This window comes from Vibrio sp. 11986-1-5 (assembly GCF_963878025.1).
Taxonomy (GTDB): Bacteria; Pseudomonadota; Gammaproteobacteria; order Enterobacterales; family Vibrionaceae; genus Vibrio; species Vibrio injensis.
In genome coordinates, this window is the sequence record NZ_CAWNVW010000001.1 from 57,672 (window position 1) to 115,342 (window position 57,671).

56 protein-coding genes, 1 other RNA gene and 1 pseudogene (1 of these 58 only partly in view) are annotated in these 57,671 nt (G+C 44.1%); 24 read left to right on the forward strand and 34 right to left on the reverse strand.

Features of this window, described 5'->3' with window-relative positions; genetic code table 11:
- Nucleotides 1–43 precede the first annotated feature (43 nt).
- A complete protein-coding gene (gene xni, locus AACS00_RS00265) occupies nt 44–817 on the forward strand; it encodes a flap endonuclease Xni (protein ID WP_181397634.1) in 774 nt (257 codons plus the stop codon).
- Nucleotides 818–844: 27 nt separating this feature from the next.
- Here the strand turns inward: xni and rlmM are convergent, their stop codons facing one another.
- The 7 genes from rlmM to pomA all read right to left on the reverse strand — a co-directional run bounded on the left by rlmM (nt 845) and on the right by pomA (nt 7,716).
- On the reverse strand, nt 845–1,936 hold the full coding sequence (rlmM, locus tag AACS00_RS00270; protein ID WP_004395747.1) for a 23S rRNA (cytidine(2498)-2'-O)-methyltransferase RlmM: 1,092 nt from the start codon (nt 1,934–1,936) through the stop codon (nt 845–847).
- A complete protein-coding gene (locus AACS00_RS00275) occupies nt 1,933–2,337 on the reverse strand; it encodes a DUF423 domain-containing protein (protein ID WP_072668957.1) in 405 nt (134 codons plus the stop codon). The genes rlmM and AACS00_RS00275 overlap by 4 nt, the downstream gene beginning before the upstream one ends.
- On the reverse strand, nt 2,327–2,989 hold the full coding sequence (locus AACS00_RS00280) for an alpha/beta fold hydrolase (protein WP_258306883.1): 663 nt from the start codon (nt 2,987–2,989) through the stop codon (nt 2,327–2,329). Before AACS00_RS00280 ends, AACS00_RS00275 begins: the two co-directional genes overlap by 11 nt.
- Nucleotides 2,964–3,890, reverse strand: coding sequence for a transcriptional regulator GcvA (locus AACS00_RS00285; RefSeq protein WP_072668676.1), 927 nt, complete (start codon nt 3,888–3,890; stop codon nt 2,964–2,966). The genes AACS00_RS00280 and AACS00_RS00285 overlap by 26 nt, the downstream gene beginning before the upstream one ends.
- A 418-nt stretch (nt 3,891–4,308) precedes the next feature.
- The gene (thiI, locus tag AACS00_RS00290) at nt 4,309–5,757 is read right to left on the reverse strand and encodes a tRNA uracil 4-sulfurtransferase ThiI (protein WP_110168121.1); all 1,449 of its coding nucleotides are present in this window, start codon (nt 5,755–5,757) and stop codon (nt 4,309–4,311) included.
- Between the two features lie 237 nt (nt 5,758–5,994).
- On the reverse strand, nt 5,995–6,939 hold the full coding sequence (locus AACS00_RS00295) for a flagellar motor protein MotB (protein WP_072668678.1): 945 nt from the start codon (nt 6,937–6,939) through the stop codon (nt 5,995–5,997).
- Nucleotides 6,940–6,951: 12 nt separating this feature from the next.
- Nucleotides 6,952–7,716, reverse strand: a complete 765-nt coding sequence (gene pomA / locus AACS00_RS00300) for a flagellar motor protein PomA (RefSeq protein WP_004395752.1) — start codon at nt 7,714–7,716, stop codon at nt 6,952–6,954.
- Nucleotides 7,717–8,137: 421 nt separating this feature from the next.
- Between pomA and xseB the strand changes: the two genes are divergently transcribed.
- From xseB to dxs, 3 genes are read left to right on the forward strand one after another with little or no spacing between them, the layout of a single operon-like run.
- Complete coding sequence (xseB, locus tag AACS00_RS00305; protein WP_072668958.1) at nt 8,138–8,380, forward strand: exodeoxyribonuclease VII small subunit; 243 nt, start codon at nt 8,138–8,140, stop codon at nt 8,378–8,380.
- Nucleotides 8,381–8,401: 21 nt separating this feature from the next.
- Nucleotides 8,402–9,286: a (2E,6E)-farnesyl diphosphate synthase gene (gene ispA, locus AACS00_RS00310; RefSeq protein ID WP_072668679.1), complete on the forward strand. Its 885-nt coding sequence runs from the start codon at nt 8,402–8,404 to the stop codon at nt 9,284–9,286.
- 20 nt (nt 9,287–9,306) lie between these two features.
- On the forward strand, nt 9,307–11,172 hold the full coding sequence (gene dxs / locus AACS00_RS00315; RefSeq protein ID WP_110168122.1) for a 1-deoxy-D-xylulose-5-phosphate synthase: 1,866 nt from the start codon (nt 9,307–9,309) through the stop codon (nt 11,170–11,172).
- A 24-nt stretch (nt 11,173–11,196) separates the two neighbouring features.
- Here dxs and truC read toward each other — a convergent pair whose 3' ends face one another.
- Both truC and AACS00_RS00325 read right to left on the reverse strand, forming a co-directional pair.
- The gene (gene truC / locus AACS00_RS00320) at nt 11,197–11,937 is read right to left on the reverse strand and encodes a tRNA pseudouridine(65) synthase TruC (RefSeq protein WP_072668681.1); all 741 of its coding nucleotides are present in this window, start codon (nt 11,935–11,937) and stop codon (nt 11,197–11,199) included.
- Nucleotides 11,937–12,251 carry a YqcC family protein gene (locus tag AACS00_RS00325; protein ID WP_110168123.1) on the reverse strand — a complete coding sequence of 105 codons (315 nt, stop codon included), beginning with the start codon at nt 12,249–12,251 and terminating at the stop codon, nt 11,937–11,939. The genes truC and AACS00_RS00325 overlap by 1 nt, the downstream gene beginning before the upstream one ends.
- Before the next feature lie 82 nt (nt 12,252–12,333).
- Between AACS00_RS00325 and AACS00_RS00330 the strand changes: the two genes are divergently transcribed.
- Both AACS00_RS00330 and AACS00_RS00335 read left to right on the forward strand, forming a co-directional pair.
- Nucleotides 12,334–13,380, forward strand: coding sequence for a DUF3549 family protein (locus AACS00_RS00330; RefSeq protein ID WP_110168124.1), 1,047 nt, complete (start codon nt 12,334–12,336; stop codon nt 13,378–13,380).
- A 10-nt stretch (nt 13,381–13,390) separates the two neighbouring features.
- On the forward strand, nt 13,391–13,693 hold the full coding sequence (locus AACS00_RS00335; protein WP_110168125.1) for a DUF3301 domain-containing protein: 303 nt from the start codon (nt 13,391–13,393) through the stop codon (nt 13,691–13,693).
- 13 nt (nt 13,694–13,706) lie between these two features.
- On the opposite strand, the gene AACS00_RS00340 is transcribed toward AACS00_RS00335, so the two are convergent.
- Entirely contained in the window at nt 13,707–14,219 is a 513-nt protein-coding gene (locus AACS00_RS00340) for a GNAT family N-acetyltransferase (RefSeq protein WP_110168126.1), read from the reverse strand.
- A gap of 611 nt (nt 14,220–14,830) precedes the next feature.
- Between AACS00_RS00340 and AACS00_RS00345 the strand changes: the two genes are divergently transcribed.
- The 3 genes from AACS00_RS00345 to AACS00_RS00355 are packed head-to-tail and all read left to right on the forward strand — an operon-like array spanning nt 14,831 to nt 15,962.
- Nucleotides 14,831–15,184: a hypothetical protein gene (locus AACS00_RS00345; protein WP_146205780.1), complete on the forward strand. Its 354-nt coding sequence runs from the start codon at nt 14,831–14,833 to the stop codon at nt 15,182–15,184.
- Nucleotides 15,185–15,216: 32 nt separating this feature from the next.
- A complete protein-coding gene (locus AACS00_RS00350; RefSeq protein ID WP_072668686.1) occupies nt 15,217–15,519 on the forward strand; it encodes a hypothetical protein in 303 nt (100 codons plus the stop codon).
- Nucleotides 15,516–15,962 carry a YaiI/YqxD family protein gene (locus AACS00_RS00355; protein ID WP_110168127.1) on the forward strand — a complete coding sequence of 149 codons (447 nt, stop codon included), beginning with the start codon at nt 15,516–15,518 and terminating at the stop codon, nt 15,960–15,962. Before AACS00_RS00350 ends, AACS00_RS00355 begins: the two co-directional genes overlap by 4 nt.
- A gap of 108 nt (nt 15,963–16,070) precedes the next feature.
- Here the strand turns inward: AACS00_RS00355 and AACS00_RS00360 are convergent.
- The 3 genes and pseudogenes from AACS00_RS00360 to AACS00_RS00370 all read right to left on the reverse strand — a co-directional run bounded on the left by AACS00_RS00360 (nt 16,071) and on the right by AACS00_RS00370 (nt 18,301).
- A pseudogene (locus tag AACS00_RS00360) lies at nt 16,071–17,660 on the reverse strand (AbgT family transporter).
- A 258-nt stretch (nt 17,661–17,918) separates the two neighbouring features.
- Nucleotides 17,919–18,044 (reverse strand): type B 50S ribosomal protein L36, encoded by a 126-nt coding sequence (gene ykgO, locus AACS00_RS00365; protein ID WP_072668689.1) that lies wholly within the window; start codon nt 18,042–18,044, stop codon nt 17,919–17,921.
- A 2-nt stretch (nt 18,045–18,046) separates the two neighbouring features.
- A complete protein-coding gene (locus tag AACS00_RS00370) occupies nt 18,047–18,301 on the reverse strand; it encodes a type B 50S ribosomal protein L31 (protein ID WP_040904590.1) in 255 nt (84 codons plus the stop codon).
- 120 nt (nt 18,302–18,421) lie between these two features.
- Between AACS00_RS00370 and tsaA the strand changes: the two genes are divergently transcribed.
- From tsaA to AACS00_RS00390, 4 genes are all read left to right on the forward strand, one after another.
- Entirely contained in the window at nt 18,422–19,108 is a 687-nt protein-coding gene (gene tsaA / locus AACS00_RS00375) for a tRNA (N6-threonylcarbamoyladenosine(37)-N6)-methyltransferase TrmO (protein ID WP_072668690.1), read from the forward strand.
- A gap of 92 nt (nt 19,109–19,200) precedes the next feature.
- Nucleotides 19,201–20,919 carry a proline--tRNA ligase gene (locus tag AACS00_RS00380; RefSeq protein WP_072668691.1) on the forward strand — a complete coding sequence of 573 codons (1,719 nt, stop codon included), beginning with the start codon at nt 19,201–19,203 and terminating at the stop codon, nt 20,917–20,919.
- A gap of 222 nt (nt 20,920–21,141) precedes the next feature.
- The gene (locus AACS00_RS00385; RefSeq protein ID WP_072668692.1) at nt 21,142–21,345 is read left to right on the forward strand and encodes a YaeP family protein; all 204 of its coding nucleotides are present in this window, start codon (nt 21,142–21,144) and stop codon (nt 21,343–21,345) included.
- A gap of 2 nt (nt 21,346–21,347) precedes the next feature.
- Nucleotides 21,348–21,539 carry a DUF4250 domain-containing protein gene (locus AACS00_RS00390; RefSeq protein WP_072668693.1) on the forward strand — a complete coding sequence of 64 codons (192 nt, stop codon included), beginning with the start codon at nt 21,348–21,350 and terminating at the stop codon, nt 21,537–21,539.
- A 96-nt stretch (nt 21,540–21,635) separates the two neighbouring features.
- Here the strand turns inward: AACS00_RS00390 and AACS00_RS00395 are convergent, their stop codons facing one another.
- Nucleotides 21,636–21,878: a DUF3622 domain-containing protein gene (locus AACS00_RS00395; RefSeq protein ID WP_072668694.1), complete on the reverse strand. Its 243-nt coding sequence runs from the start codon at nt 21,876–21,878 to the stop codon at nt 21,636–21,638.
- Nucleotides 21,879–22,123: 245 nt separating this feature from the next.
- Nucleotides 22,124–26,020, reverse strand: coding sequence for a phosphoribosylformylglycinamidine synthase (gene purL, locus AACS00_RS00400; RefSeq protein ID WP_110168128.1), 3,897 nt, complete (start codon nt 26,018–26,020; stop codon nt 22,124–22,126).
- Between the two features lie 343 nt (nt 26,021–26,363).
- Here purL and mltF point away from each other — a divergent pair, with 343 nt between their 5' ends.
- Together mltF and AACS00_RS00410 are read left to right on the forward strand one after the other, a co-directional pair.
- The gene (gene mltF / locus AACS00_RS00405; RefSeq protein ID WP_110168129.1) at nt 26,364–27,872 is read left to right on the forward strand and encodes a membrane-bound lytic murein transglycosylase MltF; all 1,509 of its coding nucleotides are present in this window, start codon (nt 26,364–26,366) and stop codon (nt 27,870–27,872) included.
- 485 nt (nt 27,873–28,357) lie between these two features.
- On the forward strand, nt 28,358–28,489 hold the full coding sequence (locus tag AACS00_RS00410; protein ID WP_004395771.1) for a hypothetical protein: 132 nt from the start codon (nt 28,358–28,360) through the stop codon (nt 28,487–28,489).
- A 104-nt stretch (nt 28,490–28,593) separates the two neighbouring features.
- On the opposite strand, the gene tadA is transcribed toward AACS00_RS00410, so the two are convergent.
- The gene (tadA, locus tag AACS00_RS00415) at nt 28,594–29,100 is read right to left on the reverse strand and encodes a tRNA adenosine(34) deaminase TadA (protein ID WP_072668697.1); all 507 of its coding nucleotides are present in this window, start codon (nt 29,098–29,100) and stop codon (nt 28,594–28,596) included.
- A gap of 124 nt (nt 29,101–29,224) precedes the next feature.
- Nucleotides 29,225–30,097 carry a LysR family transcriptional regulator gene (locus tag AACS00_RS00420; RefSeq protein ID WP_072668698.1) on the reverse strand — a complete coding sequence of 291 codons (873 nt, stop codon included), beginning with the start codon at nt 30,095–30,097 and terminating at the stop codon, nt 29,225–29,227.
- A gap of 169 nt (nt 30,098–30,266) precedes the next feature.
- Between AACS00_RS00420 and AACS00_RS00425 the strand changes: the two genes are divergently transcribed.
- Complete coding sequence (locus AACS00_RS00425) at nt 30,267–31,412, forward strand: S-(hydroxymethyl)glutathione dehydrogenase/class III alcohol dehydrogenase (RefSeq protein WP_110168131.1); 1,146 nt, start codon at nt 30,267–30,269, stop codon at nt 31,410–31,412.
- A gap of 59 nt (nt 31,413–31,471) precedes the next feature.
- Entirely contained in the window at nt 31,472–32,317 is an 846-nt protein-coding gene (gene fghA, locus AACS00_RS00430) for an S-formylglutathione hydrolase (RefSeq protein WP_072668700.1), read from the forward strand.
- A gap of 147 nt (nt 32,318–32,464) precedes the next feature.
- Here the strand turns inward: fghA and AACS00_RS00435 are convergent, their stop codons facing one another.
- The 5 genes from AACS00_RS00435 to AACS00_RS00455 form a co-directional block, all read right to left on the reverse strand.
- On the reverse strand, nt 32,465–34,024 hold the full coding sequence (locus AACS00_RS00435; protein ID WP_110168132.1) for an AbgT family transporter: 1,560 nt from the start codon (nt 34,022–34,024) through the stop codon (nt 32,465–32,467).
- Between the two features lie 579 nt (nt 34,025–34,603).
- On the reverse strand, nt 34,604–35,014 hold the full coding sequence (locus tag AACS00_RS00440) for a type IV pilus modification PilV family protein (protein ID WP_110168134.1): 411 nt from the start codon (nt 35,012–35,014) through the stop codon (nt 34,604–34,606).
- Complete coding sequence (locus AACS00_RS00445; protein ID WP_072668704.1) at nt 35,004–36,227, reverse strand: hypothetical protein; 1,224 nt, start codon at nt 36,225–36,227, stop codon at nt 35,004–35,006. Before AACS00_RS00445 ends, AACS00_RS00440 begins: the two co-directional genes overlap by 11 nt.
- Nucleotides 36,224–36,835: a pilus assembly protein PilW gene (locus AACS00_RS00450; protein ID WP_258306884.1), complete on the reverse strand. Its 612-nt coding sequence runs from the start codon at nt 36,833–36,835 to the stop codon at nt 36,224–36,226. The genes AACS00_RS00445 and AACS00_RS00450 overlap by 4 nt, the downstream gene beginning before the upstream one ends.
- Nucleotides 36,816–37,328: a GspH/FimT family pseudopilin gene (locus AACS00_RS00455; protein WP_110168135.1), complete on the reverse strand. Its 513-nt coding sequence runs from the start codon at nt 37,326–37,328 to the stop codon at nt 36,816–36,818. The genes AACS00_RS00450 and AACS00_RS00455 overlap by 20 nt, the downstream gene beginning before the upstream one ends.
- Nucleotides 37,329–37,425: 97 nt before the next feature.
- Here AACS00_RS00455 and AACS00_RS00460 point away from each other — a divergent pair, with 97 nt between their 5' ends.
- On the forward strand, nt 37,426–37,875 hold the full coding sequence (locus AACS00_RS00460; protein WP_181397636.1) for a type IV pilin protein: 450 nt from the start codon (nt 37,426–37,428) through the stop codon (nt 37,873–37,875).
- 32 nt (nt 37,876–37,907) lie between these two features.
- On the opposite strand, the gene AACS00_RS00465 is transcribed toward AACS00_RS00460, so the two are convergent.
- From AACS00_RS00465 to grpE, 5 genes are all read right to left on the reverse strand, one after another.
- Nucleotides 37,908–38,528: a LysE family translocator gene (locus AACS00_RS00465; protein WP_110168136.1), complete on the reverse strand. Its 621-nt coding sequence runs from the start codon at nt 38,526–38,528 to the stop codon at nt 37,908–37,910.
- Between the two features lie 140 nt (nt 38,529–38,668).
- Nucleotides 38,669–39,955: a DEAD/DEAH box helicase gene (locus tag AACS00_RS00470; RefSeq protein WP_110168137.1), complete on the reverse strand. Its 1,287-nt coding sequence runs from the start codon at nt 39,953–39,955 to the stop codon at nt 38,669–38,671.
- A 261-nt stretch (nt 39,956–40,216) separates the two neighbouring features.
- On the reverse strand, nt 40,217–41,365 hold the full coding sequence (gene dnaJ / locus AACS00_RS00475; RefSeq protein ID WP_072668710.1) for a molecular chaperone DnaJ: 1,149 nt from the start codon (nt 41,363–41,365) through the stop codon (nt 40,217–40,219).
- Between the two features lie 209 nt (nt 41,366–41,574).
- The gene (dnaK, locus tag AACS00_RS00480) at nt 41,575–43,479 is read right to left on the reverse strand and encodes a molecular chaperone DnaK (protein ID WP_072668711.1); all 1,905 of its coding nucleotides are present in this window, start codon (nt 43,477–43,479) and stop codon (nt 41,575–41,577) included.
- A gap of 307 nt (nt 43,480–43,786) precedes the next feature.
- Nucleotides 43,787–44,386 carry a nucleotide exchange factor GrpE gene (gene grpE, locus AACS00_RS00485; protein ID WP_072668712.1) on the reverse strand — a complete coding sequence of 200 codons (600 nt, stop codon included), beginning with the start codon at nt 44,384–44,386 and terminating at the stop codon, nt 43,787–43,789.
- Between the two features lie 144 nt (nt 44,387–44,530).
- Here grpE and nadK point away from each other — a divergent pair, with 144 nt between their 5' ends.
- The 3 genes from nadK to bamE all read left to right on the forward strand — a co-directional run bounded on the left by nadK (nt 44,531) and on the right by bamE (nt 47,707).
- On the forward strand, nt 44,531–45,415 hold the full coding sequence (gene nadK / locus AACS00_RS00490; RefSeq protein ID WP_072668713.1) for an NAD(+) kinase: 885 nt from the start codon (nt 44,531–44,533) through the stop codon (nt 45,413–45,415).
- 120 nt (nt 45,416–45,535) lie between these two features.
- Nucleotides 45,536–47,200 carry a DNA repair protein RecN gene (gene recN / locus AACS00_RS00495; protein WP_110168138.1) on the forward strand — a complete coding sequence of 555 codons (1,665 nt, stop codon included), beginning with the start codon at nt 45,536–45,538 and terminating at the stop codon, nt 47,198–47,200.
- Between the two features lie 147 nt (nt 47,201–47,347).
- Nucleotides 47,348–47,707 carry an outer membrane protein assembly factor BamE gene (gene bamE, locus AACS00_RS00500; RefSeq protein ID WP_072668715.1) on the forward strand — a complete coding sequence of 120 codons (360 nt, stop codon included), beginning with the start codon at nt 47,348–47,350 and terminating at the stop codon, nt 47,705–47,707.
- Between the two features lie 132 nt (nt 47,708–47,839).
- On the opposite strand, the gene AACS00_RS00505 is transcribed toward bamE, so the two are convergent.
- On the reverse strand, nt 47,840–48,163 hold the full coding sequence (locus AACS00_RS00505; protein WP_072668716.1) for an RnfH family protein: 324 nt from the start codon (nt 48,161–48,163) through the stop codon (nt 47,840–47,842).
- Entirely contained in the window at nt 48,160–48,594 is a 435-nt protein-coding gene (locus AACS00_RS00510) for an SRPBCC family protein (RefSeq protein ID WP_072668717.1), read from the reverse strand. The genes AACS00_RS00505 and AACS00_RS00510 overlap by 4 nt, the downstream gene beginning before the upstream one ends.
- Nucleotides 48,595–48,873: 279 nt before the next feature.
- Here AACS00_RS00510 and smpB point away from each other — a divergent pair, with 279 nt between their 5' ends.
- From smpB to AACS00_RS00525, 3 genes are all read left to right on the forward strand, one after another.
- On the forward strand, nt 48,874–49,359 hold the full coding sequence (smpB, locus tag AACS00_RS00515; protein WP_004395790.1) for an SsrA-binding protein SmpB: 486 nt from the start codon (nt 48,874–48,876) through the stop codon (nt 49,357–49,359).
- Nucleotides 49,360–49,427: 68 nt separating this feature from the next.
- Nucleotides 49,428–49,795, forward strand: a transfer-messenger RNA (tmRNA) gene (ssrA, locus tag AACS00_RS00520).
- Nucleotides 49,796–49,960: 165 nt separating this feature from the next.
- Nucleotides 49,961–51,211 (forward strand): integrase domain-containing protein, encoded by a 1,251-nt coding sequence (locus tag AACS00_RS00525; protein WP_110168139.1) that lies wholly within the window; start codon nt 49,961–49,963, stop codon nt 51,209–51,211.
- A gap of 87 nt (nt 51,212–51,298) precedes the next feature.
- On the opposite strand, the gene AACS00_RS00530 is transcribed toward AACS00_RS00525, so the two are convergent.
- The 5 genes from AACS00_RS00530 to AACS00_RS00550 form a co-directional block, all read right to left on the reverse strand.
- Entirely contained in the window at nt 51,299–52,837 is a 1,539-nt protein-coding gene (locus AACS00_RS00530; protein ID WP_110168140.1) for a class I SAM-dependent DNA methyltransferase, read from the reverse strand.
- A 238-nt stretch (nt 52,838–53,075) separates the two neighbouring features.
- Nucleotides 53,076–53,858 carry an HNH endonuclease gene (locus AACS00_RS00535; protein ID WP_110168141.1) on the reverse strand — a complete coding sequence of 261 codons (783 nt, stop codon included), beginning with the start codon at nt 53,856–53,858 and terminating at the stop codon, nt 53,076–53,078.
- A complete protein-coding gene (locus tag AACS00_RS00540; protein ID WP_110168142.1) occupies nt 53,845–55,608 on the reverse strand; it encodes an AAA family ATPase in 1,764 nt (587 codons plus the stop codon). The genes AACS00_RS00535 and AACS00_RS00540 overlap by 14 nt, the downstream gene beginning before the upstream one ends.
- Nucleotides 55,608–57,380 carry a restriction endonuclease subunit S gene (locus AACS00_RS00545; protein WP_258306885.1) on the reverse strand — a complete coding sequence of 591 codons (1,773 nt, stop codon included), beginning with the start codon at nt 57,378–57,380 and terminating at the stop codon, nt 55,608–55,610. Before AACS00_RS00545 ends, AACS00_RS00540 begins: the two co-directional genes overlap by 1 nt.
- Nucleotides 57,377–57,671 carry the final stretch of a type I restriction endonuclease subunit R gene (locus AACS00_RS00550; protein WP_110168143.1) on the reverse strand. It continues 2,546 nt past the right edge of the window, so 295 of the gene's 2,841 nt are visible here — the last part of the coding sequence; its start codon lies off the right edge, out of view; the stop codon is at nt 57,377–57,379. The genes AACS00_RS00545 and AACS00_RS00550 overlap by 4 nt, the downstream gene beginning before the upstream one ends.

A 57,671-nucleotide genomic window follows, 5' to 3' on the forward strand; every position in this document is an offset into this window, starting at 1 on the left:
TTCATTACAATAAGGGCCTAACAGCCCTTATTTTTTGGTGATTATGTCTATTCATCTTGTGATTATTGATGCGTTAAATCTGATCCGCAGAGTGCATTCCGCTCAACCCGATGAAAGTGATATCGCCCGTACCACCAATACCACTTGTCGTACCTTACAGCGTATTATTACCGAATCCGCTCCGACTCACATGATTGCCGTTTTTGATCATGCGTTGCAAGATCGTGGTTGGCGTGCCGAACTGCTGCCAAGCTATAAACAGGGGCGTAAGCCAATGCCCATCAGCTTACAAAACGGTTTAGAACAAATTCAACAAGCATGGTGGGAACTGGGTATCGATTCACTGCTTTCAGAAGGTGATGAAGCGGATGATTTAGTTGCTACCCTAGCCTGTAAAGTGGCCAGTCATGGTGAAAAGGTGACCATCATTTCCACCGATAAAGGCTATTGCCAATTGTTATCTCCGACCTTACAAATTCGTGATTATTTTCAACATCGCTGGCTGGATGCGCCATTTATTGAACAAGAATTTGGCGTCAAACCAAGCCAATTGACCGACTATTGGGGTTTGACGGGCATGAGTTCGAGTCAAGTACCAGGTGTCGCTGGTCTCGGCCCTAAAGCAGCTCAAGCGATCCTCAGCCAATTTACCGACATCGAACAGGCTTATGCCAGTGAAGCCTTAGCCAGTAAGTATCGGAAAAAACTCGATCAAGAGATTGAAATGGCACGGATTTGCAAGCAAGTTGCTACCCTGAAAACTGACATTGAACTCGGTTTTAATCTGCAGGATATCCGTTTTGAACCGAAAAGCTAGGCTCAAAACGGACCAGATCACTCCGCTTTAATAAGGAGAAATCGACGATAAAGATTGGACATGAACGGTGATCTCTTCTCGATCATGATAGAGATGCTTGGCTTGTAAACGAAACTTAACTTTATTCTGTTTCAGAAAATCTTTTAGATTCTCAATATCTTGCAACACCTCATCATAACGCCCTTTCATCGGTAATTTGAGATTAAAGATCGCTTCTTTAGCCCAACCACTGATGATCCACTCCCCCATCAACTGAGCAACGCGCGCTGGCTTCTCAATCATATCGCAAACAATCCAAGTGACGTTCTTACGCGGTGGTTCAAACTTAAAACCATCTTCCATATGATGTTTAACCTGTCCCGTATCCATTAAGCTTTGTGCCATCATGCCATTATCCACGGCATGAACAAACATCGAACGCTTAACTAATTGATAAGTCCAGCCACCAGGGCAAGCACCGAGATCCACCGCCCACATACCGGATGCCAAACGCGTATCCCATTCCGCACGAGGGATAAAGACATGAAAGGCTTCTTCTAATTTTAAGGTCGAGCGGCTTGGCGCATCCGCTGGGAATTTTAAACGAGGAATCCCCATAAAAAATGGCGAGTTATTATGGCTATACGAATAGCCTAAATAACAGTGTCCAGGAGCGGTAAAACAAACATGCAACACCGGTTTTTTAGTACTCTCTTTAGCCAATAGTACTCCATGGCTACGCAGCGCTTGACGCAGCGGTACAGTAAATTTACGGCAAAACTTAAGCAGTTCTTTTGCTTCATTGGTGTCTGGCGTTTCAATGCGTAAATCACCACACTGTGGAAATGCTTGTTCCTGTTTAAAATAACTCAAAATCGGTGAGATTCGGTCATCTTTCGGTAACTCAGTAAACTCAGCGGTCACTGCAAACATTTGTCGAGCAAAAATAAGCGTTTGAAAATCAATATTTTTAATGAGTTTATCGGCATCTTCCGCTTGATAACACTCAAACAGTACATAACCGGTATTATTTTTAAGGCGAGGAAAACCATACACTTCAAGCTTTGTCGCTTTATCCTGAATTTCACCGGCACACTCTTTTTCAAAGCCCGCACGACAGTACAGCATGACTTGTTTCACACTCTTACCTCTTTGATATTAATCGCGGCTAGAACGAACATGCACCAGCCTAATAAAAACAGTAGCCCACCAATAGGCGTCACGAAACCGATCCACGACACCCCGGTTAACGCCAATAGGTAAAGACTACCGCTAAAACAAAAGATGCCGATGATAAAGCAAATCGCCGCACGACCAAAATAATTTCGCGACTTTTCCATTAACGGTAAACCAAGAGCTAAACCGCAAGCAATCATCGCCAGACCATGCATAAATTGATAATGAGCAGCGGTTTGAAAAATTGTTAAAGCATATTCTGTCAGTTGAGCTTTTAAACCATGAGCGGCAAACGCCCCTAAAGCGACCGAGATACCACAGACTAGCCCACCCACAATCAGTGTCAGTGATTGACTACTTTTCATCATAAACCTCACCAATAAACTGCGCCAAAGATTCAATTGCCCAAGCAAGGTTATCTTCTAAGCGATAACCCGAGGATTTTCTTGGTGCAAAACTATGATCGCCATCCGGAAGATACTGCACTGAAACCGAACGACTTAGTGGAAACTGTTCGACTTCCGCCTGTGAGCCGAAAGTATCACGCTGCCCTTGTAAGATCAGGCATGGCTTGCTCAGTGAGGCTAAGTGCTCCCCTTTATATCGTTCCGGCTTGCCTGGTGGATGGAATGGAAAGCCAAGACAAGCGACCGCTTGTACTTGTGGGTGTTCTGTCAAATGTGAGGCGATTCGCCCCCCCATAGATTTACCACCAATCACCAGTGGTTGATTGGCGAACTGTTCAATCACTTTTGTGTAAGCTTCGAGTAACTTAGGCGCGCGATCGGGCGGACGACGTTTACCATCTTGCTGACGTTTAACCATATAAGGAAAATCAAAACGCACCACGCGAATCCCTTTAGCGGCCAAACCGTTGGCAATCGTCTGCATGAATGGATGGGTTTTATCCGCACCTGCGCCATGGGCAAAAATAAATGTCGCCGCTAAAGCCGATGATTCATCGCAGCTCGGCTCATCGACAATCACCGATTCATAAGGGGTTATGGCTTGCGTCATCTAATATTACCTCTTGTTCTTTACGCGCTTTTTTTAACATCCAATCTCGAAAAGTCGCAATTCGTCCCATGTCCGCTTGCTTCTCATGACAAACAACATAAAACGCATTTTTGGTCATCAACACTTCATCAAATGGGGCGACTAAACGTCCAGCATCTAATTCCGGTTGCGCTAATACGTTATTGCCTAACGCCACGCCTTGTCCATGAGCGGCAGCCTGCAACACCATGGTTGAATGACTAAAAATAGGCCCTTGATTAACATTCAACGAATCTAAACCATTTTCTTTCGCGAACTGCTTCCAATCCTTGCGTGACGTATCATGCAATAATGTGTGTCGAGTTAAATCACTTAAGGTAACTAAAGGCTTCGGGCCAACTAACAACGCTGGCGAACAGAGCGGGATCAAAAACTCTTGGTACAATTTATCCGCCCGCAGGCCTGGCCAATTGCCTCGACCATAGTAAATCGCCACATCAACATCATCGCTGAGTGACCCTTCTTCCATGTCCACCGCTTTAATACGTACATCAATGTCAGGTTGCTGCTGATTAAAATCCGCCAAGCGAGGTACCAACCACTGAATTGCAAAACTGGGCGGAAGACTAATAGTCAATGCGCCTTTTTCACTTCGCTCAAGTAATTTATCAGTGGCTTCAGCCAACGAACTAAAAATATCCTTAATATCGAGAAAATAGCCTTGTCCTTCTTCCGTTAGTAGTAAAGAACGATTACGACGACGAAATAACTTGAGGCCAAGGAACTCTTCTAACGCCTTGATTTGATGGCTAACCGCTGCTTGAGTCACAAACAACTCTTCTGCCGCTCGGGTAAAGCTTAAATGACGTGCAGCCGCTTCAAAAACTTTTAATGAATTGAGCGGAGGTAATCTTCTGGACATAGGGACACTCTAAAACCGATTAGTTTTTTTTATGTGAAACATTATAAATTGTCCGTTGCTAACCAGCCAGAGAAAATCTATATTGCACCCCGTAACGCAAGCCTGAACGGCTTGATTCTTTTTGAATCAATTGGTTTGCTGTTGCGATGTTGTGTTTGCAAACTCGTTTTTCGAGTTCGGTAGTTTCTACCACCCTGTTTTGTACAGTTATCCCCTGTAACAAAACAAATACTTCCTGTATTTATTTTTTGACCTGTCTGTCAAATATTTAGCACCGCCTTTTGGCGGTGTTTTTTTATCTATTCGCCATCCCCTCCCTACTTGAAGTCGCCGTGGTGTTGACTGCAAATATTTGGGTATAAAAAAGCCCAGTATCATCAACTGGGCAAAAGTCGTTTCATACTAGGTTTAAACTTAACTAAGGGCGGTAAACCTTAACATTATCAAAACCTTGCTCTTTTAAGTATAAGGCTTGTAAACGACTCATCACGCCTCGTTGACAATAGAGTAAATAGGTTTTTGACTGATCAAGGTCACCGAACTTGGTGGCTAACTTATAGAATGGGATAGTCATCACTTCAATACCGTCAAGCTCTAATGGTGCGTCATCTTCCTCTTCTGGGCTACGAATATCGAGCACAATAGCGTCCTCTTGCACCGCATCGACCTGTTCCACTTCAGGAGCTTGTTGTTGACTCTCGGTTTCGATATCGCGAATATCCATCAAACGAGCGTCATAAATTACTTTGTCTAAAATAGTAAAATCGAATTTAGCTTCTTGTTCTTCTAATAGAGCTTTGACCGCTTTTACGGTTGGATTTTTAGAAATCACGCCACAATATTCTGGCATCGTTTTCGCGAAATCTTCCGTGCCAATATCACGGGCAAGATCCATGATATCGCCTTTATCCCAGTTGATCAGTGGACGAAGAATCAGACGATCGGTCACACCATCAATATGACGCAAATTGGTTAATGTTTGGCTGGAGACTTGACCAATCGCCTCACCAGTGACCAAAGCCTGAATACCAAACTTCTCTGCAATACGGCCAGCAACCCGCATAAACATGCGTTTGAGCACTACGCCCATCTGACCATCATCAATTTTTTCTAAAATCTCGGCAACAACCGGCTCAAAATCAACAGAGATAAAACGTACCTTAGCTGATGAGCCATATTTGTTCCATAAGTAATGAGCGACTTGCTTGACACCAATTTCATGCGCAGGCCCACCCAGATTGAAAAAACAATAATGGACTTTAGAACCGCGTTTAATGTGTAAATAGCTCGACACACCAGAATCGTAACCACCTGAAATAAGGCTGAGTACATCCTCTTGCGTTCCGAGTGGAAAACCGCCTAACCCTTTGTAACGAGCAATCACCTGATTGAGTAATTCATCCGCCACTTCAATATGAACAATAATATCAGGACGAGTTAACTTCACTTTTGCTGAATCAACCGCTTGATTCAGTCCGCCACCAACATAACGTTCTAATTCAATTGAGGAAAAATCGTGCTTACCACGGCGTTTGGCACGTACAGCGAAGCTTTTATTTTCAATCAGTTCACGACTGGTTTCTAACACTTGCAGATAAATATCATGCATGTCAGTAAACGTCGATTGCTTAACTTGTAATACCTGCTGGATACCCGGCGTAGTGGTTAAAATCTCTAATGTTTGCTGAAAAAACTGATCACTATTAGCACTGACTTCAATATGATCGCGACGGTTAAAAACCGCGACCCCAGTAGTCCGTTTTTTAATAATATTGCGAATATTCGATTCAAGAATCTTGGTAAAACGCTTACGTACCGATTCACTTTTAACAAAAATTTCTGGATGGGGTTTAACAATAAATTTCATGGGACTATTCGCAAATTAGGTTTAAAACAAACATTAAGCTTCATGCTAAGCAGTGATGCTCAGGATAGAGACCAGCAAAGGGGCGGGATTATACACGATCTACTCAATTAGGAAAATCATCATAAAAGGCAAGGTTTATGACCACTCTTCGCTTAACAACGAGTGACATAATGGTGGCTATAGATGGGATTCTAGGTCCTAGGCTCTGGTTTCCAGAACCTAGGACGACGATTGATGCTATTGGAGCGAAGGGATCTCCTCACTTAATAGCGGTTTTCCTTGCATGATGCCGATTTCTACTCGTCGATTACGAGAGCGCTGCGCTTCAGTATCGTTTGGACCAACCGGCGCGGTATCAGCCAAGCCTCTGACTTCCAAGCGTCGATGATCAAAACCGACAACCCTTTCCATCTCTTGCGCAACAGATACTGCTCGCTGCGCTGAAAGATCCCAATTAGAGCGATAAAGTTCAGAATCTAATCGTTGGTTATCGGTATGTCCGGTTACCTGAACGATGCCTGGTACATCTTTAACTAATTCGGCAATCTGCCGAACCAAGGGTCGAAATTGAGGTTGTAAAAAGGCGGAACCTTCAGGAAAAGCCCCTCGTTCGCGAATACGGATCAAAATTTGCTGGCCTAAATTTTCCACCTCAACGGCACCTTGCTCGATTTCTCTATCTAAAGCTTTTTTGATGTTCTCTAAAACAATTTCCATCTCTTCAGAGAGGGCTTCCGATTGCTCTTGCTCCTGCTCAGCGTCTTCATTATCTTGATTATCTTGGGTGGAAGTTTCAGGAGATTCTCCGCCCGTTAGCTGACCATCATCGCGCTGATTACCACCGGCTCTATCAGAATCACCTTCATGAAATTCTAACGTTTGTTGGGTTATATCAATGGTTTGCTGCATGATAACATCAATCGGCGTCGGCTCAGGACGACCAGGACGAAACTCTTGAGCAATCACACTGGTCCCTTTAGGAATATCTTTCACTTCTAAACGGTTTTGCACCCCAAACGCAAACTTCATCGAACCCGCTATCTGTTTGAATTTAAGAACATCCATCTCAGAAAACGACAGCAGTAGTACAAAAAAGCACATCAACAATGCCATGAGATCAGCAAAGGTTCCCATATAAGCAGGCAGACCTGGCGGTGGGCATTTGCGTTTTAGATCCTCCATGACTGCCCTCCGCTATTCATTATCGACATCAAGAACTCGCTTACCTTCATTAAGATAATTTTTCAAATACCCGTCGATGACTCGCGGGTTTTGTCCATCTTGAATCGCTAAGACTCCATCCATAATTAAACGTCGATTTAAAGTTTCTTGGCCTCGGCGTAGCGCCAATTTATCGGCGATAGGGAAGAAGATCATGTTCGCCATGATCGCACCATACAACGTCGTCAACAACGCCACTGCCATTGCCGGGCCGATCGCTTTCGGGTCATCCATATTTGATAACATAGCCACTAAGCCTATCAAGGTACCGATCATCCCCATCGCAGGGGCAACATCACCAAAAGCGCGAAAAACACCTGTCCCTAATTCATGGCGCTCATCGGTTAAAACAATGTCTTTTTGTAACGCGGTACGAACCACATCAGCATCGTGTCCATCAACCAATAAGTCGATGCCTTTTTGCATAAATGAGTTAGAGATTTCCATCTCTTCTAACGCTAAGAAACCACCTTTACGCGCTGCATCGGCCATCTCAACGATTTTGGCAATTAAATCTTCTGGCTCTTCCGCTTTAAACATAAAGGCTTTAGCGGCAATTTTGGCCGCACCAAAAAACTGCCCCATGGTAAATTTGACTAACACAACGAAGGTTGAACCACCGACGACGATCAGAACCGATGTGACATCAACAAACATCACAAGGCTACCACCAACGACCATTGCCATCAAAACGAAAGCCAGACCACCAATTAGGCCTACTAGCGTTGCTAAATCCACGAAGCGCTCCTCATGCTTGTCATCTGCATTATTGAGATTACTCTTCTTATCGGCGCAAGAGCAAAATCTTTAACTTATATTATGGTTAAGTTTATACGCAAAACCGACTATCCCCAAGTGCCGCTCTTTGACTCGTTATCGCAAAAAAACATTTTGCTTTCAATAAACTTCTGATTATTGACATAGCATAAGAGGCTAGCTCACTGAGTCAAATGACGCGGAGCTAGCGATAGACAGGCCAAAGATCTTCCCTCTCTGTGATTATTGCCCTGCTAACGACATGGTTATACCTAGCTATTTTTAGATAAGCTTAGCGGTCTGATGAAAAAGCGCCTTATTTATAGCAAATTTGCTTGGTTAAATTTGACCATCTGTACGCCCTAAGGTAACTTTCGTGCATCTTTTTTGAGGCACAATGATTATGGCGAGTAAAAAACCTGAGAATATGTCCTTCGAAGCGACAATCGAAGAACTAGATAACTTAGTTGAACAATTAGAAAGCGGTGATATTGCACTCGACGAAGCATTGAAAAAATTTGAACGCGGTATCGCCTTAGCTCGTAGCGGGCAAGCCAAACTCGATGAAGCAGAACAACGAGTACGCATTCTTCTGAATAATTCAGACGATGCGCCGTTAGCTGAATTCACCGCTGTTCCCGAATAACCAGAGAGTAATACAGATCCTATGATTGAGGCGCTTTCCTCTTTTCAACAGAGAAATAATCAGCAACTAGACGAGTGGTTACATCGTTTACCTTATCAGCATCTTCCTTTGATTGAAGCTATGCGTTACGGTTTATTGCTTGGTGGTAAACGAGCTCGTCCTTACTTGGTCTACATCACCGGACAAATGCTCGGCTGCCAACTGGCTGATCTCGATACTCCAGCTTGTGCTGTCGAATGTATCCACGCTTATTCATTGATTCATGACGATTTACCCGCGATGGACGACGACGACTTACGTCGAGGAAAACCAACCTGTCATATTAAATTTGATGAAGCAACAGCGATTTTAACGGGAGATGCTCTGCAAACTCTCGCCTTTACTATTTTGGCGGAAGGTCAACTCTCTACTCACGGTGAGACCAATCGGATCAAAATGGTTCAAGCTTTAGCCGAAGCGTCTGGTGCTCAGGGAATGTGCTTAGGTCAAGCGTTGGATCTAGCTGCAGAAAATCGCCGTATAACGTTAGATGAATTAGAAACCATTCATCATAATAAAACGGGTGCACTGATGCGTTGTGCCATCCGAATGGGTGCCATGGCTGCAGGTCAAGAGGGATTAGCTATTTTACCGCAACTGGATCGCTATGCGGCAGCGGTAGGCCTCGCCTTTCAAGTGCAAGATGATATTTTAGACATCATCAGCGATACTGAAACATTAGGTAAACCACAAGGTTCAGACCAACAACTGCATAAAAGCACTTATCCAGCCCTACTAGGATTAGAAGGTGCCATGAATAAAGCTCAAGTTCTGCTTGCAGAAGCGCTCGAAGCATTACAAGCGATTCCGTATAATACTGAGCATCTCGAAGAGTTCGCCCGATACGTCATCGAGCGCAAAAACTAACACGATAAGCGCGCATAACTATGACTCTTGATATTTCGAAATATCCAACACTGGCCCTAGCAAATACCCCTGACGAACTGCGTAGCATGCCCAAAGAAATGCTACCTAAGCTTTGTGATGAGTTACGTATCTATTTACTGAATTCAGTCAGTCGCTCTAGCGGTCACTTAGCCTCTGGATTAGGCACGGTAGAACTAACCGTCGCTTTGCATTACGTCTACCAGACCCCTTTTGATAAACTAATTTGGGATGTCGGCCATCAAGCTTATCCCCATAAAATACTCACTGGCCGCCGCGAGCAGATGTCGACCATTCGTCAAAAAGATGGGCTGCATCCTTTTCCTTGGCGAGAAGAGAGCGAGTATGACACCCTCTCTGTTGGTCACTCATCAACCTCTATCAGTGCTGCGCTCGGCGTCGCTATTTGCGCCGCGAAAGAAGCCAAAGGACGTAAAGTCGTCAGTGTGATTGGTGATGGTGCGATCACCGCAGGAATGGCATTTGAAGCCATGAACCACGCAGGCGATGTCGACAGCGATATGCTGGTTATCTTAAATGATAATGAAATGTCGATTTCAGAAAACGTCGGCGCACTCAATAACCATTTGGCGCAATTACTGTCTGGCAGTTTATACACTTCGATACGTGAAGGCGGCAAAAAAGTTTTATCGGGCATTCCACCGATTAAAGAGCTGGTACGACGTACCGAAGAGCATTTAAAAGGTATGGTCGTTCCTGGGACGTTATTTGAAGAATTCGGCTTTAATTATATCGGTCCGATTGACGGCCATGATGTGTTAGAACTGATTAAAACCATCAAAAACATGCGTGAACTGAAAGGTCCGCAGTTTTTGCATGTCATGACCAAAAAAGGCAAAGGCTACGCACCCGCAGAGAAAGACCCGATTGGCTACCATGGGGTTCCCAAGTTTGACCTCACGCATACTAGCCTGCCAAAAAGTACAGACAGTAAACCGACCTACTCGAAAATTTTCGGTGATTTCTTATGTGATATGGCCGCGCAAGATCCTAAATTAATGGCTATCACTCCTGCGATGCGCGAAGGTTCAGGGATGGTTCGTTTCTCTAAAGAGTATCCTAATCAGTATTTTGATGTCGCGATTGCTGAGCAACATGCTGTCACCCTCGCAACAGGAATGGCCATCAGTGGCTATCATCCGATTGTGGCGATTTACTCGACTTTTTTACAGCGCGGTTATGATCAATTGATCCATGATGTCGCGATCATGAATCTACCCGTGATGTTTGCCATTGACCGTGCGGGATTAGTCGGTGCCGATGGTCAAACTCATCAAGGGGCATTTGATTTAAGCTTCTTACGCTGTATTCCCAATTTATTGATCATGGCTCCGGCTGATGAAAATGAATGTCGGCAAATGCTCTATACCGGTCATCAGCATCAAGGTCCTAGTGCCGTGCGTTATCCTCGTGGTACCGGCATGGGCGTGCAGATTGAAACCGATTTCACACCACTGACGATTGGCAAAGGTCGCCTGATCCGTCAAGGAGAAAAAGTGGCAATCCTCAGTTTTGGCACCTTGTTACCTAATGCCTTACAAGCGGCGGAAACCCTTAATGCCACCGTCGCCGATATGCGCTTTGTAAAACCACTTGATGAAGCATTGATCACTGAGTTAGCCAATAGCCATGACGTGCTGGTCACATTGGAAGAAAACGTTATTGCTGGCGGTGCTGGCGCGGCTGTGGTTGAGTATTTGATGGCGAAAAAACTTCTCAAACCAACCTTAAATCTGGGTTTGCCGGATCAATTTATAGCTCAAGGAACGCAAGAAGAGATGCATGCTGAGCTTGGTCTGGATGGTCTAGGAATAGAAACTGCGATTCGTGATTACTTGGCCAAGTAATCAAAGAGAAAAAAGAAAACCTTCTCACTCGAGAAGGTTTTTTTGTTGCGGATCTGACCATGAAAAAGCGTTAAACAGGCGCTGCCAGCTCTCATCAAATCCAGCGCTTAAGGTGAGCATTTGCTCTGTATAAGGATGGATAAAACGTAATTGACTCGCGTGCAACATCAGACGCTGCACTTGATACTGCTCACGGTACAAGCGATTATGTTTACCATCACCATGGGTGGTATCGCCAACAATCGGATGACGTAAATGAGCCATATGGCGCCGTAATTGATGTTTACGGCCGGTCTTCGGTTTCAATTCCATCAAACTGTAGCGGGTGGTGGCAAACTTGCCGGTAGAAAAAGGCACTTCAACGTTGGCTAACGGCTGATAAGCGGTGATCGCCGATTGCGGCTCTTTATCTTGCTGAGCAAATTTATCGGCGATTTTATCCAGCTCTTGTTTAAGTGGATAATCCAAAACACCGGCTTGCTCAATCCAGCCTCGCACCACGGCATGGTAAGTTTTTTCCATTTGTTGACTAGCAAACATTGGCATCAGTATTGAAGCAACTTCACTGGATAACGCAAACACGAGTACGCCAGATGTCGGTCTATCTAAGCGGTGCAAAGGGAAAACATGTTGACCAATTTGATCGCGTAAGGTTTGCATCACAAATTGAGTTTCATGCTTATCCAACCAAGAGCGATGAACAAGCATACCCGCAGGCTTATTGACCGCAACCAGATACGGGTCTTGATAAATGATCTCTAACATTATTGTGCCACTCTATCTATCTCAATTAACACTTCAATCAATGGCTGGTAGCCAGATTGTTCTTTCCACGCTTCAACAAAATAAGGCGTTAACAAAAAACCTTTAGGCAAAGGTTGTTTCGTGTCGAGTAATTGCCACATTCGAGGTAAAAAAATCCATTGTAGCCATTCGTGTGGATGTAATGTATCAATAGCAAACGGCTCTCGACTGAGGAGCTTATCCTCCGTTGGGCAATGTTCTTGCCATAAAGCCGCCGCTTTGAGCTCTGTGGTTAGTTGTTGCAGTAAAACCGGTAAACGTGTTGGATAGATCATCAATGTTTATTTGTTGGGCCTTGAATTTGCGCCAAATGATACCATTTATTAAACAAAGAAAGTTAGGAACAAATAATCCCTTATGCAGCCGATTCATACCCTCACCGATTTACTTAAACAGAGTGAAGTACACTATCAGATTTTTGATCTGGGACGGCGCATCCAACCCGTCGATGCACAACAATTTCACCATGTTGAACAAGCAAGACAACCGTATCCTTACCCGTTGCAGCGTCAAGCTCATCTCGCCATTGTTTATTGGCATCAGAACCAACAACCGTGGATATGGTTTGTAAAATTTACTCTTGATGAACGCGGGTTATTGGCTCAAGCAGAAATAGGCCAATTTCTTAGTTACGTTCTTGAAGCAATGGGATCGCGGCTCACTGGCGAATTAACCGAAGCTCAACAACAAAAGCTGGCTAATAATCCTTATACCTTTAAACCAAGCGAAGAAAAAATGGCGGTCATTCATAGCCAAATTCGCCAGCAGCTTTCATTACCTAGTAGTCAATACTATGAACATGCTCAACATTACTTAACAGGTGATTTAGGATGGGATAACTGGCAAACTGTTGGTCTACAAGGCATTAGCGATATCTGCGCGCGTCTTAATGATAGCAACAATAGTCAGTTAATCATCAACGCACTCGCTCATTTACCTTCGCCTGTCCTTTATGCTCTGCTCGGCTCACTTGAACACAGCTCATTACCCAATGACCTAGCACAGGCTCTCGATGAGAAATTACGAGCTTGCATTACACAACCTGAATGTGACCTATTTTTATTGGCTGCGTTGATCCGAGCACTCTCTGGAGGGACGCCAGATCAGCTAGCTCAATGGATTGATCAAGTGTTGGATAACTGTTCTTTTTGTCACCCAGAAGTGCTGATTGCTATCGCCGGTCGTTGTTGGTCTGCGCTAAAACAAAGCGGGCGTGCTCAACGATTTTTACTGCGCCTAGCACAAAGTGGCGATCAAAACTTATTTAATCAAATTTTTGCTGATTTAGTCATGCTGCCAGAGCTGCGAGTCGTGCTATTACCGCTACTCCATAGCAGCCCATCACCAGAATTAACCCAAGCGTTGGTCAATTTACAGCGTGCCACCAAACCTTCATCGCCATAAAGGAAAGCGAATGATCGATAACCTTATTGGCATTATTCTACTGAGCTTAGTCTGTTATGCATTTTGGCAGCAGCGTCGTCAATCAGAAATAGCTAAACAATGTATAGCACGCCAATGTGCCGCCTTGGATTTACAGCTACTCAGTGTCTCTTTTGGACAGCATAAATGGAAAACGCCAGCTCATCGCTGGCGTTGGCATACGGTCTATTATTTTGAATTCTCGGCACTTGGCGATGATTGCTATCAAGGGCAACTGGTGATGATCGGCTTTACCCCCTCCGGCTTTCATCTGCCACCGCACCGAATGCTTTAGATTTTCAACAAACTCAAAGAGAGTAAGCGGAGAATGAAGAAAATTCGCTTTGGCGTTGCCATTGATACTCATAAAATACGCCAAAAATGTCGTCTTCCGTCCTTATAGACACAAAGCCTAATTTATCCAAAATAGATTGGGCCGCCGAATGCTGAGCGTTCACTTTGGCTATCACCTTATCAAGGTGTAATCGTTGACAAATTTTAGGGAAAAAAGCCTGTAATGCCTCATTAGCAATGCCTTGTCCCCAATAACTTTTATCGAACACAAAACCCAACTCAGCACTCTGCTCATCAAGCTCAACGAACAAATGCCCCATGTATTCACGATTGTAATTGTCCAGTACCGCCATCGCATGTAAGTGAGGGTCATGTAAAATACGTTGAAATTGCTGTCTCGCCGCAGCCACGGTTTTCGGACCATTCATTTGAGCCCGATTTTTAGCACAGCAATTAAGCATCAAAAAATCAGATTCAAACGTCTCGGTATATGGCACTATCAAAGTTCTACGCGTTACAATCGTCACGGACCATCCTTGTATTCAACAATATCAATTCTCTCAATACCAGAAATAGGTAATAAGACAGGGCGCCGCACTCCGCCTCAATTATAATGATGGCATCATCACGACAACCTTGTAACTTTACCGTATAGCGGTATAAACAGCGCTAAGCCACTGCGGAGTTTTCTTGAAGAAGTAGGCGAAAGTAAACCAATCCCAACGATGACGTATTGATCTTGATGTCAATATTCTCAACATCACATTATTATAATTCTCATTATACTCAAATAGTTCGATGTTACCTGTAGCGATATCATAGTTTTCGTGGCTTCATCTGAACTAAGAAAAGCCCCGACACTCATGGTATCGGGGCTTAAGTCTTACTTATAGCAATCCAGCTACTTGTTCGTGCTCCCTGCATCGTCCCTAATAGTAGCGGTACAATCCAGTGACCTTATCCTATGCATCGCCACCCTGGCGGTGTCCTATTCATCCGTGACACCAATCTATCCTGATCAGTTTACTTCACTTGTTCCTTGAGCGGTGTCCTACCTTCATCCTGATGGTGTCCCGACCTATTCCATAGGGTCCTGCTGTCCTTGCCCATCAACCTCATGTCAATGGTCATGTCCTTAATGAGTCCTAATCCTTACGGTAACATTCCCGTTCACCGTCTCATCCTTGAAGCAACATTCCTTGTGTCATTCCTATTCCCTGTCACATCCGCTGCGACAACTATTAATCTATCTACTTTTACCGATGATTCAATCCCTAGTTCATTATTGATATCAACCAAAGAGATTAAAATTAAAAATTTTCCAATACAAAACAATCAATTAAAAAAGGCACATATTAAAATCTCAATAAAATCGCGCTGTTATCGCACATTACAAGTAAGCGATCTCTTACAATCTACTCCCTCTTTTGCTAACGAAAAAGCTAGACGGACAGAAGATAAAACTCAACACGCCGCTCTCATTTATGGGTAAGATAGGCCCTATCGATTGCACAAGGACAGATTATGCTCAGTAAAGATTTATCACATGAATTGCAGGCTATTTTCACTCATTTACAACAACAAGGAAAAGAGCCAACGGTTGCTCTGGTGAAATCTCGCCTTAGCACATCTCTCCCCATGCCTGCGATTATTGCGGCAATAAAAAGTTGGAAACAAACCCAGCGAGCTCCAAAGGTTGAAACCAATAAAACGCCGCCATTGACCGACCAACAACGTATTACCCAACTTGAACAGCAACTCGCGCGGCTGATCACCAAAGTTGATCAGTTAGAAGCAGCCCTGAACCATCAGAAGGAATCAAAATGAAAATTTGGGTCGATGCCGACGCTTGTCCAAAAGTGATAAGAGAAACACTGATCAGAGCCGCTGAACGCACGGGAGTAGAATGCACGTTTGTTGCCAATCATCAAATACCACTCCCTAAACGCAGTAATATCATCGCATTACAAGTGCCTAGTGGGTTTGATATTGCTGATAATGAAATTGTTAAGCGGGTAGAAAAAGGCGATTTAGTGATCACCTCAGACATACCATTGGCCGATGAAGTGATCACTAAAGGTGCATTAGCACTGAGTTCACGAGGAGAGCTTTTTACCACCGAAACCATTAAAGCCAGACTGAACATACGAGATTTTCTCGATACCATGCGCTCAAGCGGTATTCAAACGGGTGGTCCCAATGCGTTATCTCAAACCGAGCGACGTGAATTCGCTAACTATCTCGATCGCTGGTTGACTCGCCGACGCTAAACGTTATCAGATAATCTTTCGCTTCACTTAGGATCAAAAAACGCCGCTGCCATTTTCATCATCGCAGCGGCGTTAACCTACTCTAAGCTTGAACTAAACCAAACTAGCTTAAGGAATGTAGTAGGTTGCGGCGCCCGGCCCTACCGGCATACCCAGCACAAACACCCATACAAAGAACAGCAAACTCCAACCTAATGTAAAGACAATAGTGTAAGGAATCATGACTGCAATCAAGGTGCCAATGCCTAGATTTTTAATGTATCGACTCGCAATCGCTAGTATCAAACCAAAATAACTCATCATCGGGGTAATAATATTGGTCACAGAGTCACCAATACGGTACGCCGCCTGAATCGTCTCCGGCGCATAGCCAACAAGCATCAACATAGGCACAAAAATAGGAGCCGTTACTGCCCATTGTGCTGAAGCTGAACCGATCATCAGGTTAATAAATCCACACATCAGAATAAAAGCAAAAAACAGCATTGGTCCAGTCAAACCAATAGTTTGCAAAAAGGAAGCACCACCGACAGCAAACACTTGACCAAAGTTAGTCCAGCTAAAAAATGCTACAAACTAGGCAGCAAAGAAAACTAATACGATGTACATCCCCATTGAAGACATGGATTTTGCCATCGCATCAATCACATCGCGATCGTTTTTCATCGTACCAACGACTTTACCGTAGACAAAGCCAGGGACAGCAAAGAACACAAAGATGAAAGCGACGATGCTGCGTAAGAACGGGGAACCAGCAACTAGTCCAGTTTCAGGATGACGCAATACGCCATTTTCCGGCACAATCGTCCAAGCCAATAAACCACAAACAACCAAGGTTGCTAAACCAGCAAACTTAAGACCTTTTTTCTCAATATCTGTCAAAAAGCCCATTTTATCTTGTGATAGATCATCGCCCGCTTCAGCCACATCATACTTACCGAGTTTAGGCTCAACAATTTTTTCCGTTACCCAAGCACCGGCAATCGCAATAAAGAAGGTGGAAACGGCCATAAAGTACCAGTTAACCTCTGGACCCACGATGTATTCAGGATCCAAAATTCTCGCCGCCGTCTCCGTAATCCCAGAAAGCAGCGGATCGACCGTACCAATGAGTAGGTTGGCAGAATAACCACCAGAAACACCCGCAAACGCAGCCGCTAAGCCTGCTAAAGGATGACGCCCCAATGAATGGAACAGCATGGCGGCAAGTGGAATAAGCACCACATAACCCAGTTCACCCGCCGTGTTGGACATGATACCAGCGAACACCACAGTAAAAGTGACCATGCGTTGTGAAGCGCCCATCACCATGCCACGGATCGCAGCAGACAGCAGGCCAGAATGCTCAGCAATCGATACCCCTAACATGGCAACCAACACCGTGCCCAAAGGAGCAAAACCGGTAAAGTTAGTGACAAGATTGGTCACAATGCGCTGTAAACCATCGCCATTAAGTAGGCTGACCACATGGATCATACCATCAGCAGCCCGGCCCCTTGCTCCTTCTGGTCGAGGATCGACAACGGATACTTCAAAATAACCCGCAATACCTGAGGCGACTAAAATTGTCACGCAAAAAATGGCAAACAGTGTGATGGGATGAGGTAATAAATTCCCTAAATATTCCACAGCATCTAAAAATCGCGTAAAGCGTGGTTTTTTCGGTGCTGGTTGATTAATCGAAGCAGATGAACTCATCTGTTCCCTCCTTGTTATTATTCCTATGCATATGTGACAGAAATGTCAAAAGCGAGCGCAGGTTACTTGAGGAGACGAATAAGTAAAAATTGAAGATGTTACTAAATGTAAAAATAAGTCTTATTTTTAACCAATTTTAAACAAAAAATCAGATGATTAATCGGTAAATCAATCATCTGATGAGTCATTACTGTGTTACGTGTTTTGTGATCGAATCTAAGCAACACTCCCTAGCTACTCATGGCCCAATCCAATTTTTCAACGCTGCACGGCTTTAAAACGCGGATTGCTCTTACAAATCACATACAAACGGCCCCGTCTTTTGACAATTTGGCAATCAGGATGACGTGATTTTGCGCTTTTTAATGAACTTAAAACTTTCATGCTTATTCCTTAGTAAATTGAGCAAAACGACGATTAAAGTTAGCCACACGTCCCTCTTTTTGAATCACACGCTGTTTACCCGTGTAGTAAGGATGCGACTCTGCTGACACTTCGACCGTAAAATAAGGGTAAGTTTTGCCATCTTGCCACTCGATCGTGCGATCGGTTTTTAATGTCGAACCAATCATAAAATATTTATCAACACTGGTATCATGAAACACTACTGGTCGATATTCAGGATGAATTCCTGCTTTCATAGCACACTCCAAAAAAATGATACATTATAACATATCAATTAATAATCATTATCAACTAAAAATGCAAGTAAAAAATGTGCTATGTTGGGATATCTCATACCCATTATTCTGCGTTAGGTTATGTATACAATTGATCCTATTGGTATTATTGAAAGTCCTTACCAAGAAAAATTTGCCGTCCCCCGTCAGCCTCGCTTAGTCCCTGCCGCCACCGCTCGTTTAAAGCTGCTCGGGAATGCGAATACTCCTGAAGCCGTGCGTGGCATTGAACAATTTTCTCATCTCTGGCTACTGTTTTTGTTCGATAAAAATTTAGCTGCGGGCTGGAAACCAACGGTAAGACCACCTCGCCTTGGTGGCAATGAACGGGTTGGGGTCTTTGCCTCCCGCTCAACCTTTCGCCCGAATGGCATCGGTATGTCTGCCGTTGAATTAAAAGGGATAACCAAACAAGGTGAGCAATTATTTCTTGAATTAGGCAGTGTCGATTTAGTCAATCAAACGCCGGTGATTGATATTAAGCCTTATATTCCTTACTCCGATGCGATTCCACAAGCAACAGGAGGCTATGCCGATCATGAACCAGAGCGCTTGCTTGTCGTCTTCGCTCCTCAAGTACCACTCAACCAACTCACGAACCACCATGAGCAACAAGTGATTGAGCAGGTTTTAGCGCAAGATCCACGTCCTGCCTACAAGAAAAACCAGCTGGATAATAAGGAATATGCGGTCAATTTATTCAATTTGAATGTGAAATTTACCGTTCACGATAAGTTAGTGACAGTAACAAGCATTGAACGCTTTTGACAAAGCCGATTGGCTGATATTATACAAGGCTTAATTTTACGCCCTCATAATGATGAGGGGCTTTTCAATCATGATGAAACGGATACCATAGAATGCGTACCAGTCAATATCTTCTTTCTACTCTGAAGGAGACTCCAAACGACGCTGAAGTCGTGAGCCACCAGCTCATGTTACGTGCAGGTATGATCCGTAAGCTGGCTTCAGGTCTTTATACTTGGCTACCTACTGGTCTGCGTGTACTGCGTAAAGTCGAAAACATCGTTCGTCAAGAGATCGATAACGCCGGTGCGATTGAAACCTTGATGCCCGTTGTCCAGCCGTTTGAACTGTGGGAAGAGACCGGCCGCTCAGAAAAAATGGGCCCGGAACTACTTCGCTTTACTGACCGCCATACTCGTCCGTTTGTTCTGAGCCCAACGGCTGAAGAAGTAATCACTAGCCTCGTTCGTAACGAAGTTAGCTCTTACAAACAATTACCGCTTAATCTGTACCAGATTCAAACCAAATTCCGTGATGAACGTCGTCCTCGTTTTGGGGTAATGCGTGCCCGTGAATTTTCTATGATGGATGCATACAGCTTTGATATCGATAAAGCCGGTCTTGAGAAATCCTATCAAGCAATGCACGACGCTTACTGTAAAGCCTTCGATCGTATGGGCCTTGATTACCGTCCCGTATTAGCCGATACCGGCGCAATTGGTGGTAATGGTTCGCATGAATTCCATGTGCTGGCTGAAAGTGGTGAGGACATTATTGCTTTCTCTACTGAGTCAGATTACGCAGCCAACATTGAAAAAGCGGAAGCGGTAGCGCCAGCGATCGAGCGTCCAGCTCCAACGCAAGAAATGACGCTGGTTGATACGCCGAATGCCAAAACTATTGCCGAATTAGTGGAACAACACGGTTTAGCGATTGAAAAAACCGTCAAGACCCTATTTGTTAAAGCTTCTGATCAGATTGAAGCGCCAATTATTGCCCTTATCATTCGTGGCGATCACGAACTTAACGAAATTAAAGCTGAAAACCTAATCGAAGTGGCATCACCACTCGAAATGGCCAGTGAAGATGAAATCCGCGCCCTAATTGGTGCAGGTCCTGGCTCTCTTGGGCCTGTCGGTCTAAAACTACCGTTCATCGTTGATCGCACTGTAGCGCTCATGAGTGACTTTGGCGCGGGTGCCAACATTGATGATAAACACTACTTCGGTATCAACTGGGGCCGTGATGTTGAACTAGGACCAATCGCAGACCTACGTAATGTAGTAGAAGGCGACCCAAGCCCATGTGGTAAAGGCACTTTAATGCTGAAACGTGGTATCGAAGTAGGACATATCTTCCAGTTAGGGACTAACTACTCTGAGAAAATGAATTGTGGCGTACTCGATTCCAATGGTAAACACACGATTCTAGAAATGGGTTGCTATGGTATTGGTGTTTCTCGGGTTGTCGCTTCAGCCATCGAGCAAAACCATGACAAGTACGGCATTATCTGGCCAGATGCATTAGCGCCGTTCCAAGTCGCGATTGTACCGATGAATATGCATAAATCAGAGCGAGTTCAACAAGCGGCAGAGCAACTGTACGCTGAGTTAACCGCTGCTGGGATTGAAGTCTTGTTTGATGATCGCAAAGAGCGTCCGGGTGTGATGTTCTCCGATATGGAGCTAATTGGCATTCCGCATACGATTATTATCGGTGATCGCAGTATGGATGAAGGCAACTTTGAGTATAAACATCGCCGTAGCGGTGAAAAGTCTGCCGTACCAATGGCCAACATCGTCAGCTTTATTCAAGACCAATTGACGGTTTAAGTGCAAATCAACGATTAAATCAACCAAAGTGAACCCGATAGCAACACAATTTGGGATACTTAATATTGAGGCTGCTTAATTGCAGCCTTTTGTTTATTGCGCCTTCGAAGGCAATACCTATTATCGGCGGCTTCACATTCGAGAGACAGAGAATGGTTTTGTTTTCTGCGCACTCACTGTGTATGATTGCGAGCAGTTATCATCTATCGATAGGAAAACCAGATGCGAGTTTACGATTGTTGTGATTTAGTTCGCGAGCTGTACGCACAGATTGGCAGTGGCGATCAAGGTTATATCCCTAAAGCCATCTCCTGCGCAGTAAAAACTTTAAATGATATTGCCGCCGATCCGATGTTGCCTAAAGAGACTCAAGAAAAAGCCGCTTTTGCTGCTGCCAATTTGCTCATTTCTGATTTTGAGGACTAAGCATGATGCTCGACAATTTTGCAAACATGGATCCCATCATGCTGATGAGTATCGTCAACATGAAGCTCCGTGATGAATTTTCTGGTGATCTTGATAAATTGAGTGATCATTTTGCTATTGATCGTCAGGCATTAGAAACTCGCTTAGCCAATGCGGGGTTTGAATTTTTACCTGAGGTTGGGCAGTTTCGCTGATGATGATTGCTTGATTTGAAGCATGATTTGGTTGCACGATCTAACATAAAAGCCCACCTATCACAGTGGGCTTTTATCATCCAACAAGTTAACGTATTAGTCTTGTTTATCTTGTTTTTCTTTTCTGGCTACGGCTTTGCGTTCATTACGCTTAGCTTGGTTTTCAATAAAACCGATCAACTCTTTTTCAGCCCAAGCTTGTGCTTGTGCTTCGCTTTCAAACCCCATTTCGCGCTTTGAAACGACGGTACGACGGGAGGTAACTTGACGAACAATTTCTGCCGCCCAGCCATTATTCTTTTCGGTCACTTTAATCGTGAATTTTTTACTGTCTGACATTTTCATTTTCCTAAGGGAAGAAGAAGGGATTACTCATCAACGTTAATCGCGCTTAGAGCCGACGGGCTCAGCCGCTGAATATATTGAACACCATCCCTTGGTAAGCGCGGCATTAGAGCACAAATTTCACTATTTTTCCGCTTTTTTTGCAAAATTTTACGCTCATTCGATAGCATCAAGCCGCAGAGGAACCGCGGCTTGATGAGATATTAAGGAGCGAACCTCGCTCCGTTTAAAGAGGGGACTTAACCGAGGTTTTTACGCGCATTTTGGAACATACGCATCCAAGGACCATTTTCTCCCCAATGATCAGGATGCCATGAGTTGGCAACGGTACGGAATACTCGCTCAGGATGCGGCATCATGATCGTCACTCGGCCATCTTGAGTCGTTAAGCCAGTAATCGCATTAGGCGAACCATTAGGGTTATTTGGGTATTGTTGAGTCGCTTGACCATGATTATCCACAAAGCGCAGCGCAACGGTACCAGATTGCTCTATCGCATCTAAATGATGGCTATCACGCACTTCTACTCGGCCTTCACCGTGAGAAACGACAATCGGCATCCGTGACCCTACCATCTGATCAAAAAACAGTGACGGTGACGGTTGAATTTCCACCAAACTAAAACGTGCCTCAAAGCGCTCAGATTCATTGCGAACAAACCGTGGCCACAATTCAGCGCCCGGAATCAAGGTTTTCAAATTAGACAGCATTTGACAACCATTACAGACACCAAGTGAAAAGGTATCTTGACGCTGGAAGAATCGCTCAAACTGCTCACGTGCTTGGGGGTTAAACAAGACCGACTTGGCCCACCCCTCACCAGCGCCTAGCACATCTCCGTAAGAGAAGCCGCCACAAGCGACCAAACCATGGTACTCATCAAGAGCAACTTGCCCCGTTAAAATATCACTCATGTGGATATCAACGGCATTAAAGCCAGCGCGATCAAAAGCAGCGGCCATTTCCACATGCGAGTTGACGCCTTGCTCACGCAAGATAGCCATATTGGGTTTGCTTCCCTTCGCAATATACGGTGCCGCTATGTCTTGTTGGACATCAAACGTTAACTCGGCATGTAAACCTGGATCAAGGTTATCTTGCTTAGCCGCAAACTCTTGATCAGCGCAGCGTGGGTTATCACGCAATGCCTGCATTTTATGGGTCATTTCTGCCCAAATAGTGCGTAGTTGGGTGCGGTTACGTTCAACCACGACTTGCTGATCGGAAGTAATACGTAGAGTATCCGAGTCCGTTACCGTACCAATCACATGGCAACAGGCTTGTAATCCATGATTCGCTAAGGTGGTCAATACTGAATCCAGATCGTCATTGCGTATCTGTAATACTGCCCCAAGTTCCTCATTAAACAGAATCGCTAAGTTGTCATCCCCTAATGGCGCAATATTGGCTTCAATACCACAATGCCCAGCAAAGGCCATTTCTGCTAGCGTAACCAGTAAACCACCATCGCCCTTATCGTGATAAGCAAGTACTTGTTGCTGGGCGACCAGCGTTTGAACCGCGTTATAAAAACCTTTTAACTGCGCAGCGTTATCAACATCTGCAGGCTTATCGCCTAGCTGCTTGTAAACTTGAGCCAGCGCTGTTGCACCAAGGCGATTTTTACCATTGCCCAAATCAATCAGAACTAAGCTTGTTTCACCTTTATCGGTTCTCAACTGAGGAGTGATGGTTTTGCGCACATCTTCCACCCGAGCAAAAGCGGTAATCACTAGCGATAATGGTGACGTCACCGATTGAGATTGTCCCTGCTCATCTTGCCATTGGGTTTTCATTGACATGGAGTCTTTACCGACGGGAATGGTTAATCCCAATGCAGGACAGAGTTCTTCACCGACCGCTTTCACTGCAACGTAAAGCCCGGCATCCTCACCGGGATGCCCTGCTGGCGACATCCAGTTAGCAGACAGCTTAATATGTTTAATATCACCAATATGTGTGGCGGCAATGTTGGTGATCGCTTCACCAACCGCCAAGCGTGCAGAGGCAGCAAAATCGAGCAACGCAACTGGCGTACGCTCGCCCATGGACATCGCTTCACCATGATAAGTGTCGTAACTGGCCGCGGTTACTGCACAGTTTGCTACTGGTACCTGCCAAGGACCCACCATCTGATCACGCGCTACCAGCCCAGTGACTGAACGATCACCAATGGTGATTAAGAAGGTCTTCTCTGCGACCGCAGGCAGACGTAGGACACGATTAATAGCGTCATTCATCTCAATATTAGAGCGGTCTAAAGCCGGACTTTGTACTTGTTGTGTAGTGGCTTGACGATGCATTTTCGGTGGTTTGCCCAGCAAAATATCCATCGGCATATCAATCGGTGTATTATCGAAATGGCTATCTTCAAGGGTTAAATGGCGCTCTTGAGTCGCTTCGCCAACCACCGCATAAGGGGCGCGTTCACGTTTACAAATCGCCTCAAACACTGGCATGTTTTCTGGAGCAACCGCTAACACGTAACGTTCTTGAGATTCATTACACCAGATTTCTAGTGGACTCATCCCTGGTTCATCGTTGGGCACATCACGAAGTTGGAATTTACCGCCGCGATCACCATCATTGACTAACTCAGGAAGGGCATTAGAAATCCCCCCCGCCCCAACATCATGAATAAAGGCAATCGGGTTAGCGTCCCCCATTTGCCAACAGCGGTCGATAACCTCTTGGCAGCGACGTTCCATTTCCGGATTTTCACGTTGTACAGAAGCAAAATCCAAATCTTCTGCTGATTGACCCGATGCCATAGAGGATGCCGCACCACCACCAAGTCCAATATTCATCGCTGGGCCACCCAGCACAATTAACTGCGCACCAACAGGGATCACTTTTTTCTGCACATGATCTGCGCGAATATTGCCCATCCCACCAGCGATCATAATCGGTTTATGGTAACCACGAACCTCTTGTCCCGCATGTGAGATCACTTGCTCTTCATAGGTTCGGAAATAGCCCAATAAGTTAGGACGACCAAACTCATTATTAAACGCCGCGCCGCCTAGCGGGCCTTCGAGCATAATGTCTAACGCGGTGACAATCCGACTTGGCTTACCAAAATCACTTTCCCACGGTTGAACAAACCCAGGAATACGTAGGTTAGATACACTAAAACCAACCAATCCAGCCTTCGGTTTACCACCGATGCCTGTTGCGCCTTCATCACGGATCTCACCGCCCGACCCCGTTGCCGCACCCGGCCATGGTGAAATAGCCGTTGGGTGGTTATGCGTTTCGACTTTCATCAAGATATGGGCATCTTCATGATGATAAGTGTATTGACGAGAATCGGGATCAGGGAAGAAACGACCAACTTTAGACCCCGTCATAACGGCAGCGTTATCTTTATAAGCAGAAAGGACGTGATCAGGGGTAACTTCAAAGGTATTTTTGATCATCTTGAACAGCGACTTTGGTTGTTCTACACCATCAATGGTCCAATCGGCATTAAAGATTTTATGGCGACAATGTTCAGAGTTAGCTTGCGCAAACATCATTAGTTCAATGTCATTCGGGTTACGACCTAAACGAGTAAAACTCTCGACTAAATAGTCAATTTCATCTTCGGCTAATGCCAAACCAAGGGAAACGTTTGCTTGTTCAAGCGCAGAGCGGCCGCCAGTGAGGATATCAACTTGTGACAACGGTGCTGGTTCAGCGACAGTAAACAAGGCTCTCGCCGACTCTAAATCACTGAATACCACTTCCATCATCCGATCATGAAGTAAGTGACTTAGTTCAGTTTTTTGAGCCTCAGTCAGTGGGCTCTGACTATCAATATAATAAGCCGTGCCACGCTCTAAGCGCTTAATTTTGCCTAAACCACAATTGTGAGCAATGTCAGTGGCTTTAGAAGACCAAGGAGAGATGGTGCCTGGACGTGGCGTAACTAACAACAGTAGACCTTGTGGCTGGTGCTCTTGAATTGTTGGGCCGTAAGTGAGTAATTGTTGCAATTTACTCTGTTCTGCGCTGTCGAGTTGAGCATTAAGATCAGCAAAATGCATAAACTCAGCGTAGATACCAGTGATTGGTAGGTTTTGTTGACGACACGTTTCGAGCAGTTTTTGAATCCGAAATTCAGAAAGCGCTGGGGAGCCACGCAAAATTCTCATGAGCTTAGGTCTCTATATACAAGTGATTAAGATGAAATTGGGATAAGTTCATTAGATAACAAATGGTTATCTATGAATGGATAAACAAATACCAATGTCGACTCATTACTGCGAGGGCATTATAGAGGATTTCTTTTTGTGACGTAACACCAAAAGCAACCGTTTGCGCCATTTTTTCGTATATTTTGCACTAGCCCTCATTCGGCCGTCGACAAGGCTGATCAATAAGTCTAGAGAAATAAGAATGTTAAGTTCCTATTCTAGAGCGATGGTGTATAAGCTTTGCCTTCAACACCTCAGGTTTGGTATAAAGACATAACCAGATGTAAGAGATCACCAATCAATGACCCCATTTTCTTTCACGTTTTTCTATCGCGCGCTATGGCTAGCATTAACCATGCTCGTTCTCAACGGCTGCCAAATTGACTCTGAGCCACAAAGCGAGCTAGAAAAAATCCGTGAGAGAGGCGTGCTGCGTGTCGGCACGTTAAATAATCAACTGTCCTATTTTATCGGACCTGATGGTCCTGCTGGCCTTGATTACGAATTAGCAAGAGAGTTTGCTCGTGAGCTGGGAGTACGGTTAGAAATGAAACCCGCCTACCGTACATCGAGTCTCTTTCCTGCTTTAAAAAATGGCGAGATAGATATTATTGCCGCAGGGTTAAGCCAATCTGAACAACGCTTAAAAGAGTACCGCGCAGGACCTGCTTACTATTATGTATCACAACAGGTGGTATACAAGCCGGGCCAATGGCGACCTCGTAATATTAGTCAGTTAATCGCCAGACAAGATGAACTGTTGGCGGAGCATGATCAGCAACCTATTTTTAAAATCGTCAACGATTCTCATTTTACTACGACATTAGCCAGCGTTGCCGAGCGTTATCCTGACTTTCAATACGAGATTGATAATAATAGTGATGTGAGTGAGCTATTAAAACAGGTCTCTAAAGGTGAACTGCTGTTTACGATGGCGGACTCAGTAGAAATCTCACTCTCACAGCGTATTTATCCAGATATCGCAATGGCTTTTGAAATGACCGAGGACCAGCCGATTTCTTGGTTTATGCGGCGTTCTGATGATGAAAGTTTATATGCGTTAATGATAGAATTTTTCGGTAATCTCAAACAATCCGGAGGTTTGGCCTCTTTAGAAGAAAAATACATCGGCCACATTGGTAACTTTGATTATGTGGATACTCGCGCCTTTATTCGCGCGTTGGAAACACGCTTACCTAAATGGGCGCCGCTGTTTCAAAAATATTCAGAAGAATTTGATTGGCGTTTAATTGCTGCGGTGGCTTATCAGGAGTCACACTGGAATCCGATTGCTCGCTCGCCAACTGGCGTTCGCGGCATGATGATGCTCACCTTACCAACGGCGCGCAGTGTTGGAGTAACTAATCGACTCGATGCAGAACAATCGATTCAAGGTGGCGTCGAATATCTACGCAGAATGGTCGCACGGATTCCAGACAGTATTCCACAACATGAAAAAATCTGGTTTGCATTGGCTTCCTATAATATTGGCTATGGGCATATGATGGATGCTCGTCGTCTTACTCGCCAACAAGGTGGATCGCCAGATTCATGGGTTGATGTCAAAGATCGCTTACCTCTTTTGCGTCAGCAACGCTATTTCTCTCAGACGCGTTATGGCTATGCTCGTGGAGATGAAGCTCGCGCTTATGTGGAAAACATCCGTCGCTATTACCAAAGCATCATCGGCCATATGGATCCACATCATAGTAGTGATACCGATCTTGGGATTGATGATTTGTTAGTGATTACTATCGGTCCAGAAGACGTTGTGGATGAGAGTGATGAGAACAACGCAGATAACGAATAAATAACCATTAGCGAGCACCGATTTTTCCATCATCTACCCAACAAAATTTGCTGCTCGCTAATAAAATCTCTTGATTTTTATATCTAAAAACCATAAATATCTAGTGTGAAATTTAACGGTAATAAAGTATTGATACACTTTATCCCTACCTTGCTATACCCAAACGACTTGAAGTTGTAGGTAGGCGGCAAGTGAGTGAATCCCCATGAGCATAGGCAAACGATGTGATTGGGGTAAACGAACGTAGCCAACACCGCTGCTTTAAATAGGAAGGGGATAAATGCTTAATCTAGCACAGGTGAGGATCGTTAGGCCCTTATCTGATTACTTTGTGTCACATCAACCTGATGAAAAAAGACTGAGGTAATCTACCCTAACCACTTCAAGTCATAGCATCCATGAAAAAAGTCGATCCACATGGCTGCCACTTACAGTGGGAAGGGTTCGGTAAGTTTGATTATTTTTATAATAATAGGAGGGTGTTTATGTTGAAGCGAAAACGTCAATCAAAACTCCTGAACAAAGCAGTATCAGCCAATCGCCGCCGCCGTATGCTGGCAAACACAAAGAAGAAAGTGCTCGCTCGTCATCGTGCGTTCGTGCAACTGATAGACTGATCAGAGACCAGCAAACATCTACTCTATAAAGACTGAATCAAGTGGTAGATGTTTGCCCATATCCTTCTTAGCCACCGAGTTCATTACCATTCTTGATCTTACCTTTATTTTTGTTGTTCTTTTTGAGCTTTTATTTCTTGTCGCCGACGCTTAAAAAAAGCTTGCAGTTGCACCCGACATTCATCAGCTAATAGGCCTTTTTCAACCACCGCGTAATGATAAGCCGCTTGGCTAGCAAATAAATTCAGTACCGTTCCTGCGGCTCCGGCTTTGAGATCCGGCGCACCATAAACAATACGTGCCACTCGGCTATGGAGCAAAGCACCTGCACACATTGGACACGGTTCTAAGGTGACATACAAGGTGGTATCTAATAAACGATAGTTTTGCAAAGCTTGCCCGGCTTGACGCAGCACTTGGATCTCAGCATGAGCCGTTGCATCATGTTCACCAATCGAGCGATTCCAACCCTCAGCGATCACTTGACCATCTTTGACTAATACCGCCCCGACGGGTACCTCGCCTTCCGCTTCGGCCTTCGCTGCAAGCGCTATCGCTCGGCGCATAAAGTCTTCATCTTGTTGGGAAAACAAGGAGGAACTGTCGTTCATAAATGCCTCTTTATACCAATAATAATACCCAAACTATTTAGCCTTGCGGTAAGTAAGCCGCTATCGCTCTCATCAAATAGAAAAGGGATAGAAAGTATATCGTTAACCGCTTTATCCGGTAAGCTTAAAGCGATAAATGCTGAGTTAGATGGTCAACCAACAAACGAACCTTGGTTGATAAGTGGCGATTTTGTGGATACAGCGCCCATACCCCCTCGCGATCATCTTGAAAAGTTGCCAACACTTCGATCAACTTTCCTTGTGCGAGGTGTTCAGTGACATAGTAATCGGGTAATTGCGCCAGCCCCATCCCCTTCAACGCAGCATCAAGCAGCACCATGCCACTACTGCAGCGAATTCGACCACTCACTTTGATGCTTCTTGATTGCTTATTTTCCTTAAATCGCCAATGATCGTGGGTACCAATCAAACAAGAGTGACGCGTTAATTCAGATAAAGCATAGGGAGTACCATATTGTGCTAAATAGGCCTGACTGGCACAAACGTGTAAACGACGCTCACTGAGTTTACGAGCGATAAAGCTGGAATCCTCCAATTGCCCTAACCGTATCGCTAAATCAATACCTTGATCGATCAAATCCAACTTCTGGTTAGTTAATACCAACTCCAAATCAAGCTGCGGATAAAGTAATAAAAAGTTATGCAATAGTGGCGCTATTTTTTGCTCACCATACGTCACCGGAGCCGTCACTTTAATTTTGCCACTTGGGGTATGTTGGATCTGCGTTATCGCTTGCTCAGCCTGAAGCAAACCATCAACCAACACTTTACATTGTTGGTAATACAGCATGCCCGCTTCCGTCAAAGATACTTTGCGTGTGGTTCTGAGCAAAAGTTTTATGCCTAATCTCTCCTCAAGCTGTAATACTCGTCGACTGATATTTGCCACGGAGGTGTGTAAGCGCTCAGCCGCTTGAGTAAAACTCCCCATCTCAGCGACGGCCACAAACTCATTAACCCCTTCCCAACTTGCCATAGCACCTCATTATTACTTAATTGTAAAAGTCATTCTTATTTTCAGCCGATTATAGCAATAAAATAACGCACTATACTGACCTTGTTATAGCCGCAGGGCTTCCCTAACTAAGTTCGTGGTGAGCACTGAAATGAATCGATCACGAATCTTCATCGCAAGGAATACGATTATGTCACAAGATAAATTTATCAAATCACGCGCCGCCATTGCTTGGGGCCCGAATCAACCACTGAGCATCGAAGAAGTCGACGTAATGCTGCCTCGTAAAGGCGAAGTATTGGTACGAATTGTTGCCACTGGTGTTTGTCATACTGATGCTTTTACTCTTTCTGGTGAAGATCCAGAAGGGGTTTTCCCGACCATTCTTGGTCATGAAGGGGGTGGAATTGTCGAAATGGTTGGTGAAGGCGTGACCAGTGTGGCAGTCGGTGATCACGTGATCCCACTCTATACTGCGGAATGTGGTGAATGTAAATTTTGTACTTCAGGCAAAACTAACCTCTGCCAAGCGGTACGCGCGACACAAGGTAAAGGATTGATGCCAGATGGCACCACTCGCTTTTATAAAGATGGGCAGCCGATTTACCACTATATGGGCTGCTCTACTTTTTCTGAATACACCGTACTGCCTGAAATATCGCTTGCCAAAGTCAATAAACAAGCACCATTAGAAGAAGTGTGTTTACTCGGCTGCGGTGTAACAACCGGTATGGGCGCGGTCTTAAATACCGCTAAAGTTCAACAAGGGGATACGGTTGCAATTTTTGGCCTTGGCGGCATTGGGTTATCTGCGATTATTGGCGCACGAATGGCAGGAGCCAGTCGAATCATTGGTATTGATATTAATGAGAAAAAGTTTGCTTTAGCGCAACAACTAGGCGCGACCGATTGCATTAATCCGCAACTGTTTTCCAAACCGATCCAAGAAGTGATCGTCGAAATGACTGATGGCGGCGTTGATTTCTCATTTGAGTGTATTGGTAATGTCAATGTCATGCGTCAAGCTTTAGAGTGCTGCCATAAAGGTTGGGGAGAATCAGTGATCATTGGCGTGGCGGGTGCAGGGCAAGAAATCACAACACGTCCATTTCAGTTAGTGACAGGTCGAGTGTGGCGAGGCAGTGCATTTGGCGGCGTAAAAGGACGCTCACAATTACCGGCTATCGTCGAACAATACTTGGCCGGAGAGTTCGGTTTACAAGAGTTTATTACTCATACCATGCCATTAGATAAGATCAACGAGGCTTTTGAATTAATGCATTCAGGAGAAAGTATTCGTTCCGTGGTGCATTTTAACTCTCAACCGTCCGCTTAATCTTAGCCGTCGCCATTCCGTTGGCGACGTTAAGTCATCGCTAATTAGGAGCCGTATTCATGAGCCTTACCCCTATCAGTCAATCCAAAGTATTTTCTGGTTGGCATAAACAGTATCAACATACCTCATCGGTACTAAATTGTGAGATGCGTTTTGCGATTTACCTGCCGCCACAAGCTTCACCTCAAACTCCGGTTCCGGTGTTGTACTGGCTTTCTGGGCTAACGTGCAGTGATGAAAACTTTATGCAAAAAGCCGCTGCTTTTCGTAAAGCAGCTGAACTTGGTATTGCAATTGTCGCGGCAGACACCAGCCCACGAGGCGAATCCGTCGCTGATGATCCACAAGGTGCTTACGATTTAGGGCTAGGGGCTGGGTTTTACGTTAATGCAACTCAAGCACCGTGGAAAGAGCATTATCAAATGTACAGCTATATTGTTGATGAACTCCCGGCATTGATTGAGCAACATTTTCCGGTGAATCAACGTCGATCTATTGCAGGACATAGCATGGGAGGGCATGGTGCTTTAACCATCGGCATTAAAAATCCACAGCGCTATTGCTCTATTTCGGCATTGAGTCCGATTTGTCATCCCAGTGATTGTCCTTGGGGACAAAAAGCGTTTCGGCATTATCTTGGTGAGGATCAAGCGGCGTGGCAAGAGTATGATGCGGTAGAGTTGCTTAAACATCAAAGCACTGCATTGCCTATCTTAGTGGATCAAGGGGAAGCGGATCCCTTCCTACAAGAGCAATTAAAACCTGAGACTTTACAAGCCGTAGCCGATGATAATGCGTTAGCTTTTACCTTGCGGCTGCATGCTGGTTACGATCATAGCTACTACTTTATTCAGAGTTTTATCAACGATCATCTTGATTTTCACGAACAGTATCTTAAAGGCTAGTCAACAACTGAACGGGTATCCATGGCTGATACCCATCATCCAACCCCACTTAAACGCTAGTAAAAAAGCCTGCTATATCAGCAGGCTTTCATGATTAAACTCATTTTATGATAGTTGATGGTAACGAACCACCGGCTGTCGATTAGATTATAATGAGTAGGTATAAGGCGCTTGAATACCCAGAGGAATACCCAGTGCCCAATAGGCTAGTAGGAAAATTGTCCAACCAATCAGCATGGCAATGGAGTACGGCATCATTAATGACGCTAAAGTGCCAATCCCTGCTCCTTTCACATAGCGCTGGCAATACACCACCACCAATGGGAAGAAGACCATCAAAGGTGAAATGATATTCGACACCGAATCCCCCACCCGATAGGCCGCTTGCGACAACTCAGGGGAAATGCCCACCGCCATCAACATCGGCACTAAAATTGGACCAATTAATGCCCATTTTGCCGAAGCAGAACCTATCAACAAGTTCACCATCGCGGTCAATAAAATCATCCCGACAATGGTTGCTTGTCCGGGTAAGTTCATCGCTTTTAGCCCTTCCGCGCCATACAGTGCCAGCATAGTACCGATGTTTGATTGGCTAAAGGCGGCCAAAAATTGCGCGCAGAAAAACGCCATTACGATATAAGCGCCCATGGTCGACATAGTGGCGGACATGGCTTTAATGACATCATTATTGGTTTTAAACGTGCCTGAAACTCGTCCGTAAACAATGCCGGGGATAATAAATAAGATGAAAATCAACGGGACAATAGAGCGCATCACAGGTGCAGAAAAAGCGGTCAACTCTCCTTCAGGAGAACGCAGCGCTGACGTTTCTGGCCATAAAGCCGCGATCAGTAATCCAATACCGACTAACATTGCACCGCCAGCATAACGAAACGCCTTAGATTCAATAGCGGAAAATGATCCTAAATCTGGGGCTGTTTCCGCATCTTCATCAATCGGCATACTGTTTAAACGAGGTTCAATGATTTTCTCCGTAACATACCAACCAATAGCAACAATTAGGATAGAGGATAATCCGGTAAAGAATATATTAGAGAGTGGGTTTACTTGGTAAGTTGGATCCAGCACTTGCGCCGCGGTTTGGGTAAAACCAGCGAGTAGCGGATCAATCCCTGAAGGGACGAAGTTCGCGGCAAAACCACCGGATACCCCAGCAAAAGCCGCAGCAATACCAGCCAGTGGATGACGGCCAGCAGCGTGAAAAATAATGCCACCTAATGGAATAACCAGTACATAGCCAGCATCAGCTGCTGTATGTGAGACAATCGCCACCAAAATTAACATCGGCGTTAATAACTGAGCCGGAGTAAAGTTGAGCATTTTTTTCAAGCCAGTAGTAATAAAGCCTGAAGAATCAGCAACGCCAACCCCAAGCATCGCTACGAGTACAATGCCTAATGGAGCAAAACTGGTAAAGGTTGTCACCATATTGGCTAAAAAGTTAGCTAACTCTTTGCCAGTTAATAAATTATTAACTTGCAGCGCTTCGCCAGTACGAGGATTGATCAAATCGAAGCTTGCCTGCGATAGTAAAGCTGAAGCGACCCAAACGATAATGAGAGCCCAGAAAAAAAGTATCGCAGGGTCTGGGATTTTATTGCCCACCCGCTCAATTAAATTTAAAAAACGATCCATACGACTCGATGGTTGCGTAGGTGCTGAGTTTACCGCTTGATTACTCATCCGAAGTTCCTAATTCATGTTGTGTCTATCCCCTTGCTGATTAATGACGAGGTAAAATTCCTCCCGATCCTATTCATGGATCTTCGTTCGTCACTAACTGGGCAAGCCAAAGTGTTTAGGGAGATATCTGGTTAATCAGAGTCACAGTGTGCATTTGGATAGATTTATCTTATTGACGTTATCCTATCGATATCTGTGCTCAATTATTGTGAGTCATAGCCCATGATGAGATTCTATAAAACAAGCCTAGGCGAAGCACAAAGTTCCAAACCAATTGAAACATCTAGAGACACTTTGCCCAACCTTGCTATATCAAAGCAACATTACATCAACAAACCATCAACAACACTCCCTACAATTGGGTAATCAACGTATAAAGCTAGCGATAAATCGTAACGTCGATACCCAAATGACTTGGAGTTGCAGGTAGGCGGCGAATGAGTGAATCCCCATGAGCATAGACAAACTATGCGATTGGGGTGAACGAACGTAGCCAACACCGCTGCAGCTTCAAGTAAGAAGGGTAGATAATGCAAAGATATATTGATTGGACCTGTATAAAAAGAAGCAATAAAACCTCTAATCGAACTCGCTGTGTTGGGAAATCATCGTTTTGAGTTGGACAGATTGATCTTTGCCATACCTGTCTTTCCAAGTGGCATGAACAACAATGGTTTTTAATGCTCCGGATAGCTGGGTTGAAGGTACGCTCCACTGCAACAAGTAGAGAGGATGACTACTATCCTCCCCATCGACAAAGTCATGAGGATAATTCGCGACTAAACTGGCCGTCGCGGCTGAAGCACCACGGGTGCGAAACCATTCTAATTTTTGCTCAGCAAGGTTGAGTGCAGTAATGCTGTGCTGCGCAAAATCTGCACGCTGCTCAACAAAGGCTTGCAACTTAACTAAACTCAATGCGCCGACGCCGATGAGCAGAAAAGCAATCATCACTTCTATCAAACTAAAACCATATTGTTTAATAGCCATTCCAGCTCCCTTGTTGTAATGAAAGGATCTCTAAGCGATCATAGGGGTTATTACTCGATCTATAGTGCAAAGCAAACGCACCGCCAATCACTATTTCTGCACCATCAGCATCAAACACGATTCCTCCATCCGGTCGAAAAGCACCACGATCAACGTACACCGTATTACTGGTTAACAAGTCCTTTATCGCCTCGTAAAACGGTGCTTGTTGCCAAGCGTTCGATAATGTCGCTGAATTAGCAAACTTAGGCAAAGACGTATCGACCATATGGAAAAATGCGCCTCCATACACTGAAGCTCCATTCGTCGCAAATAAACCGTTTTCTACCACTAAAGAACGACCATTCGGTGCTGAGAAGCCAGCATTGATAAAACAATCCCCCTGCAACCAAACTTTCTTATGACTTTCAAAAGCCTGTTGGATAACATGACTACAATTGATCGACTTCTCAGCATTTAGCTCAATTAGATAATGTTCACTCTTAATTTTTTGATAGTTATCAGGGGTATAAGCGAGACCAAAATAAGACTCAAACGGCTTAATATGCTTATCTTGTACAAAATCGGTTTTAAACTCTGGCGAATCTTTGGTACTAAATTCTCCTTCACGGCTACCTGCTATCGAGGTTTTACTATTAGGTTTACAAGGTTTAGTACCAGCATCGGCATCTTGAGTCTGTAATCCACTGCCTGAGCTGGGATGAAACTCAACTTGATACTTATAACGCACTGCGATGCAATCATAAAAACCGTCGTTATCGGCTTCTCCTACGGCCTCCGGTTGGATATCAAAACTTCCCACTAAACGTAAATTCGCATTGGTTTGAATCGCTCCCGTACCGGGCGAATGTAAGTAAAATTGCTTATTAACTTGGCTATAGCCTGCGCGAGAATAAATACGATAAGCACTATTAACCAATGCTTGACTGTACAATTCATCAAGTTCAAGCGGCTGCTTACAAATCGAACCTAGCTCGTGATTAGCGACGTAAGAAAGGGAAGCCACGCGAGAAGGATCTTGTGCGATATAAGCATACAAACATTCAACGCCACCTTCTGCTAACCAATAACTTTGCCGAGCACTCACTTCATTTTGCGCCCTCTTAATTTGATAGAACAAATTTTTATACGAGCCAAGAGTTATCACTAAGGTAATAGAGAGCAAGACTGCTGTGATCAGTAATGTCGCGATGCCTTGTTGATGACGCCTCATGATTGCCAATTCCTTTGCGTAATGTGCAATTGCATCGAATGAGCCACCTCCGGGTTAGCGACTAAAGAAGCACTAACATCAATCGAAATAACTGCACTTTGTACCGCCTGACCGTTAAGAGGGAAACGCTTTACAACAAAGTCCGTCACTTTGACTTGTTTGGGTTCAAACAAGTCATAGCAACGTTGTAAGCTTATTGATTGCTGAGTTTTGATCTGATCACTATTTGCTTGGCAATATTTCAACATTCTGTCGCCTACACGATACAAAGTATGACTGAATTTTCCAGACGAGGAGTTAGGGGTATAATAGACATAACCTATCGAGGTTTCGGTCACTGCCAGCAAGTCATCTTGATCGCTAAATATGACTGAATGATTACTGATACCATTATAACCAGCACGTAATACATCGCGTTTCAATTGATACATCACCATACTCATTTGTTGCTGAAGCATAATGTGTTGGCTACGCTGCAATGCTACACGCTGGTTAGAGAGAAAGACACTACCTATGATTACCAAGGCGATGCTGCCTACTAAGCTAGCTATCATAAATTCAACTAAGCTGGCCCCCGATTGCCGGTATTTAGCACGCTGAAAAGCCATACAACTCTCCTTGAATACTGCAGATCCTTACTCGCCCAGCACCATTATGAAATCTCACATTAAGTCCTTGGCTGCCTCCCCCTTGCCCTTGAATCGTAATCCTGCCAGCACTCGTCGGATTGCCCATAACAGGCTCAAATGTAACTGGATTGATTCGACTATTATAAGAGACAGATAAGCTATGATAGCGATCGCCGTTCAAGACAGAAATGATCGTTTCTGGTGACAAAGTAGAATGATTTTCATGGCTAGAAAGTAATAAACGCCATTCTCCTGTATTCGAGGGTATCCCCTCTATATGAACCCAGATCTCTTGGTTACGAAACACCGCCTCAGATTTGGCTTGCATAAAAAAGCCATGTAAATCATTGGCCAGTGCCGTCATTTTAATTTGCTGATTTACCTGACGATAACTCGGCGCAGCAAAGGCTAGCATCAGCGTCACAATACTGAGCGTAATTAATAGTTCTAAAAGAGTAAAGCCGCGAACCATTTCCCAAAATCCTTTGCAAACATAGAGATAGTCGTAAATCAACTTGCCTCGATATTAACAGTAATCAACACTAGGCAAGGATTGGTTAACAGAACGAATGGACATGATTCGAATAAATAAATGCAATGAATTGCACAAAAAGATGGGCGGCATGACACTGATCGAATTAATGATTGCCGTGGTGATCGTCGGTGTGCTGGCAAGTATTGCTTACCCAACTTACAGCCACTACGTGAAAGAGGGGCACCGTCGCCAAGTAATGGCTGATATGGTCAAAGTACAGCTCTATTTAGAAGAGAACTATCGCCATAGTGACGGTTATCCTATAGACGAAATATTTGACAACAATAGCGTCTGTTCATTTTGTGACTACGATAGTGAACGATTTGAACTTACCATTAAATCTATTAACGATAACAGGCAATACACCATCATCGCTAAGCCACTGCTACAAAGAGGACAAAACACCGATACCTGTCGCGGAGAACAATATGATCAATTAGAACTGAAAAGTAGTGGAGAAGCCCTGCCTCGGGCATGCTGGTAGACGAGCCAAGAGTAGATAAGCTATAGCAAAGATTACCCCAACAAAAGCCAGACTGCGACTGCGAGCATTAGCGTTCCCGAAATCCGGTTCATCAAACGAACGTTATTGGTATGACCTAAAGCATGTTTCAAGCCTTTACCGCCCGTTGCGTAAATCGTCATACAGACAAACTCCGAAATCATGATGATTGAAATCAACCAGAACAATTGCGGTGCAATCGGAGCTTGGCTATTAATAAAAGGCGGCAATAATGCAATCATAAACGCCCACCCTTTGGGATTAGCAATGGCAGTCACAAAGCCTTGGACAATCAAATCCCAATCTTTACGAACAATAGGGGTTTCAACATTTTGATTCAACGCTAATTTACCTTTTGAGCGCCACATTTGAACCCCGATATAACCAAGATATGCCGCACCCAATGTTTTAAATACCGTAAATAACCAAGGATAATTGAGCATAACGGATGCCATCCCCAATACTGCCGCTATCGCTACTACAGCAACGCCAATCAGTTCGCCGAACATCATCCATAAGGTACGTCGATAACCAATGCTCATCCCCAAGCTAAGCGCTAATGTCATGCACATACCGGGAGTGATAGAGACAAAAAAGAAAGTCGGCACAAAAGCGAAAAGTAGCGCACTCGTCATGATCGATCCAAATGAAAAAAGAGAGTTAGAAAAGAAAAACTACGGCGTGGTATTGAACCTTTAATCTACCGCAGTTGTCTTGCGTATTTCAAGTAACAAAAAAGCTACCTAAAGTAGCTTTTTTGTCAATCATAGTACAATTACTTGTTGCGTTTTTTTAAACGGTTCATCATTGATAAACGACGTTCAGCAGAAGCTTGATCTGGCTTATCTTCATTCGGGTTGTTACGACGGCCTTGACGATCTTTAAAAGCCGCTTTCGTCTGCAATTTTTCAAGGTAAGCATCGCGTTTTTTCGGTTCATACCCAGGCTGCTCAACACGACGAATGCGTTGCTGAATAAGCTTCTCAACTTGAATTAGTGTTAACTCTTCTTCACGACTGACAAACGATACTGCATGACCTTGCTTACCCGCCCGACCAGTGCGCCCAATGCGATGCACATAATCCTCAGCTAAAAAAGGCATATCATAGTTAATGACATGAGGCAGATCGACAATATCTAACCCACGCGCAGCAACATCCGTAGCGACCATCACTCGGGCTTTGCCCTCTTTAAATTCATCCAATGCACGGCGACGGGCACTTTGTCCTTTATCACCATGACAGATCACCGCTTTAATGCCATCTAATTTGAGTTCTTTAACCACTTGATTAGCGGTTTCTTTGTAGTTCACAAACACCAAAACCTGCTGCCAGTTTTTACGGCCAATCAACTCAGAAAGCAGCTCCGTTTTACGTTCTTGATCCACAGGATAAACTACATGCGCAACAGTACTTGCTGTCGTATTAACACGATCGGCATTAATCCGTTTCGGCTTACGTAAAATATCACCAGCCAATTGGTTGAGTTGAGTTGATGTGGTCGCTGAGAACATCATGATTTGTGGCGATGTTTCAACTTCCAGCATGATCTTACGTACTGGGTTGATAAACCCCATATCTAAAATACGATCCGCTTCATCAAAAACCAAAAACTCTAAATTGGCCAGTGAGACATTGCCTTCACTTAAATGCTCTTCTAAACGCCCCGGAGTTGCGACCAAGATATCAACTCCACTCTCGAGTTGACGTACTTGCGAAGACATTTTATTGCCACCGTAAACGGCGGTAACGCTCAGCGAAGTATATTTAACGTAGTCTTTAATATTTTGAGCGATTTGAGCAGCTAATTCACGAGTTGGCGCTAAGATCAACGCTCGCGCAGTATGTGGAGAGGGCTTTTTACCACTATCTAATAAGCGTTGGATAACTGGTAATGAAAACGCGGCTGTTTTGCCAGTACCGGTTTGCGCCGTTGCAAAAATATCATGCCCTTTGCGAGCCTCGGGGATCGCTTGTTGCTGAATTGGGGTTAATTTTTCATAACCACATTCTGTTAGCGCTTTAACCAATTCAGGGGCAAAACCTTGAGATAAAAATGACATTTAACGGGTTCCTTAAACAGACAGCCGATGATTCTTAATATTAGCCGAGCACTATAGCGGATTTAGGGTGATTTATCTCACATTTATCGTAACCAAGGATAAATTCTCTTCTTGTCACTAACAAATATAGTATCAAGTGATTGGTGGGAAAAACGAAGTGAACGAATCCCGACAACGATAGAGGACCGCATGACGAGGCTCAGAAAGGGAGTTAAGGCTGGAAATTCATCTTTCCAGCCTTATTATATAAAACAGCGCTAATTAACTGGTCAAATCATCAAAAAACTTTTTAACGCCGTTGAAAAAGCCCTCTGATTTCGGTTTATGCTTATTTGCCGCATCTCCACCACAAGAGTCTTCAAGCTCACGCAGTAACTCTTTTTGACGTGCGCTGAGTTTAACCGGCGTTTCCACGACCAATTTGACAATTAAATCACCAATAGCACCGCCACGAACACTCTTAACCCCTTTACCACGCATGCGGAACATACGTCCGGTTTGAGTTTCTTCTGGCACTTTGAGATTCACTCGCCCATCGAGCGTCGGTACTTCAACTTCACCACCTAAAGCGGCCATAGCAAAACTCACCGGGACTTCACAGTACAAGTTATTACCATCACGCTCAAAAATGTGATGTTCTTTAACATGAACTTGTACGTATAAATCTCCGGCTGGTGCGCCCATATCTCCCGCTTCACCTTCGTTGGCTAAACGGATGCGATCCCCAGTGTCGACTCCCGCAGGAATTTTGACGTTAAGGGTTTTGGTCTTCTGCTTACGACCTTGACCATGACAAACATTACAAGGATCTTTAATGATTTTGCCTTTACCATGACAGGTAGGACAGGTCTGCTGAACAGCAAAGAAGCCTTGACGCATCTGCACTTGTCCGTGACCATGACACGTTCCACAGGTTTGAGCTGAAGTTCCTTTCTTAGCACCGGTTCCATCGCATGAGTCACAATGAACCAGGGTTGGGACTTCAATCTCTTTACTGCAGCCACGAACCGCTTCTTCTAAGGTCAACTCCATATTGTAACGCAGATCTGCGCCACGCTGTGGACGAGGAGCACCACCGCCACGGCGACCACCGCCAAAAATATCACCGAAGACATCGCCGAAGATATCTCCAAAATCGGCACCACCACCACTAAAGCCACCACCGCCAAAGCCACCAGCGCCTTGTTCAAAGGCTCGATGGCCATATTGATCATAGGCCGCTTTCTTTTGCGGATCAGTTAGAATTTCGTACGCTTCTTTTACTTCTTTAAACTTATCCGCTGCACTGGCATCACCCGGATTGCGATCGGGGTGGAATTTCATTGCTAGGCGCTTATAGGCCTTTTTAATATCGCGCTCTGAGGCATCACGGCTAACGCCTAATACTTCGTAAAAATCACGTTTTGACATGTTTTTAATCACCAATTATTACTACCAACGGGTTTACCGCTCGGTGTTTGTATCAATATAGATAAAGGTGCTAAGAATATTACTAATGGTTCCCTTATCTTTATAGACACGGATATCACCACAAATTTACGGGCGTTAGAGTTCCCCCAAACGCCCGCAATCAGACCGTTTCAGACTCTCGGTAGACAAAGCTACCGAGCCAAGAAAACTTATTTCTTGTCGTCTTTCACTTCTTCAAACTCAGCATCCACTACATCGTCTTGTGCAGATTGCTGTTCAGCGCCCGCATTTTGTGCTTGAGCCTGTTGCTGAGCAATTTCCATCAGTTTTTGAGCAGCTGCCATCAGCGCTTGAACTTTCGCATCGATCTCGGCTTTATCTTCGCCTTTCTTCGCTGTTTCTAGCTCATTAATTGCCGCTTCAATTTTCTCTTTTTCATCGGCAGGTAGCGCATCGCCCGCTTCTTCCACTTGCTTACGCGTTGCGTGGATCATTTGGTCAGCTTGGTTACGAGTGGTTGCCAACTCTTCAAACTTCTTATCCGCTTCTTTGTTTGCTTCCGCTTCTTGAACCATTTTCTCGATTTCAGCTTCGCTCAAACCACCAGACGCTTGGATAGTGATGTTTTGCTCTTTACCAGTTTGCTTATCTTTAGCAGAAACGTGCAAGATACCGTCAGCATCCAAATCGAAAGTCACTTCAATTTGTGGCATACCACGAGGCGCGGCATTAATGCCTTCTAGGTTGAATTGACCTAGCGACTTGTTATACATCGCTTGCTTACGTTCACCTTGTAAAACATGAATCGTTACTGCACTTTGGTTATCTTCTGCTGTTGAGAATACTTGATTCGCTTTAGTTGGAATGGTCGTATTTTTCTCAATCAGCTTAGTCATTACCCCACCCATGGTCTCAATACCAAGAGACAGAGGGGTTACGTCAAGCAGTAGAACGTCTTTCACATCACCAGCAAGAACACCACCTTGAACTGCAGCACCAACGGCGACCGCTTCATCTGGGTTAACGTCTTTACGCGCTTCTTTACCAAAGAATTCAGCCACTTTCTTCTGAACCATTGGCATACGTGTTTGACCACCAACCAAGATAACATCGGTAATGTCTTTTACTGACAAATCCGCATCAGCAAGTGCAACTTTTAATGGTTCAAGAGAACGCTGTACCAAGTCTTCCACTAATGACTCAAGTTTCGCACGAGTCACTTTAATGTTCATGTGTTTAGGACCAGTCGCATCCGCCGTAATGTAAGGCAGATTAACGTCAGTTTGCTGAGCCGAAGAGAGTTCGATCTTCGCTTTTTCTGCCGCTTCTTTCAGACGCTGCATCGCGAGTGGATCGCTTTTCAGGTTGATGCCTTGCTCTTTCTTGAACTCATCTACCAAGTAATTGATCATACGGTTATCGAAGTCTTCACCACCAAGGTGGGTATCACCGTTAGTTGCTAATACTTCAAAGGTTTTCTCGCCTTCAACTTCGTCAATTTCGATGATAGAAATATCGAAAGTACCACCACCAAGGTCATAAACCGCGATAACGCGATCGCCGCCTTGCTTATCTAGACCATACGCGAGAGCCGCTGCCGTTGGTTCGTTGATGATACGTTTAACTTCTAGACCCGCGATACGGCCAGCATCTTTAGTTGCTTGACGTTGCGCATCGTTAAAATAAGCAGGTACAGTAATGACTGCGCCAGTGACTTTCTCACCAAGAAAGTCTTCCGCCGTTTTCTTCATTTTTTTCAGAACTTCAGCAGAGACTTGTGGTGCCGCCATTTTTTGGCCACGAGCTTCAACCCACGCATCGCCGTTGTCAGCCTTAACGATTTTGTAAGGCATGATTTCGATGTCGCGCTGAACTTCTTCATCTTCAAAACGGCGACCGATTAGACGCTTAATTGCAAATAGCGTATTTTCAGGGTTGGTTACCGCTTGACGTTTGGCTGGCTGACCAACCAAGGTTTCACCATCTGTATAAGCAATAACAGAAGGGGTTGTACGCTCACCCTCTGCGTTTTCAATCACACGAGGTTTGTTACCATCCAATACAGCAACACATGAGTTTGTCGTACCTAAGTCAATACCAATGATTCTACCCATCAGGCTATCTCCAAAATAATTCTATGTTCGTTTTTTGCTATACCCCTTATGTGGGGGTGGAGAATCGGGATTCAACCCCGATCACAAACAAAAACGTGAATGTTTGCTTCTCTTATGCCCCATAGATAAGGGCGAGCCCATGCATTTCAAGGGGGAATAGTAAAAAAATCTAATTTTTAATGACGATATACCGAGTTATCTGCCCTTGCATCGACAACTGGGTATTCTTCACTCTCTCAACCTCTAAAAACAAGAAGCGAAGCCTCACTGACTTCGCTTCAATAATAACGGCGTTTAATCAACCACGTTATTTGGCAACCATCACCATCGCAGGGCGGACAACGCGACCGTTAAGTTCATAACCTTTCTGCATCACAAACATCACGGTATTCGATGGATGATCTGGACTTTCTTGAATCGACATCGCTTGATGGAACTCAGGATTAAAAGTTTCGCCTTCTGGGTTAATGACCGAAACGCCAAATTTCGTCACTGCATCGACAAAACTTTTGTGCGTTAGCTCAACACCTTCAAGGAAAGGTTTAATCACTTCGTTTTCACAATCTGCCGCGTCAATCGCACGCTCGATATTATCCAGCACAGGCAATAACTCTTCGACAAAACGGCCAAGGGCATACTTGCGCGCTTTATCAACTTCTTGCTCGGAGCGACGGCGCATGTTCTCAACATCGGCCAAGGCACGCAGCATCGCTTCATGATTTTCTTTGGCACGCGCTTCACTTGCTAATAACGCCGCTTCTAATTGAGCAATTTTCGTTTCTTGGCCTTCTTCTGAGTCAACCTCTTGATTCCAGTCAATATCGGCATCCGTCCCTACAACTTCAGCTTCGGTTTCTACTGTTTGTTGTAGCTCTTCTTCTTGGATTTTTTTCTCTTCTTGGCTCATGATCTCTCCAGAATACCTATCAAGATTGTGCAAAAGAACCATATTATCGTGGTTTCTTGACACAAAAATTCGCATAAAAGCGTCACTTGCCCTTATTATGGGGATGAAGAATTCTGATTCAAGCCTAATTCAGTTGGAAAACGTATGAAAAATCCATTTAGCGTGATCGCTATCATAGGTAAACCAAGAAATAAACAAGCAATTCAAACACATAAAGAACTGTACACTTGGCTTATTTCGATAGGCAAGTCAGTATTTATTGACGATCGCTTGCGTGAACTATTGACTGACATTCCTGCCGAACACTTTGCCAGTTTAGTCGAACTTGGCAAGATCGCCGATTTAGCCATCGTTGTCGGGGGAGATGGCAACATGCTTGGAGCCGCGCGCGTTTTGTCACGCTTTGATATTTCAGTGATTGGTGTCAACCGTGGCAACCTAGGCTTTTTAACTGACCTCAATCCAGATGACTTTGAAGAACAATTAACGGCCGTACTCGCTGGTGATTACCTTGAAGAAACTCGTTTTCTACTCGAAGCCGAAATTCATCGTCATGGCCAAGTAAAAAGCCATAATGCGGCGCTCAATGAAGCGGTCCTGCACCCTGGGAAAATCGCGCATATGATCGAATTTGAGGTGTATATCGATGACAACTTCGCCTTTTCACAGCGTTCAGATGGCTTAATTGTCTCAACACCGACAGGATCAACCGCTTATTCATTATCAGGCGGCGGCCCCATTTTATCGCCCAGTTTAAATGCGATTACCTTAGTCCCTATGTTTCCACATACCTTATCCTGTCGTCCTTTAGTGGTTGATGGAAATCGACGCATTAAGTTGGTTGTATCACCAGAAAATAGAGGGATTCAAGAAGTCAGTTGTGACGGGCAGGTTTCATTGCCTGTTTCACCCGGTGATGAAGTGCATATTTACCAAAGCCCAAATGTGCTAAGACTCATTCATCCAAAAGATTACAGCTATTATCGTGTGTTACGTAATAAATTAGGCTGGTCAAGTAAGCTCTTTTAGTACTGACCGACTATCCGCTGTGATCTGAGTTAAATTTTTCCGCCTGGACAACTTTACTGTATAAAGAAACAGTATACACTGTTGCTATATACAGTATTGTTTAATTATACAGGTGCACACATGCTGGCTCATCTTAGTGTAAATAATTTTGCGATTGTCAAATCACTGCAACTTGAATTGTCTAAAGGCATGACAACCATCACCGGTGAAACCGGTGCAGGAAAATCGATTGCCATCGATGCACTCAGTTTGTGCCTAGGAGGACGAGCAGAAGCCAGCATGGTGCGTCAAGATGAAGAGAAGACGGAAGTCAGCGCCGCTTTTATTCTTGATAACAATCTGCACGCCACACGATGGTTAGAAGATAATGATTTACTGGATGGTAAAGAGTGTATTTTGCGTAGAATCATCAGTAAAGACGGGCGTTCAAGGGCCTTTATTAACGGTAGTCCAGTCCCTCTTTCACAACTAAAGTCACTAGGTCAACTGCTGATCAATATTCACGGTCAACACGCCCATCAGCAACTGATGAAACCCGAATTGCAACTGGCTATGCTCGATCAATATGCCGGACATCTTGATCTACTCAAGCAGACTCGACTGGCCTATCAACAGTGGCGTCAAGTTAACCACCATTTAAAACAGTTACGTGAAAACAGCCAACAGAACCAAGCTCAATTACAGCTTCTTGAATATCAAATCAAAGAACTTAATGAACTTGCGCTGGGTGAAGAAGAATTCATCGAATTAGAGCAAGAACACAAACGTTTATCTAACAGTGGCGATCTAGCTATTAACTGCCAAAAAGCGATCAACTTACTGTATGAAAGTGAAGAAGTGAATGCGTTAAACTTACTGCAGACCGTCAGCCATACCTTGATTGAGCTGGCCGAAATGGACAGCCAACTAAGTTCGCTACCTAACATGCTCAACGAAGCAATGATCCAACTGGAAGAAACCAATAACGAACTACGCGCCTATTTGGATCACATTGATGTTGATCCAGAACGCATGTCTTACGTTGAGGAGCGCTACTCTCGTGTACTCTCTCTAGCCCGCAAGCATCATGTGCTCCCAGAAGAGTTATATCAGCATCATCAAGCACTTTTACAGCAAATTGCCTTACTTGATTGCTCCGAAGAAAAAATCCAAGAGCTAGAAAATGACGTTGCAGTCCACTACCAAACGTTTGCAAGCTGCGCAGAAAAGCTCCATAAATCACGCAGCCGTTACGCGAAAGAACTGGATAAGTTGATCAGCCTTAGTATGCATGAATTGAGTATGGAAAAAGCGCAATTTAAAATTGACGTGGTTCAGCATCAAGGACAACCTTCACCGCTTGGGTTTGATCATGTGACGTTTTTAGTCTCAACCAATCCAGGGCAGCCATTACAACCGATTGCCAAAGTTGCCTCTGGTGGCGAGCTATCACGTATCTCGCTAGCGATTCAAGTGATTACCGCTCAAAAAATTGACACTCCGAGCTTAATATTTGATGAAGTCGATGTTGGTATTTCTGGACCAACCGCTGCAGTGGTTGGAAAAATGTTACGTAAGTTAGGTGAGTCGACCCAAGTACTCTGTGTTACTCACCTACCTCAGGTCGCGGGTTGTGGTCATCATCAACTGTTTGTTGCCAAACAAACCAAAGGCGGCAAGACCGAAACGCAAATGGTCAAACTCAGTGAAGAACAAAGAATCGCTGAACTCGCACGCTTACTCGGCGGAAGTCAAATCACGCCATCGACTTTAGCGAATGCCAAAGAATTACTGATTGCAGCTTAATAAAAACATTTTTTCTGCTAAGGTTTGCAACCTAATTCAAAATTTGTAGTCTGAACAAGCTCAGAGTAGCGTGAAGTTTTTACTTCTGCTCTGGGCTTGTTTATTATCACCCTAGTTTTGACACTTACCAGTAGTAGAATATTACCTATGCAGTTAACCAAATGGCTTGTTGCCATCCCTCTTGCCGTGACGATGTTATCCGGCTGCTCTGTTTTAGAACGTTTGGTGTATCGTATTGATATAAACCAAGGAAATTACGTTGAGCAACAAGCTGTTGAACAACTCCGATTTGGTATGACCAAAGAACAAGTCCGGTTTGTTTTAGGTTCACCGATGTTAATCGAAAATGGCTTTCCTAACACTTGGTATTATATCTACCATCATACTCCCGGCCATAATCCATCCGTGCAAAGAAACCTGATCGTTAACTTTAACGATGCTGGTCAACTGATTGAACTGTCTGGTGATTTTCAGCCGAGTGACTCGTTTTTTGAAACGCTAAATTAAAGCGGCTCGCCGATGGTCTGAAACATACGATTAATATACAAAAAGCCCATCCAGTTGATGACAACTTAGATGGGCTTTTTAGTCGTTAAAGCAACCATCATTTCACCGAGTGATCACAACCTCAAACCATGACTAGGCTTTCTTAGTCGCGCTTGAACTGGCTAATTTGGCTTGCTCAGCACGCTTACGACGAATGTCTTTAGGATCGGCGAGCAAAGGACGGTAAATTTCAATTCGGTCATGATCTCGTACCGTCGCATCCAGTTTTACATTACGGCTAAAGACGCCAACTTTGTTTTTGCTGAGATCAATCTCAGGATAAAGAGTTAAAATGCCCGATGTCTGAATGATTTCTTCTACCGTCATATGACGATTGACAACTAACGTCATCACCCGCTGCTCATGGGGTAACGCATAAACCACTTCCACATGAATCATATCCGACTCAATACTCATAAGGCATACACCTGCTTTGCTCGTTGGGTAAATGCATTAACCATATTACTGGTCAACTCTGTAAAAATTTTTCCAAAGGCGAGTTCAATCATTTTGCTGGAAAATTCAAACTCTAACTTCAACTCAACCTTACACGCGTGTTCATCCAATGGAGTAAAATACCAACCTCCACGCAAAGTTTGAAAAGGGCCATCAACTAAATGCATGACGATCGACTTAGCAGGACACAGCTCATTTGCCGTTGTGAACGTTTTGCTGATCCCCGCTTTAGACACATCGACCGAGGCGATCATTTTATCTGCTGAAGACTCTAAAATGCGTGAGCCAGAACATCCCGGTAAAAACTCAGGATAACTCGCCACATCATTGACTAAATGAAACATCTGCTCAGCACTAAACGATACTAAAGCTGAGCGACAGACTTGCTTCATTATTTCCCCTTTTATCTCAGCGACTACGATAGCTCGAATTGTACTTTTATCCCTAGCTCACCTCAAGCTAAGCACCTTTTCTTGTCAAACTTAGTTATCCGATTCATCAGACAACGAACTTCGCTAAATGAATTCGCTCAAGAAAGCGCAAAATACCACTCACGACTCGCTTTACTGAAGATTACACCTTGAACTGCTTGAAGTTACTGAGGGATATCCTTATGCTACGCAAAGAAAGACATTCCTTAACTTTTAACCAATCCGTATAATGCATCCACTATGGTAAAGAAAAAATCAACGAAAAAAGCGGGTAGTAGCACTATCGCGCTCAATAAAAAAGCTCGCCATGAATACTTTATCGAAGATGAAGTGGAAGCAGGTTTAGAGCTTCAAGGCTGGGAAGTGAAATCCCTCCGTCAAGGTAAAGCCAATATTGCTGAAAGCTATGTTTTCTTGCGAGACGGCGAAGCCTTTATCTCAGGTATGACGATTACTCCATTACAACAAGCCTCAACTCACGTGGTTGCCAACCCAACGCGTGTTCGAAAATTACTGCTTTCACGCCGTGAACTCGATAACTTGTTTGGCCGCATTAATCGTGAAGGGATGACGTTAACAGCACTGTCGTTATACTGGTCACGCTCTTGGGTCAAAATCAAAGTCGGCGTTTCAAAAGGTAAAAAACTGCACGATAAACGTGATGACCTCAAAGAAAAAGACTGGGCAAGAGAAAAAGCACGAGTGATGAAGAGTTCATTGCGCTAATTGTAACCACTTAACCATTTGATGCTAGACAGAATCTTTGATTCTGGTACTATGCACCAACTACCTCTGGGGCTGATTCTGGATTCGACGGGAATTTTGAAGTCTGAGGTGCATGCCGAGGTGCGGTAGGCCTCGTTAACAAACCGCAAAAAAATAGTCGCAAACGACGAAAACTACGCACTAGCAGCTTAATACCCTGCTGAGAGCCTTTCTGCCCTAGCTTCCGCTCGTAAGACGGGGAATAACAGAGAGTCAAAACCAAACAAGCTCGTGCCGCGTCTCCCGCCTGAGAGACAAAGCATTAAAATGAATTCAGGATAGCCATTAGATAGCGTGTCGGTTCGCAGTTTGACGGTGAAATTAAAGATCGACTAAGCATGTAGTACCAATGATGAATGATTTTCGGACGCGGGTTCAAATCCCGCCAGCTCCACCAATTCATAGTTTAAAGACGTCTCAGGACGTCTTTTTTCTTGCCTGAGATAACGCAAAATCAACAACTTAGCATCCACTAGCGTCCAATGCGATTTCATAACAGCTTTGATTTTTAGGTACACTACAAGGTACACTGATTTTATCGTGTTAATTTGGTGTACCCATCATGGCAAAAAACACAGTAAAGCTGACAGATAAAGAGATCAAAGCCTCCAAACCTAGAGAAAAAGAATATAATCTTTTCGATGGTGATGGCTTGCGACTTAGAATCAAACCTAACGGGTCAAAACAGTGGATCTTCAACTACTATCGTCCCACAAACGGTAAACGAGCTAACTTAAGCTTTGGGATGTACCCCGAGATATCCCTTTTACAAGCAAGAAAAAGCTTACTTTCTGCCAAAGAGCTGATCGCACAAGGCATCGATCCTCAAGATGCTCGAAAACGCCAGCAGCAAACCTATAAAGAAATCCATGAACATACCTTTACCAATGTTGCGGAAGACTGGTTTGCCATCAAACAGCACGATGTCACTCCCGATTACGCGATCGATATCTGGCGTTCATTGGAGCTGCATATCTTCCCAAGTATCGCCAATAAACCGATAAAAGCGATCACGGCACCAGAAGTCATCGAGCTACTTAAACCAATCGAAGCCAAAGGCAGTTTGGAAACCGTCAAACGCCTATCTCAGCGTTTGAATGAGGTAATGAACTTTGCTACTAACTGCGGCCTTATCCCAGCAAACCCACTTACTGGTATTCGAGCCGCTTTCAAAAAACCCAAAAAAGAAAACATGGCGGCACTAGCACCAGATGAGCTACCAGAGCTCATGGGAGCTATCGCCAATGCCAGTATAAAGCGTACTACTCGTTGTTTAATTGAGTGGCAACTTCACACCATGACACGACCTTCTGAAGCTTCAGGCGCTAGATGGGATGAGATTGAGTGGGAAGAAAGGATATGGACCATTCCTGCTGAGAGAATGAAAAAAAGAAGAGAGCACCGCATCCCGCTCACAGAGCAGATGCTGGCGCTATTAGAAGTAATGAAACCGATAAGCGGCCATCGTGAATTTATCTTTCCTTCAGATCGCGATCCGAAGAAACCATGTAACAGCCAAACGGCAAATATGGCTCTAAAACGTATGGGGTTTGCAGGAAGATTAGTTAGCCACGGTCTACGCTCGCTAGCGAGTACCACACTCAACGAACAAGGCTTTGATCGTGACTTAATTGAGGCATCACTCGCACACGTTGATGATAACCAAGTGCGTAGCGCCTATAACCGGACTGACTACCTTGAACGCCGCCGCCCTATGATGAGCTGGTGGAGCGAGCATATAGAAGAGGCCGCCAAAGGCAGCCTCTCTGTTACTGGAACTAAGCAACTCAAAATCATTGAAAAGTTTGCCTAGTCTTTAGACACAAGTAGATCTCAACTATTGCAATAGATAGAAAGCAATAAGGCAAGGAGCTTTAGCCCCTTCGCTATTAATGAATGATTACTTACTTGGGCTCAATCCAACAGCAACATCTTTAAACGCTGCTAGAGCAGCCTCTAGATGATCGATGATTTCTTGCTGAAGTATCTCAGGAGAAGGAAGATTATCGAGATTATCCAAGCTATCATCTTTAAGCCAGAACACATCAAGGCTAGCTTTGTCGCGATTAATAAGTTCATCGTAGCTATAGTACTTGAAACGATCTGTCTCTATGCGTTGATGACGATTTTCAGGGTTATAACACTGAATAAACTCTTTCAAATCGCTTAGCATCATAGGACGTTGCTTAAGGGTAAAGTGCTTGTTGGTTCTTAAATCGTAAAACCAGATCCCTTTAGTATGCACTTTTTCATCACGTGGAGCGTTATCAAAGAACACTACGTTCGCTTTCACACCATTAGCATAAAAGATCCCTGTCGGTAGACGTAAAATGGTGTGCACATCGCAGTTACTTAACCATTTACGACGAATACGCTCCCCTGCTCCACCCTCAAATAAAACGTTATCAGGTAATACGACTGCGGCTTTACCAGTGTCTTTTAAACTCGCAACAATATGCTGTAAAAAGTTAAGCTGTTTGTTGGTTGTGGTCGCCCAAAAATCTTGGCGTTCATAGGTCAAGGCTTCTTTGTCTTCACCACCCTCAGCATTAGTAATCGTCATGCTGCTTTTTTTACCAAAAGGTGGATTCGCTAATACATAATCCACTTTGTCTTCACCTTTGAGAGGTGTCAACAAAGCATCTGCACGCTCCACCTTCGGCTCACCATCAATACTGCCAATATTGTGCAAAAACAAATTCATTAAACACATACGGCGAGTTGAAGGCACAATCTCATTACCAAAGAAAGTGTTATCACGTAAAAACTTGACTTGGTCTTTGTTGAGCTTGGATTTAGCAATCGTACTACTGCTGTCTTTTGCTGGGTTCCAGTGGCTCATACCTTTTTCAATCCACTGTGTATCACCGTAAGTGATCCAGTCACAGGCACTCAAAAAGAAGCCACCCGTACCACAGGCAGGATCTAAAATCGTTTTCTTAGGCTCAGGGCGCACACACGCAAGAATGGCATCAATAAGTGGACGCGGCGTAAAGTACTGGCCAGCACCACTTTTAGTATCTTCGGCGTTCTTTTGTAGTAAGCCTTCGTATAAATCACCTTTGGCATCGGCATCAAGGCTGATCCAGCTCTCTTCGTCAATCATTTTGACAATGCGAGACAGCTTAGCGGGATCAGGAATTTTGTTTTCTGCCTTATAAAAAATCGCACCAAGCATACCTGGTGCATCACCGAGCTTTTTTAAAATCCGACGGTACTGATTTTCTAATGCTTCTCCGGTTGGGCCCACCAGAGACTCCCAATCATAACCACTAGGCACTTGGGTTTTGCGTGAGTATGGCGGCAATGAGTACTCATGAGCCATTTTGAGAAACAGTAAGAAAGTTAACTGCTCTAAGTAATCACCATAGCCAACACCATCATCACGTAAGGTATGACAATAGTTCCAAACTTTTTGTACTAATGCGGGGGCGTTCATTTCTACTATCCAAAGCGACTAACGGACAGCACTAGGGATTACTGCTGTCTAAAGGGGGCTGATTATACCGATTTTTGGCAAAATTGATTGTCTCTTTTACGCTGTTCAATTGCACAAAAGAGTTTTTATTAAATTTCAAACACATCCGAGGCAAAAACATTTACCATGCTCTTCGCGGTCCGCTTAACCACTCTTTAATGCGTTAGCCAATTCAAAATGCATCAAGATGAATAATACATTAAGCGCACTCCAATAAATCTGCTATCCATTCCCGATCTTGATAACCTTTTACCATCTTCTTCGCAAAGACTGAGAATGGTGCGTCAGAGGCAATAGCTCTGGCAATGTTATCAAGATTCGTTTCAAACGCTTTATCTATGCTCCCCTTCCCAGTGTTGAAATCTGGGTATAATTCATCGCCAGCTTCGACCCAATCTCTAATATCTAACGCTAGCTTTCTTCTGGCTTCATTTAAATCAGGGTGATCCAAATGGTAGTACTTGATAGATAGCACAATCCTTTCATTTTTAGCGGGAACATCTGGATATTTCGGCCTTGGCCGCCCATCATCATAAAAATCAAGCAAGCTAACATCTGTGGTTTTACAAGGATCGATTAGCAAATATTGCTCAGTATTACGTTGAACTCTGTTCAAAGCCCTCGCACCACTCAATAAAGGAAAATGATCACCCTTGCCTCCACTTTCCCCCGTTTCAGGGTTCTTTCTAATGCTGTTGCAATAAGTGCAAGCAAAGCGAAAATTTTCATAATCAAGCGCAAACCAAGGGTAGAGGCTTTTTGGGCGAAAGTGATCTACTGCGTTGTCTGATCTATCTTCCCTTGACTCACAGTACCAACACTTACCATTAGACAAATCTTTTAGCTGCGGCTTCAACTCAGACCAAATGGAAGAAGCTGCTTTTGCCTCGATAAACCCATTATCGATTTCAGATTGTTTACTTTGAGCACGAGCTCGCCAATCTGGAGAAGGATTAAGTTTGCGCAAATCAATTCTTCTCATCTTCTTCTCCACTTTCTTGTTTAAGCTTTGCTAAAACCTGTTGGATTAACTTTTTACTCGCAGCGCGTTTTTCATCTGAAGGTAATTGATCGATCTTTTGCTTATCCTTAGCACGCGAATCGAATTCATAACGTGCACGCAGATACTCTTCAAACACTCTATCGCGGTTTGAGAATCTAAATCCGAGATTCTCTAACTCTAAGTTGATGGCTTGCAGATTTGCCTTTTCAGCTGTAGTTAGCGCTTCATCTTTAGCGGTAATCTGCCTTTTTCGCTCTAATAAATCTTCTGTATAGCTATCAACCGATGTCGCCAAACCAAACATGTCACTGGTAATAATACCCGCGTAGCCCATGCCTCTGGGGTCAAAGTTCGGCTTGTGTGATTCAATGGTGCGGGTTTCATCATCGCGGCTTAATATTTGTACCTGATCGCGAGTTAATTCGGCGATGGCAATTGGGTTATGGGTGGTTAACACGATGTGGCTATTGTTTTCACCTTTAGAGCCAGAAGTAACAAACTTATTGAGATAATCGATGTAATCAACGCTCCACTTGGGGTTTAAGTGGGTGTCAGGTTCATCCAGTAGAAACAGGCTTTCTTCTTCGGCGGTAAATCTCAGTAGGCCTAACACCGTTAATAGCTGCTGCTCACCTTCGCTCAGCTCGCGAAAGGTCACGCTACCATCATTTTTTTTCAACTTAACTCGAATACGCACTTCGCTGATTAGCTCAGAGACATAAGTGCTTTCAAGGTCGCGGAAAAACTGCCTAGGCTCTTGGTCACCAACTAGATCAGTGAGTCGCGTAACGTCCTTGATAAACATATACAAATATTCACGACCTTTTTTATTCCATAAGGTCGCATCATCTTTACGGCTAATTTTAATTGGTGCAGTAGCCACGTTATGAACTCTATTTAAAAAATCGCGCACCACACCTTCGGCACCCCAAAAAATATCGGGATGGTCTTTACATGCACCATAAGTGCCTTTGGGCTCTTTACTCTTATTTAAGTTCCATGAGGGCTCACTGAGTTCCAGAAGTACCGAGTCGATGCTTTCAGCATTTTCGTCTACTTCTAGCCCAAGGTGGGTATCTAAAAAATGCGTAACTAAATCGTCTTTTTTAAGTACAAACGCTAACAAGACAAACTGGCTATGAACAGGCAAGGCATAAAACAAGCGTCTTAGACCAGGATCTTCCGACTTTGAGTTACGTAGCTTTTTATCGTATTGCTGCAGATACGGACGAAAAACCGATTGCATCCGGTCACTATGACCTGAATAGTAGCCAAACACATATTTGGGTAAAAACTCATCTTGGCGCTTTTTGAACTCATTAAATTTAAGTCCCACAAGTGTTGAGTCATCAGTTAATTCACTGAACAAATCTACTTGTAGCGTCGTGTTTTCTATCTTTTCTCCCAAATCTCGATAACTCACCAAATAGGCATCTTTAGCGCGATCCGGGTCGGCGTTGATTTGTATTTCTTTATGATGGCAAAAATACCTCAGGGTATAAGCAAAAGAGGGTTTATCTTTTTCACCTTGGTCATTTTTGCCCATGATTAAATCACGAAACAGTACCACCAATGCCTCAAGTACGTTTGACTTACCAGTGCCATTCCAACCAATGACTAAGGTGATCCATTGTTGTTCTTCAAAGTCGATAGTGACGTTTTTGAGGTTTTTAAATCGCTGGCGTTCACCTTCGCGATCTGAACCGATAGTAAATGAAGCTAAGCGCATTAGTCTTCCTTAACGTCTTGCTTGATCAATTTTAACTGGTCAAAGTCACCTTGGCGTTGAATTTGGATTTTGCCAGCTTTTTCTAACTTTCGCAGTTCGGTATAAATTTCTTCGATGCGATCCGTTGAAGTACCATCAACAATGCCACATTTTTGAAAGGCATCTTGGGCATCAATCCAGTCGTTTTCAGCAGTTAACACTTCGAGTAAGGTATTCATCAGATCAACTTTTTTTTTAGGTTTGCTCGGCTTACGAGGTTTAGGAATTTGGGCTAAAGCTTCACGCTCTTGTTTGATTTTTTCAAGCAATACTGAAGCGGGTTCATCATTAGGGTCTTGTGGTACTAGCTGCCCAGAAAAAGCCGACTTTAAGATATTTTTACGCTGGGCTTCGGATTGTTTTAAACCAAGTGCCGTTGCTGTTTTTTGAAGTTTAATATTGTCTAACTCAGTATTCAGATACTCTGCAATAGCTAATTGCTCTATAACTGGCGGTAAAGGAATAGCTTCCTTATATAAAATTTCCAAGTTTATGTTCTTTTGCGCTGTTGCAGGCGCTTCATCGTCAAGTTTATGCTTTAGAACTCTAAACACATATTCAACATACTCGATTGGCATATCATCAACAATTGTCGAAAATCCAACAATACTGTCAGGAAAGCAAGCATCAATATCTAAAATAGCTGTTTCACCTATATTCGCAGCAATAGTTATACACATTGTACCTTTTGGCCAGAGTTTACTCTGCTTAAGTCCTTCTTCACTGTATGTTTTTTCTGTATGCCTTATGTATTGCTCTGCACTTCGAATCTCACCTGTTTGTACAAATGGATAAACACCACCATACAAATGCTCCGCATTCCTAGGTCTATGCTTTGACTTTCCTCGATCGAGCCAGCCGATTTGAGATAAGCTCGCCCACACCCACCCCTCTGGCAGTTCAGGTAAGTTGGTTGTATCTGGTTGTACGGGTTCTGGGTATTTATCTTGCCAGTTTTTCGGTGGTGTTTTGCCTTTTTCGGCAAACTCGGCGAGTTTTTGTTGCTGCCACTGTTCACGGCGCTGTTTTAAAATACGTGCTAACAGTTGCTCACCTGTTTCTTGAACTTGGTCGCTATTCTCGACACGCCATTGCTGAGTCAATGAACCTTCAACCGCACTTTTTAATAGTGATTGGCGGTATTGGCTAAGTTTGGTTTGTGCGGCTTTAAGTTCTTTCACACCAGCATCGAGTTCAGAGAAAAGCTCTTCGATTTTTTCGACAATTCTTAATTGCTCATTACAGGGGGCAACTTTTATCTGGACTGTTTTCAACTTACTAATCGAAACATTAGATATATTTGTCGTCGTAGAAGATAACTCGCGAATTGAAGTTCTAACATCCTCAGAAAGCATTGCGTAGTACAAATACCCTTTAGAAATAATTCTCTCAGGCCGTAGTATCGAAATAAATGCACCTAAAGTGGCCTTATGCGGCACATGATTTATACGCGAAACTTTACCAACAAGCTCATAACTATTAGCATTCGAGATTAAAATATCTTCTTTTTTAATTAGTTGTTCTTCGCGTTTTACAAAACCTTCTGGGATATACCAAAGATTACCCCATTCCACCTCTTGTTGAACATTTGCAGTTCTTAAGCAAGCAATTAGACCAGATCCAGGCTCTAATGATTTATCGCTTGACGAAAATGAAATACCTCGTATAAGTTCGCAAACGTTCTCTAAGTTCGCTTTACACCAACCCATTGGCAATTTTTCTATTTCACTCACGCAATTAATTCCTGATTCATTTCAGCCAATAGGCTATCTAATTCGTTATTTTGGCCGTTACTGTTTGGATTGATAACGGCAAATAGGCTCCAGGCCTTTTGTAAGCCGCCGTGATCGGAAAAGGGGCTGTAGTCAAAGTCATCTCGCTCGATGGCACAGTTGGCAGCAATATGATCCTTTATCAACCGTAACCACTGGGTTTGCTGCTCGGTAAATGCCGTTGAACGTTGAGCGTTATGGCGGAAAATCCACTGTTTAAACTTGGCGTCGACCTGTTCGGAAAAGGGTTTT

Bases quoted from the DNA above. Each gene is read 5' to 3' on its own strand.
- thiI (WP_110168121.1), bottom strand. From the start codon at position 5,757: ATGAAATTTATTGTTAAACCCCATCCAGAAATTTTTGTTAAAAGTGAA.
- AACS00_RS00295 (WP_072668678.1), bottom strand. From the start codon at position 6,939: ATGGAGGATCTAAAACGCAAATGCCCACCGCCAGGTCTGCCTGCTTAT.
- recN (WP_110168138.1), top strand. From the start codon at position 45,536: ATGCTGGCTCATCTTAGTGTAAATAATTTTGCGATTGTCAAATCACTG.
- AACS00_RS00440 (WP_110168134.1), bottom strand. From the start codon at position 35,014: ATGGCTATTAAACAATATGGTTTTAGTTTGATAGAAGTGATGATTGCT.
- AACS00_RS00510 (WP_072668717.1), bottom strand. From the start codon at position 48,594: ATGAAGCAAGTCTGTCGCTCAGCTTTAGTATCGTTTAGTGCTGAGCAG.
- tsaA (WP_072668690.1), top strand. From the start codon at position 18,422: ATGTATACAATTGATCCTATTGGTATTATTGAAAGTCCTTACCAAGAA.
- AACS00_RS00350 (WP_072668686.1), top strand. From the start codon at position 15,217: ATGCTCAGTAAAGATTTATCACATGAATTGCAGGCTATTTTCACTCAT.
- dnaJ (WP_072668710.1), bottom strand. From the start codon at position 41,365: ATGTCAAAACGTGATTTTTACGAAGTATTAGGCGTTAGCCGTGATGCC.
- AACS00_RS00390 (WP_072668693.1), top strand. From the start codon at position 21,348: ATGATGCTCGACAATTTTGCAAACATGGATCCCATCATGCTGATGAGT.
- fghA (WP_072668700.1), top strand. From the start codon at position 31,472: ATGAGCCTTACCCCTATCAGTCAATCCAAAGTATTTTCTGGTTGGCAT.
- AACS00_RS00455 (WP_110168135.1), bottom strand. From the start codon at position 37,328: ATGGTTCGCGGCTTTACTCTTTTAGAACTATTAATTACGCTCAGTATT.
- AACS00_RS00435 (WP_110168132.1), bottom strand. From the start codon at position 34,024: ATGAGTAATCAAGCGGTAAACTCAGCACCTACGCAACCATCGAGTCGT.
- dxs (WP_110168122.1), top strand. From the start codon at position 9,307: ATGACTCTTGATATTTCGAAATATCCAACACTGGCCCTAGCAAATACC.
- smpB (WP_004395790.1), top strand. From the start codon at position 48,874: ATGGTAAAGAAAAAATCAACGAAAAAAGCGGGTAGTAGCACTATCGCG.
- truC (WP_072668681.1), bottom strand. From the start codon at position 11,937: ATGTTAGAGATCATTTATCAAGACCCGTATCTGGTTGCGGTCAATAAG.
- tadA (WP_072668697.1), bottom strand. From the start codon at position 29,100: ATGAACGACAGTTCCTCCTTGTTTTCCCAACAAGATGAAGACTTTATG.
- bamE (WP_072668715.1), top strand. From the start codon at position 47,348: ATGCAGTTAACCAAATGGCTTGTTGCCATCCCTCTTGCCGTGACGATG.
- AACS00_RS00540 (WP_110168142.1), bottom strand. From the start codon at position 55,608: ATGCGCTTAGCTTCATTTACTATCGGTTCAGATCGCGAAGGTGAACGC.
- AACS00_RS00355 (WP_110168127.1), top strand. From the start codon at position 15,516: ATGAAAATTTGGGTCGATGCCGACGCTTGTCCAAAAGTGATAAGAGAA.
- AACS00_RS00530 (WP_110168140.1), bottom strand. From the start codon at position 52,837: ATGAACGCCCCCGCATTAGTACAAAAAGTTTGGAACTATTGTCATACC.
- AACS00_RS00525 (WP_110168139.1), top strand. From the start codon at position 49,961: ATGGCAAAAAACACAGTAAAGCTGACAGATAAAGAGATCAAAGCCTCC.
- AACS00_RS00505 (WP_072668716.1), bottom strand. From the start codon at position 48,163: ATGAGTATTGAGTCGGATATGATTCATGTGGAAGTGGTTTATGCGTTA.
- AACS00_RS00535 (WP_110168141.1), bottom strand. From the start codon at position 53,858: ATGAGAAGAATTGATTTGCGCAAACTTAATCCTTCTCCAGATTGGCGA.
- ykgO (WP_072668689.1), bottom strand. From the start codon at position 18,044: ATGAAAGTTTTAAGTTCATTAAAAAGCGCAAAATCACGTCATCCTGAT.
- purL (WP_110168128.1), bottom strand. From the start codon at position 26,020: ATGAGAATTTTGCGTGGCTCCCCAGCGCTTTCTGAATTTCGGATTCAA.
- AACS00_RS00285 (WP_072668676.1), bottom strand. From the start codon at position 3,890: ATGTCCAGAAGATTACCTCCGCTCAATTCATTAAAAGTTTTTGAAGCG.
- AACS00_RS00445 (WP_072668704.1), bottom strand. From the start codon at position 36,227: ATGAGGCGTCATCAACAAGGCATCGCGACATTACTGATCACAGCAGTC.
- AACS00_RS00465 (WP_110168136.1), bottom strand. From the start codon at position 38,528: ATGACGAGTGCGCTACTTTTCGCTTTTGTGCCGACTTTCTTTTTTGTC.
- AACS00_RS00330 (WP_110168124.1), top strand. From the start codon at position 12,334: ATGCAGCCGATTCATACCCTCACCGATTTACTTAAACAGAGTGAAGTA.
- AACS00_RS00345 (WP_146205780.1), top strand. From the start codon at position 14,831: ATGAGTCCTAATCCTTACGGTAACATTCCCGTTCACCGTCTCATCCTT.
- AACS00_RS00335 (WP_110168125.1), top strand. From the start codon at position 13,391: ATGATCGATAACCTTATTGGCATTATTCTACTGAGCTTAGTCTGTTAT.
- AACS00_RS00395 (WP_072668694.1), bottom strand. From the start codon at position 21,878: ATGTCAGACAGTAAAAAATTCACGATTAAAGTGACCGAAAAGAATAAT.
- AACS00_RS00385 (WP_072668692.1), top strand. From the start codon at position 21,142: ATGCGAGTTTACGATTGTTGTGATTTAGTTCGCGAGCTGTACGCACAG.
- grpE (WP_072668712.1), bottom strand. From the start codon at position 44,386: ATGAGCCAAGAAGAGAAAAAAATCCAAGAAGAAGAGCTACAACAAACA.
- ispA (WP_072668679.1), top strand. From the start codon at position 8,402: ATGATTGAGGCGCTTTCCTCTTTTCAACAGAGAAATAATCAGCAACTA.
- xni (WP_181397634.1), top strand. From the start codon at position 44: ATGTCTATTCATCTTGTGATTATTGATGCGTTAAATCTGATCCGCAGA.
- AACS00_RS00420 (WP_072668698.1), bottom strand. From the start codon at position 30,097: ATGGCAAGTTGGGAAGGGGTTAATGAGTTTGTGGCCGTCGCTGAGATG.
- AACS00_RS00410 (WP_004395771.1), top strand. From the start codon at position 28,358: ATGTTGAAGCGAAAACGTCAATCAAAACTCCTGAACAAAGCAGTATCA.
- nadK (WP_072668713.1), top strand. From the start codon at position 44,531: ATGAAAAATCCATTTAGCGTGATCGCTATCATAGGTAAACCAAGAAAT.
- dnaK (WP_072668711.1), bottom strand. From the start codon at position 43,479: ATGGGTAGAATCATTGGTATTGACTTAGGTACGACAAACTCATGTGTT.
- AACS00_RS00370 (WP_040904590.1), bottom strand. From the start codon at position 18,301: ATGAAAGCAGGAATTCATCCTGAATATCGACCAGTAGTGTTTCATGAT.
- AACS00_RS00425 (WP_110168131.1), top strand. From the start codon at position 30,267: ATGTCACAAGATAAATTTATCAAATCACGCGCCGCCATTGCTTGGGGC.
- AACS00_RS00380 (WP_072668691.1), top strand. From the start codon at position 19,201: ATGCGTACCAGTCAATATCTTCTTTCTACTCTGAAGGAGACTCCAAAC.
- AACS00_RS00470 (WP_110168137.1), bottom strand. From the start codon at position 39,955: ATGTCATTTTTATCTCAAGGTTTTGCCCCTGAATTGGTTAAAGCGCTA.
- AACS00_RS00280 (WP_258306883.1), bottom strand. From the start codon at position 2,989: ATGACGCAAGCCATAACCCCTTATGAATCGGTGATTGTCGATGAGCCG.
- AACS00_RS00450 (WP_258306884.1), bottom strand. From the start codon at position 36,835: ATGGCTTTTCAGCGTGCTAAATACCGGCAATCGGGGGCCAGCTTAGTT.
- xseB (WP_072668958.1), top strand. From the start codon at position 8,138: ATGGCGAGTAAAAAACCTGAGAATATGTCCTTCGAAGCGACAATCGAA.
- AACS00_RS00275 (WP_072668957.1), bottom strand. From the start codon at position 2,337: ATGAAAAGTAGTCAATCACTGACACTGATTGTGGGTGGGCTAGTCTGT.
- AACS00_RS00325 (WP_110168123.1), bottom strand. From the start codon at position 12,251: ATGATCTATCCAACACGTTTACCGGTTTTACTGCAACAACTAACCACA.
- mltF (WP_110168129.1), top strand. From the start codon at position 26,364: ATGACCCCATTTTCTTTCACGTTTTTCTATCGCGCGCTATGGCTAGCA.
- AACS00_RS00460 (WP_181397636.1), top strand. From the start codon at position 37,426: ATGGACATGATTCGAATAAATAAATGCAATGAATTGCACAAAAAGATG.